Raw genomic sequence first — 57399 nt, 5'->3', positions numbered from 1 at the left:
CTCATCCGCCGCAGCCGGATCACCCCGGTGGTGGTCTGCTCGCACCCGCCCAACACCCCGTCGAGGAGCTCGGGACGCGTGTGCGCGGTGTTCACCAGGTCGCAGCCGTCGTCCAGCAGCAGGTGCGGCCGGGACTCCAGGACGGTGACCAGGTTGCGGTCGTAGGCGGCGGTGTCCATGCCCGCCCAGGCGTGCACGGCCACCCCGTACTCGGCCACCAGGGCGGCGGCGGTGTCGTCCTGCGTGGAGAGCGGGTTGGAGGCGGCCAGCCACACCTGGGCCCCGCCCGCGCGCAGCACGCGGAGCAGGTTGGCGGTCTCGGCGGTCACGTGCAGGCACGCGGCCACCCGCAGGCCGTCGAGGGGCCGCTCCTCGGCGAACCGGGCGCGGACGCTGCGCAGGACCGGCATGGAGCGTTCGGCCCACGCCACACGGCGGACCCCGGCCTTCGCGAGGCCGAGGTCCGCCACCTCGTGTGAGGGAGGAGTCATCTGGGAGGGGACTCGTCCTAGTAGCGGTAGTGGTCGGGCTTGAACGGCCCGGCCACGTCCACGCCGATGTAGGCGGCCTGCTCCTTGGTGAGCTCGGTCAGCTTGACGCCGAGCGCGTCCAGGTGCAGACGGGCGACCTTCTCGTCGAGGATCTTCGGCAGCGTGTACACGTCGGTCGGGTACTCGTCGGGCTTGGTGAAGAGCTCGATCTGGGCGATGACCTGGTTGGTGAAGCTGTTGGACATCACGAAGCTGGGGTGGCCGGTGGCGTTGCCCAGGTTCAGCAGACGGCCCTCGGAGAGCACCAGGACGGACTTGCCGTTCTCCTGGGTCCACTCGTGGACCTGCGGCTTGATCTCCTTCTTGGTGATCCCGGGGACCTTCGCCAGCCCGGCCATGTCGATCTCGTTGTCGAAGTGGCCGACGTTGCCGACGATCGCCTGGTGCTTCATGCGCAGGATCTGGTCGGCCATGATCACGTTGAAGTTGCCGGTGGTGGTGACGAAGATGTCACCGACCTCCAGCACGTCCTCCAGCGTGGTGACCTGGAACCCGTCCATGGCGGCCTGGAGGGCGTTGATGGGGTCGATCTCGGTGACGATCACGCGGGCGCCCTGGCCGCGCAGCGCCTCGGCCGAACCCTTGCCGACGTCGCCGTATCCGCAGACCACGGCGACCTTGCCGCCGATGAGGACGTCGGTGGCGCGCATGATGCCGTCCGGCAGCGAGTGGCGGATGCCGTACTTGTTGTCGAACTTGCTCTTGGTGACGGAGTCGTTGACGTTGATCGCGGGGAACGACAGGCTGCCGTCACGCTGCATCTCGTAGAGGCGGAGCACACCGGTGGTGGTCTCCTCGGTGACGCCCTTGATGCCCTGGGCGATGGTGGTCCACTTGGCGGAGTCCTTCTTGAGGCTCTCCTGGAGGAGGGTGAGGACGACCTCGAACTCCTCGCTGTCGGCGGTGGAGGGGTCCGGGACGGCACCGGCCTTCTCGAACTCGGCGCCCTTGTGGACGAGCATGGTGGCGTCGCCGCCGTCGTCGAGGATCATGTTGGGGCCCTCGCCGGGCCAGGTGAGGGCCTGCTCGGTGCACCACCAGTACTCCTCCAGGGTCTCGCCCTTCCAGGCGAAGACCGGGACACCCTGGGGGTCCTCGACGGTGCCGTTCGGACCGACCACCACGGCGGCCGCGGCGTGGTCCTGGGTGGAGAAGATGTTGCAGGAGACCCAGCGGACCTCGGCGCCCAGGGCGACGAGCGTCTCGATGAGGACGGCGGTCTGCACGGTCATGTGCAGCGAGCCCATGATGCGGGCACCCGCGAGGGGCTTGCTGTCACCGAACTCGGCGCGGGTGGCCATGAGGCCGGGCATCTCGTGCTCGGCGAGACGGATCTCGTCGCGGCCGAACTCGGCCAGGGAGAGATCGGCGACCTTGAAGTCGAAAGCCATGCGTTCCTCACTCGTCAAGTCATGGTTGCCACCCGATTCTAGGCCCGCGTCCACCGTCCGCACACAAAGCTCACACAGAAGTGTCAGATTCGCTCGATGCGGCGGCGATGGTGGGTTACAGTCACGTGCATGGCCGCCCTCGACGACGACCCCACCGCGCCCGGACCTCCCCGTTCGCCGGTCCCCATCTCGGCGGCCGCCGAGCGGGTCGGCAGCACGGCCCGCATGCTGCGCTACCGCGAGGGCCTCGGGCTGCTTCCCCGTACCCAGGAACAGCCCACGGGTCGCGGCCACCGGCACCGCCGGTTCACCGAGGAGGACCTGCGCACGATCGCGGGCGGGCTGGAGCTGGAGCGCGAGTTCGACATCCCGCCCGCCGCACTGGCCTTCGCCCTGCGGGTCCTGGCCGAGCCCGAGGTCCTCGCACGGGTGCGCGCGCACGGCGAACGCCTGGGCAGGCTGGCGGCCGCCCCCACCCGCGCCCTGGACTTCGAGAAGGAGAAGGCCATGCGCCTCCTGCTCGCCCGCCGTCCGACCGGCGCCGGCGGCCCGGTCGGCACGGACACGGGGACGCGCGGCGCACACTCCGGTTGACACAGGGTCACGGCCGCCTCCGGTCACCGGCACCTTCCCTTCGGCATGTTTTGGCAAAGAGTCCACGGGCTACGGATGAGACCGTGGACAGCCAACGAGGTGACGCGCCCTGGGACTCCCTCCCCGAGCACGTGCGCCAGGAACTCAGGGACGTCGACCTCCTCCGGGAGGTCTGGGCCAAGCGGCGCCAGGACCGCACGCGCGAGCGGCACCGGGCGGCGCGGCGGGAGCTGACGCGCGACCGCGTCCGGGAGTGGGGCGGCGGGGCCGACCTCACCGAGCTGCTGCTGAACGGGGACTCGGTCTCCGGTGAGCCGCTGACCGGACCGCACGTCGCGGCGCTCGCCGGGCGGGTCGCCGAACTCCCAGCCCTGAGCGGGGGTCCGAAGGACCCGTGGACGGCCTCCGGGCCCCTGCGGGCCGTGCTGTCCACCGAGCACACGGTCCGGCTGGCCGAGGCGGCCGCGGCGCCCGCCCACCCGGTGGTGCGGGCCGCCCACGCCTACGCCGAGTGCGTGCGCGTGGCCGCCGAGGTCTCCGGCGGGGAGCCGCTCCGAGGCGGGGCCGACTGGGTGCTGCCGTGGGTGCTCGCCTCCCGCGTCCTCCAGCGGGCCGACCTGCCCCCGTTGCTCCTGGACCCGTCGTCACCGCCGCCGGCCCCGGGGGACAAACGCGTTCCCGACGGAGGGCTGGCCCCGGTCGTCTCGCACCTGGCGGGCCTGGTCACCAGCGCCCTGCGTGACGAACTCGCCTGGCACACCGGTTCCGGGGCTCCCGCCGACGGCCCCGTCCCCCCGCTGAACGCCGTGACGCGGCGTCGCGTCCTCGACCACGTCCGCTCCCGGCGCGGCTCGGTCGCGCTCCTCCTGGGCGCCCTGGACCCCGCCGCGACCGCCACGGTGACCTCGGGGGACGGTGACCGGGTGGAGGGCCCGACGCACTGGTGGAGCTGTCTGGAACTGGCCGCGGACGGGGCGGCGCTGGCCCTGTACGTGGTGGTGCGGGACGTGGGCAGCCCGCCCTCGGGCGTGCTGGCGGTGACCGCGAACGCCCGCCTGACCACCTCGGAGGGGGTGCGTCAGGTGTGGGAGATCAACCGAGGCGACAGCGTCACCGTGCTACCCACCGACTGCGTGGACGACCGCTGGCCGCAGGTACGGGACCTCGTCGACGAGGCGGTGTCGCGCTCCGTGGACACGCTCACCCGTGTGTGAGGGGAGGGAGTACCGGGCGGAGCAAGGTGGGCGGGGCCGGGAGCGGTTCATTTCTGTAGGCCCAGGAGCACCAGGATCAGCAGCAGGATGATGATGGTGACCAGTACCGCCGGGATCACCCAGCCCTGCTGGAGGAGGGAGTCGGGCTGGCTCGGCTGCCGCTGCGGCGCGTAGGTCTGGTTCGGGTTGACCGCCCCGGTCATCATGGGGTTGGCGTTCTGGTGCGCCGCGTGCTGCTGGTGGTGCGGAGCGGGCATGCCCGGGCGGGGGTTCGACAGTCCCGGGTGCGCGCCGAAACCGCCGTGCCGTGGGTCGGAGCTCATCGGGTGGCCCATCTGCCCGAGGCGGGGGTTGGAGGTCCCCGGGTGTGCGCCGAAGGAGCCCGGGTTGGACACGCCCGGCGGGTAGCCCATGCCCGGCTGTCCGCCGGTGTGCGGGTACTGCGGGTGCACGGGCGGCAGTTGGTTGCCGTTGAGGAGACCGGTCTGGGCCACCCGCTCGCCCTGCTTGAGCGCGTCCTCGGCGCCGCTGGCGGGGGCCGGGCCGTCGTGGCCGAGCAGCCGCATGAGCAGTGTCTGCGCGTTCGGTCGGCGGTGGGGGTCCTTGTCCAGGCACGACTCCACGATCGGCCGCAGCGCCTCGTCCACGCCGTCCAGGTCCGGCGGGGCGCTCACCACGCGGTGCACCACCGCGGGGACGGTGTCCGAGCCGAACGGGGCGCGCCCGGTCGAGGCGAACGCGATCACGCAGCCCCAGGCGAAGATGTCGCACTTGTCGGTGATGCCGCGGCCCTCGATCTGCTCCGGCGCCATGTAGGAGGGCGTGCCGACGATCGAGTTGGTCATGGTGGCGGTGCCGTCGTCGACCCGGGCGATCCCGAAGTCGATCACGCGCGGGCCGTCCGGCCCCAGCAGCACGTTGCCGGGCTTGAAGTCGCGGTGGACGATCCCCGCCTTGTGGATGGCCACCAGTGCGGTGGCGGTCGAGACCGCCAGGCGCTGGAGCGCGGCGCCACGGACCGTCTTGTCCCTGGTCACCGTCTCCTGGAGGTCCTTGCCCGGGACGAACTCGCTGACCACGTACGGAGGGTCGTCGTCGAGCTGGGCGTCGATGATCGCCGCCGTGCAGAAGGACGCGACCCGCTGGGCGGCCCGGACCTCCTTCTCGAACCGCTTGCGCAGGTCGGCGTCGGCGGACCACTGGTCGTTGAGGACCTTGACCGCGTACTGGTCGCCGTCGGCGTCCTCGGCGAGGTAGACGATCCCCTGCCCGCCCTTGCCGAGCCGTCCGGTCACGCTGTAGTCGCCGAACGCGGAGGGGTCGCTCGGCAGTAGCGATTCGGGACCGGGCATCGATGTCCTCCTGGGAGGTGGCTGGAGCGGGGGCGCACTTCAGAGTACGGGTACGGGGCGCCGGGTGGGGCCGCGCTCAGGCGCGTCCCTCACAGGTGTCCCTGACCCGTCGTACCGGATATGACTACCGGAACGCCCGGTTCGTTCCGTCCCCGCTCCACCTTTTCCGCCCGCTCAGGAGAGGGTGCGCGCCTCGTCGACCAGCAGGACCGGGATGCCGTCCCGGATGGGGTAGGCCAGACCGCTTTCGTCGCAGACCAGCTCGTCGGTCTCCGGGTCGTGGCGCAGCGGCGCCTGGCTCTGCGGGCAGGCCAGGATCTCCAGCAGCCAGCCGTCGATCTTCGTGCTCATGGTTCTCGTTCCTCGTGTGATGGCCGTGTGGGGTGCGGACCCTGGTCAGCCGCGGACGAGGTGCAGGACCTCGTCGCGCAGGCGCGCCACGGCGGTGTCGTCCGGGGCCTCGACGTTGAGCCGCAGCAGCGGCTCGGTGTTGGAGGCGCGCAGGTTGAACCACGCCCCGTCCGGCAGGGTGACGCTGAGGCCGTCGAGCTCGTCGACGGTCACCCCGTCCCTGTCCCCGAAGGCCGCGCGCACCGCGGCCATACGGCCCGCGGCGTCGGCGACCTCGGAGTTGACCTCTCCGGAGGCCGCGTACCGGGAGTACTCCTCCGTGATCCGCGAGAGCGGGCGTTGGTCCGCTCCCAGGACACGGAGGACGTGCATGGCCGCGAGCATACCCGTGTCGGCCTTCCAGAAGTCCCGGAAGTAGTAGTGGGCGGAGTGCTCGCCGCCGAAGACCGCTCCGGTCTCGGCCATGGTCGCCTTGATGAAGGAGTGGCCGACGCGGGTGCGGACGGGCTTGCCTCCGCGTTCGGTGACGATCTCGGGCACCGCCGCCGAAGTGATGAGGTTGTGGATGATGGTGCCACCGGGCTCGCGCTTGAGCTCCTCGGAGGCGACCAGCGCGGTGACGGCGGACGGCGGGACGGGTTCGCCGCGTTCGTCGACCACGAAACAGCGGTCGGCGTCGCCGTCGAAGGCCAGGCCGAGGTCGGCACCGGTCTCCCGGACCTTCGCCTGGAGGTCGACGAGGTTGTCGGGGTCCAGGGGGTTGGCCGGGTGGTTGGGGAAGGTGCCGTCCAGTTCGAAGTACAGGGGGACGACGTCCAGGGGCAGCCCCTGTTCGAGGACGGCGGGGACGGTGAGGCCGCCCATGCCGTTGCCCGCGTCCACCACGACCCTGAGCGGGCGCGACCCGGAGAGGTCGACGAGCTGGCGGAGGTAGTCGGCGTAGCCGGGGAGCAGGTCGCGCTCGGTCACGGTGCCCGCGGGTCCCTGGTGGGAGCCGGGGTCCTCGGAGCCGGACAGGAACGCCTCGGCGAGCGCGCGGACGTCGTCCAGGCCGCTCTCGGCGCTGATCGGCGCGGCCCCGGCGCGGCACATCTTGATGCCGTTGTACTCGGCCGGGTTGTGGCTGGCGGTGAACATGGCGCCGGGCAGGTCGAGGGAGCCGGACCCGTAGTACAGGAGGTCGGTGGAGCCGAGTCCGGCGAAGACCACGTCCACCCCCTGGGAGGTGACGCCGTCAGCGAAGGCCCGGGCCAGCTCGGGGGAGGAGGGCCGCATGTCGTGCGCGACCACGACGGCGGGTCCGCCGACGACGCGGGCGAACGAGGCGCCGACCGCGCGGGCGATGTCGGCGTTGAAGGTGTCCGGGATCACACCGCGTACGTCGTATGCCTTGAAGATGCTTCCGAGGTCAGCCACGTCTGCTCCGGCCAGGTCGATCCTGCGACGAATTCGGTCCAGCGCCCCGTTGGTCGAGCGCCGTACAAAACTAGCAAGAGCGGCCCGGGTCAGCCGTTCGGGTGGTGCGGCGGGCGTTGCTCGCCCCGATCGGACTTGACGACGCGCAGGTGGCCGCGGCGCAGCGTCTCGTGACCCTCCCCCACGGGTTCGCCGGGGGACGGCTCCGGGCGCGCGGGCGGCCGCGCCGCCTCACGTACGGCGTCGGCGAGGGCCTCCAGGTCGTCGCTGCCGGGACCTCCTCCCGACGTCTCGACCGGAAGCCGTACGACCTCCCACCCGCGCGGCGCGGTCAACCGTTCGGCGTGGATCGCGCACAGGTCGTAGCAGTGCGGTTCCACGTAGGCGGCGAGCGGGCCGAGGACGGCGGTGGAGTCGGCGTAGACGTACGTGAGCGTGAAGACGGCTGGCTGCCGGCACGCGGTGCGGGAACAGCGTCGAACATGGCTCACAGCGTTCGACTGTATGCCTTTACCGAGGGACACGCCAGCATCGTCCCATGACCCGCACAGTTTTCGGGCTTCCGTTCTTGACCCGGGAGGGTCGCGAAGGCCCCGGACGCCGTTCTTCCGGGCGTCCGGGACTACGCGCGGGGCGCGTCATGGCTTAGTCTCGAAGTGTGCGACGCGTGCGCCTTTCCAGTGGCCAACCAGACAGAGTGCGGCGCCGGGACCGCCGGGGCCGCGGTATCCGTGGTCCTCTCGTCCCCTCCGACCTGCCCGTCTCCCGCAGCCGGGCGCAGGCCTTCGACGACCTCGTCCTGGACGCGGTCGAGCGCCTGGAGCGCCTGTGGGCGCGTGAGCTGGCCAACGTCGACTTCCTCGTGGAGGACGTTCCCCCGGTGCCGCCCCACGGCGACCTCACCGAGGCGATCCCCTTCTCCCGTCTGGAGAGCGACCCGGCCGGCCGAGCCCGGATCATCGTCTACCGCCGCCCCGTGGAGATCCGGACCAAGGACCCCGAGGAGATGGCGCTCCTCGTCCACGAGACCGTCGTGGAGGAAGTGGCCAACCTCCTCGGGGTCGAACCCGAGTCCGTCGACCCGGAGAACTGACCGCCGGGCGCTCACTCCTCGCCGAGGGAGCGTTCCAGCGCGTCGAGGCAGCTCCGCCAGCCGGTCGCGGTACGCTCCGCCCACTCCCGCCCCGTGAAGGTGTGGGCCAGGGTCAGTCGTGCGCCGTCGACGGTGAGGCGCATCCCGTGTTCACCGGTCTGCTCGTCGAACTCCCTGAAGGCGAAGACGCGACGGGGCTCCACCTCGGTGACCTCGGCGGTCGTCTCCGTGCCCTCCTCGTCCCGCAGGAGGATGGCTCCCCCGGGCCACAGGTCCAGGCGCTCCACTGTCAGGGGATACCAGCGGTTGAGCCCCTCGGGTTCGGTGACCGCCCGCCACACCCGCTCCTGCGGCTGGCCCAGTTCGCGTTCGAGTGTCAGCGTCCAGCGGTCTCCGCCCAGCGCGCGCAGTTCGGTCTCACCCATGTCTCCCCCGTCCGACGGCTCACTGGCCCCGTACCCGCCCCCGTCCCGGTTCAGTACGGCCGCGGCCGCCGGAAGACACCGGAGCCCGCCGGGGACCGCTCGCGTGCGGTCCCCGGCGGGCTCCTCGGCTGTGCGCCCGGGGGGCGCTACCAACCGCTCCAGGGCCAGCGGACCAGACCGCCCACGCTTCTCTGGAGGGCGAGCAGGCCGTCGAAGAAGGTGGTCAGGAGCTCCACGAGGTTGCCCTCCCGCCACCACCAGACCAGCGCCGCCCCCGCCGCGACCACGAGCAGGACGTGCAGGACGGTCCACGAGTTGCGGAACGTCCGGTAGACCAGCGGGACACCGTCTCTCATCCCCTTCACGCTCACTCCCCCTCTCCCGCCGACACGGACTCCCGTGTGGGCAGCACGGCCAGCTTCGGATCGGTGGCGCGCAGCGCCCAGTCGAAGACCCGGACCGGATGGGACGGGTCGAGTCCGTCCGCCGCGCCCAGCGAGTTCACCGCGAAGTAGTGCGCGGTCCGGAAGTCCTGGTCGATGCGCCGCACGAATCCGCGCGCACCGTTCTCCTTCAGCCAGGCCCGGACGGAGGCCCCGTCCTCCGGGTCGATCGCACCGGCGTCGGGAACCCGCCGCAGCACGTCCAGCTTGGTGAGGACGACCGCCAGACGCTTGGCCTCCAGCCCGATCCCCGAGGCCCGGAGCCGGTCGACCACGCTCGCGTAGGCGTCCTCCTGGTCTCCCTGGGCCAGCGGGACCGCGTCCCCCTCGTCGGCGCGCCGGAGGCGCTCGTTCACCTCCGGGAGCGCCAGGGGGTCCAGGACGAACAGCAGGGTGTCGGCGGTGTCGATGTAGCCCAGCGACTGCGACCGGTCCCAGCTGACGAAGTTCTCCCCCGCGGCGTCCATGACGTGGACCTCGACCTCGCGCCCCCGCAGGGACAGGACGAGCGGAACCCCTTCGGGCCGGTCCTCCCAGGCGGTCTTGGCCACCCTCCGGCCGTGGGAGACCGCGGTGGTGGCGGTCCGCACGAACCCCTCGGCCTCAGGGGAGATCGGTGTGAGCGAGCCGGACAGCGCCTCGGCCCGCTCACCGAGTTCGACCACCCCGGTGGCCAGGAACTGGGTCTTGCCCGCGCTCACGGCACCGATGACCGGCAGCGGAAGGACCCGCCGGGTTCCGCTTCCGTCCGGGGCGTCTCCCAGGCAGAAGGGGCACAGGGCGGTGAGCTGGCGGGCCGCCTTGCTGACCGTGACCGGCATCCGGGTCCCGCACCCGCACCGGCGGTGGGTGACGCCGAGGGGGCCGGGGCGGACGTCGTGGTGGACCGTCCCGCAGTCGGGGTCGGCGCACCGGTAGCTCGGCATCGGTGTGGCCCGGTAGCACTTGACGCAGTGCAGCTCGGCCTTCCGGCGCCGCTGGGCCAGTCGGCCGGACCAGCGGTACAGGAGGATGCCGAACCACTGCACGAGGTGCACGGCGCCGCCGAGGACCCGCATGATGAGGTACCAGCTCAGGACCGAGAGCCACACGCCGAGGGCGTAGCCGATGACGCCGGGCAGGAGGAGGAGCCCGATGATCCACCCGTCGAAGAGGAAGCGGACGGCGTCGCCGCCGATCCGCCTCGACGCCGCCAGCACCGCGTTGGCGTCCCGCTTGGACTGGTACGGGATGTAGACGGGCCAGGCGTGGTCCCAGCCGGAGTGCTTGGCCTGACCGCGCGGCGCCTTGCCCAGCACCTGCCCCGCCACGACGGCGTCGGGTGAGGCGATCCTGGGTTCCTCCTCCTCGCGACCCGCGAGCACGAACGGGGGCAGGACGACACCCCTGAGGATGCCCAGCACCAGCCCCAGCAGGGACGAGCCCAGCCAGATGACCAGAATCCACGCGAAGATCCGCACGAGGAGGGCGACGATCGTCCACACCACGAACACGACCAGGAAGATGACGGCCACGATGGCGAGGAAGCCCAGGCCGAGCATCGCCAGGATGAAGATGAGCTGAGGCATCTACCGTCCCCTCCCCCAACCGAAGGGGTTGCCCGGTCTGCGACGGTCACCCGACCGGTCCGACCGCCCCTTGAGGTACTTGTCCAGTTCGCTGCGGAACCGGAATCGGCCCCTGACCTCGCGGATCAGCTCCGGCTGTGTCTCGGCGATCCGGGCCAGGGCCGCGTCCGCCGCCTCCGCCACCGACGCGTCGGAGTCGGAGAGCAGTCGCAGGGCGCGGTCGACCACGCTCGGGGACCGGCGCTGGTCCGCCTGGCGCACGAGGTGGACCTGGATGGCCGCCGGACCCCAGGGAGTGACCGCGCGCACCATTCTGGTCCGTCTGCCGCGGTCGGCCCTCTCCCGCTCGGACCGTTCGCGGTCGGCCCCCTCACTCTCGTCGCCGCCCCGGCCGGTCCTGGGGGAGTCGTCGGTGCGCAGGATCTGGGCGCCGATGTCGGCCAGCAGGAACGGCACCACCGGCCGCATCTGGAGCAGGTCCGTCTCCAGGGTCTGGTCGGCCTCGTCACGGTTCTTGGACCGTGCGGCCTCCAGGACCCCCCGGGCCCGGAGGTACTCCGCCGCAGCCTCGGCGAGCGCGCGGTCCGGGGCGTCCCCCAGGACCTCCAGGAGCGGACTCCAGTCCGTCGCCTCCGCCCGGGCTCCCCGGAAGGGCGAGCGGGCCCGCTCCAGAGCCGTCCGCACCCGGACCTGGAGGGAGTTGGTGTATCCGTGGCGGGAGACCCAGGCCGCCCACAGGGCGGGGTCGTCCCGTACCTCGGTGCCGGTCAGGGCCAGTTGCCACGCCTCGGCGGGCATGGTGAGGGAGCGGACGATCCGCTCGCGGCGTTCGGCCACGGGCAGACGGCTGATCCGGCCCGCCTCGACCCAGCCACGGAGCTCCGGGCTACCGGCCTCCGCCACGAGGAAGTCCCAGTCCCCCCGCAGCAGCGACTCCACGGCCCGCTCGTCGTTGGCGTGGAAGGCGTCGCCGAGGCGCCGCGCGGTGGCCGCCGCCACCTCCTTCCCTCCGAGCCACGACCGCCACCGGTCCCGGCCCAGGTCCGGGTCGGTGAGCCACAACGCGGAGAGGTTATCGGCCGCCTCCGCCCGCGCCTCCTCGGTGACCGGGGCTCCGACGGCCCCGGCCGCGCCGAAGAGGTCGGCCAGGCAGTCGGTGGGGGCCGAGGCCAGCACGGTGCCCAGGAACCCCCCGGCCGCCGCGCGCTCCTCCTCCGACTCCCACTCGAGCGGGGTCGCGGCCCCGGACAGCTCCCGGGCGAAGGCCCCGGCGTGCCCGGGGGCGGCGGCGAGCGCCTCCAGCGCGGGCAGGAGCACGCCGCGGGCCACGTCGTCGGCTCCGATGCCGTGCGCGTGGCGTACGGCCCCTCCCGCCAGGGTGAACTCCTCCGCCGTGGTCGGGCCGTAGGTGACGGAGGCCTCGCTGAGTTCCTCGCCGTACAGGGCCAGGTCGTCCTCCATCCCGGCCCGGGCGAGCCGGTCGATCGCCGAGACCGCGGTGCGCCACGCCCCGGCACCGTCGGTGTCGGGGTCCGGTACCGCGACCAGCCGGGCGGCGTCGTTGGCCAGCTCGGCGCCGAGGGTGGTCTCCCAGCGCCGTGCGACCTCCACCGCGGTGAGGGCGTCGGCCGCGTCGTGGTCGCGGAACAGGGCGGCGCGCGCCCGTGCGACCTCGCTGGGTTCGAGGTCCGGGACCGTGCGGTCGCGCAGGTCGAGGACGTTCGCGGAGCCGAGGTCGACGGCGCCGAACCCGGGGCTCACCCCCACCAGGACCGCGTCGGTCCGCCAGGGGTCGTCCACCAGGGCCCTGAACCCGAGGGTCCGGGCCCGCTCGGACTCCACGAAGAGCGTTCCCAGCGCGATCCACCGCATGACCTCGTCGAGGTCGTCGTGCAGCAGCACCGTCTTGGTCGGGGCGGGTCCGAGGGCCGCGTCGATCATCGTCAGGTAGTGCGGGAGGACGCGTGCCGCCCACTCGTCACCGGTGACCATTTCCTGGAGGGCGTCCACCTCGAACTCCGGTCGGACCTCCAGCGGGGTCACCCACGGTTCGGGGGCGGGTCCGGCGGCCTTCTCCAGATTCCACTGGAGGGCGCCGTAGAGCTGGGCCGGCCGGTAGGGGACGAAGTCGCCCGGGTCGGAGGTGGCGATGACCTGGGTGACCTGGTTGCCGGGACGGCCGCTGTTGGTGATACCGGTGGACCGGCCCCGGGAGAGGTAGCTGCGCCCGTCACGAACCTCGAAGGCGCACGTGGGCGGGTGGTCGAGCGGATCGTGCCCCAGGTCCCAGGAGGGAACCACCCGGTGGAGCAGCCCCTCCCGGATGCGCTGGCGGTCCACCCCGGTCAGCCCCGGGGAGACCGCCTGGAAGTTGAAGCCGTCGACGCCGTCGATCGCCTCGCCCGCCGTGACGTCGGTGTAGGTCGCTGTCTCGAAACCCATCTCACGCTCCCGTCGACGGAATGAAGCCGCGCGTGGCCATGAGCCACAGCAGTGGTTCGGCGATGCGGTGGGGCAGGAGGCCGCGCTGGTTCACGCGCTGGGAGGCGTAGTCCGGTTCCGCCCCCAGGGCCGAGGCTCCGAAGAGCCGGAAGGAGCTGTAGTTGTGCTCCAGCTTCCGAAGGAGGCCCGCGCCTCCCCACTGTTGGATGAGCAGCCCGACGTGGTCGTGCACGGTCTGCCCTTCGGACTCGTCGAACACCGGCCGCTTCGACGAGGGGCTGCGCAGCGGGTGGTCCTCGTCGATCTGGTCGAAGAAGGCGTCGATCTTGGACACCACCACCGCGATGGGCTGCCGGATCTTCTTCGTGCGCTTGACGCCTCCGGTCGAACGCAGGACGGAGGTGATGGCGTCGACCACCTCCTCGGGCCCGGTCTCCACGAACCCGGCTCCCCTGGCCTCCGCACGCGTGCGGTTCTCCGGGAAGCCGAACGGGTCCAACAGCAGGATGACGCCCGAGGTGGCGCCCAAGTAACGCTGGGTCAGGGCCGCGTCGGTGGTCGCGAAGTCCTCACCCGCGTTGTCGTAGAAGGAGAAGACCGTGGAGGCGGTCCGCGAGGTCCCCAGCGGGCCCTTCTTCGTGTACCGCCACGAGTAGACCGCGGGCTCCTTGCGTCCGCTGCGGTTCTCCTGGGTCTGTCCGGGGACGGTCCCACCGCCCCCGCTCATGAGCTGGTGGTAGACCCGCAGGTCCCGGGTGAGCCCGGACTTGCCGCCCGGGGCGTCGATGGCCGCGTCGAAGCGGTCGGCGACGGAGGTCTGGAGCTCGGCGTCCAGGACCGAGAGCATGACGGTCTTGCCGGACCCGCGCACGCCGACCATGCCGAAGAGGGCCGAGTCGGCGCCGTACTCGGAGGGCAGCAGTGAGTGGCACTCGGGGCACACCGGCGGGCCGGGTTCGGACCCGCAGTTCTCGCAGTTGCCGGAGAGGGAGGGCCTGGGCACCCCGGGCAGGAGGTTGCCCTTCTCCTCCCCGATGACGGGCCAGTACCCGTTGGTGTCGTTGAAGTGCCTGCTGCGGGCGGGGTCGACCCGCTTCTCGCAGGGTGTCCGGCCGGCGGAGTGCCGTCCGGAGCACCGGTAGGCGAGCTTTCGGGGGTTGATCTCGGTGTAGCAGTACGGGCACGGGGCCGTCGTTGTGAAGAGCACTGCGCCTCAGCCTCGCATCTGGCTTGTCGGGGGATCTTGCAACCGGGCGCCGCTTCCCGGCTCGACGAAGACCCGCACCCAGAACGGTGACGCGACCCTGCCGAGCCGGAGTTCGTAGGAGAGCGAGTCGCGGTCGGTGAAGTCCAGCTCCCGGCGGTCGACCACGGTTCCGTCGGAGGCGTCGCCCGGCATGAACTTCGCCTCCTTGAGGACCGTGACGGCCGGGACCCTTCCTCGGAAGTCGGGGGACTCGGCGGTCACCCTCACCGAGCCCTTTCCGCCCATCCAGGAGCGCTTGACCTCCAGTGAGTAGCGGACCTTGGGGGCGGGACCGCTCAGCGGGACGGGGACGGCCGCGGACGACCACTCCCGGTCCCCGGCACGCACCACGGTGGACAGGGTGATGTCGCTGATCGAGTCGGCGTCCGGGACGCGCACCCCGCCGCCGTCGTTGTAGGCGGTCCGCGAGACACGGCGGGTGACCGGTCGGCCGCCCGCCCGCCAGGCGACCTCGATCTGGTGGTCGCCCTCGGGCCACTCCCAGGAGAGCCTGAGCTCGCCGCCCAGTCTCTCGGCGGTCGGTGTGCGCACCTGCGGCGCGGAGCCGGTGATCCGCGCGGTACCCACCAGGCCGCCGTCACCGTCCACGGTCACGGGAACCAGCAGGCTGACCTCGGGCAGGAGGTCGAACGAGCACACGGTGCGCCCGTCGGCCCCGCCGTCCTGGCGCAGTGTGAGCCTTCGGCCGCCCATGCCGGTCAGCCGGGCCCGGGGCAGCCGGGTCCCGCGTTCGATCCGTGCGGTGGGCGGTAGGGCCCACACCTCGACCGGGTAACCGGTGACCGTTCCCCAACTGGCCTGGTGACCGTCAGGAGAGGAGTCGATCCGCAGGTCGTCCACCGCCCGGATGGCGCCCCGGGGGGTGGCGTCCGCGGTGACGGCGGCCGACTCGCGCTGTCGGCCGTCGTCGGACAGGTAGACGGCCGCGACGGAGAACCGGTACCTGGTTCCCAGGGTGAGACCGGTGACGGTCGTCTGCCCGGGCGCCGTGGGGCGGTGCGTCGTGCGCGTGCCGTCGGGCGCCGTCTGGGTGACGACGACGCCCAGGGCCTCCGACGGCACCCCCCACGAGAGCGACACCTGTGAGGAACCGGCGGAGGCGTCCAGGTCGAAGGGCGGGGGCAGGACCTCACAGGTGTCCGTCGCCGGAGCCGAGTGGAGGACTCCGTCCCGGGTGGCGAACACCGAGTAGCGCACCCGGGTGCCGACCGGCACCCGCTCGTCCCTGAAGACGGTGCCGGTGTGGCCGTCGGCGAGGAGTTCGCCGTCCCGGGGGTTGGCCGGGACCCCGCCGGTGGTCCGGACCACGGCGTAGCGCGCCGTGCCCTCCCCGTCCGCGCTCCACGACGCGACGAGCGCGCGCCCGTCCGCCCTCAGCGACAGGTTCGCCGGGGGAAGCGGGGGCAACCGTTGGAGCCGGTTGCGCAGCTCCTCGTCGCGGGTGTCGACGGACAGGGCCTCGCGCAGGGCGGCCGCGGCGGCCGCGTAGTCGCCCTGCTTGACGGCGGCGTCGTAGCGGACGACGCTGCGCCCCTTCTTGCGCTCGGCCTCCTCGACCCGCCGGGCGAGGCGTTCCCGCTCGGCGCGTTCGTCCTCCTCCGGTTCGGGGAGGCTGTCGAGCAGTCGGCGCGCCTCGCCGAGGGCACCGTCGGCCAGCCGTTCGGCGACGTCGTTCGCGCTGAGGACCTTCGTGGAGGCGGACAGCTTGGTGACCAACCGGGCGGCGTCGGTCTGGTCCAACCCCCGCCGGCACAGTTCCTCGTGGACGGTGACGCGTGGCTGACCGCGCCGCAGCAGGCCCTCCACGGTCTCCGCCAGGGAGGACAGGACCAGGGCGTGCAGGTCGGCGGGGGACGCGCACTCGGCCAAAGCCGCCAGGCCGTTCTGGGCCGCCTGGCGGGCCCCCTCCTCGACCCGGGCCTCCTGCTGCTGGAGCAGTTCCCGGGCCCGGGCGACGTCCTTCGGGCCCAGCACGCGTGCGGGTTCACCGAAGGCGAGCTCGTCGACGACCCTGATCCCCTCGGGCCGCTCGGGGCGGGTCACCACGTCCACCAGGGTCCGGAACTCCGGGTAGTCGGTCACCACGCGCACGGCGGCGGGCACCCGGACCCTGGGCACCTCGAAGTCGGCCGCGACCCGCACACCGTGGGCCGAGAGCGCGTCGGCGAGGTCGTCCTCGGACACCCCGCCCAGGCCGGTACCGGCCGCGAACTCTCTCACCTGCTCGGGCAGAACCACCCGGAGCGGGTGCTCCTGGGCCACCGCCCGGGCGAAGCCGTCCAGCTGCGCGCGCACGGCCTCGGTCCTGGCCCGGGACATCCCGGACCAGAACGCGGGATCGGCGACGGCCGCACCGGACGTGCGCAGCAGTTCCAGCAGCTTCTTCAGCAGCTGCGCCGACCGCCTGTTCTTGATCGAGGGACTGTTGAAGGCCGCCTCGACGCTACCGAGGTGCCGCTCCAGTTCGGCCCCGGTCATCGAGGGTTCCACGGCGAACATCCCGGCCACGTCCAACCGGGCCAGGGCGGTCGCCCCGTCCTCTCCCTGGACGTCCCGGATGGCCTGTTGGAGCACCGCCATCCGGTCCTTGTCCTTCTCCAGCGGGATCAGGACCGTCTTCCTGTACTGCTTGGCGTCGAACGCCACCCCTGCCTCCCCGTCCCTCCGGTAACCGCTCTCCGGCCGCGTCAGGAACGCAGCGCGAGACCGGAGACCTGCTTGGCCGCCTGCTCGACCTCGGCCTCGGAGAGCACCGACACCTGGGCCTCGACGTCGATGGTCCGGTTGCCGGTGGGCTCGAAGGCCGTGACCCGGGCCAGGCCCTCGGCGGTCACCGTGAGGGTGATCTCGACCGGGGACTCCTTGGGCATCGGTGGGATCTCCAGTGACTTCTCCTGGAGGAGCTGGTTGTCCTCCGGCGAGGGGGACTCCAGTTCGCCGCCCTGCTCGAAGAGCGCGATGGAGACCTCCTTCTGCCGGTCCTGGAGCGTCAGGGCGGTGATGGGGTCGAGCCGTACGGGGATGGAGTCGTTGGCGTGCACGAGGAAGCTGATGTACTCCTCGTCCTTGTCCGGGTCCAGGAAGCGCACACCGAGGCCGCGCGAGAGCACGTTCGTGACGCTCAGGGCCTTGGCCCCGCCGAGGAAGTACTTCTGCTCCGCGTTCGGGGCGACCTCCACCTCCGAGCCGTCGGTGGACAGGACCTCGTCCACGGCGGCCTGCCCGTAGATGGCGGCGCCCTTGGCCACGGCCAGGTCGAAGTCGCTGCGGGCCGGGTCCCAGCCGAGCTGCTCGCGCAGAGCGGTCTCGATCATGGGCATCTTGGCCGAGCCGCCGACCAGCAGCACGCGGTCGATGGTCAGGCCCGGCGTCTTGCCCTGGGCGGTGGCCACGGTGCGCTGGGCGATCTCCAGGGTCTGCCCGACGAGGTGGCGCGTGACGGAGTCGAACTCGTCCCGCGTGACCTCGACCTTCTCGTCCTTGTCCTGGTAACGGCAGCGGACCGTCGCCTTCTCCCGCTTGGTAAGGGACCTCTTGGTCTCCTCGACCTGGCCGAGGAGTTCGGCCTCGAACTCCTCCTCCAGCATGGGGTCCTCCTCGCCCAGGCCGGCCGCCTGGACGAACTTCTCCACGATCAGCTGGGAGAGGGCGGTGTCCCAGTCCGCGCCGCCCAGGGACTTGTTGCCGTCGACGGCGACGACCTCGACCCGGCCCGCCTCCGCCCGCATGACCGTGGTGTCGAAGGTCCCGCCGCCGAGGTCGTAGACCAGGACGGTCTCGGCGCTCTCCCCGCGGATGCCCAGCGACAGAGCGGCGGCCACCGGCTCGGTCACGATGCCGACCACCTCCAGGCCCGCGATCTGCCCGGCCTGCCTGGTGGCCTCCTTCTCCTTGACCCCGAAGTAGGCGGGGACCGTGATGACGACCTTGGTGACGTCCTGGCCGCTCTCGCTGTTGGCCGTGGCGACCAGTTCCTTGAGGATCAGCGCGGAGACGCTCTCCGGCGTGTACCGCTCGCCGTGGAAGTCCAGCGGGTAGGGGGTACCCATGTGGCGTTTGATCAGGGAGCAGGCGTGGTCGGGCGCCGAACGCTGTACACGCTTGGCCTCCTCGCCGACGACGATGTTGTTGCCGTCCTCGAAGTAGACCACCGAGGGGGTCGTCGGGTTGCTGTCGACGTTGGGGACGACTTCGGCCTGCCCGAGATCATTGATCCGGGCAATGGCGGAGTACGTCGTACCCAGGTCGATTCCGTACACGCTGTCACTCAACGTGAGACTCCTTCTTCGGAATTGGTCGTATGACACCCGTCACGCCCGGTCCGCGGCCGGTGACCGGTCCGAACAATGACGGAAGCACCCTACTGGGGCGGCTGGTAACGGTAGACGCTCACCTGCGCGGGAAGGAACACCCGGTCCGCGTCGACATAGGAGAATCCCTGCCGCAGAACACGCTGGACGCGCTTGTCCAATTCGACGTCCTCCGTGGGGACGACGCGGGCCGCGTGGTGTTTCTTGGGATCGAACTCGACGAGGGGCGCGGCCTCCACGGATTCGACGTCGATGAGACCGAGCGACTCCTCGATCGCGTCCATGAAGAAGTCGAAGTCCTTTTCGGATTTCTCTCCGCGCTCACGCGCCCGTTCCGCGGCCTCGGCCGCCTGGGCGTGCAGGCCCGCGAACCTGCGCAGCACGGGCTTGAGCAGGGCCTGGACCTGGTCGCCCTGGAGCTGTTCGATCCGGCTCTGCATCTGCCGGATGATCTGTTCCTGGTTCTCGCTGCGCGCGTGGAATTTGCGCACCTGTTCTTCCAGGCCGCCGACGGCCGCCACCACTCCCCCGGCCCCGGACGCGGCCTCGGGGGATTCGGTGGGCGGCCCGTCGAGTTCGGGGGCCGGGGGAACGTCGGGCCGTTCCCAGGGCGCGGGCGACGGCCGCTCCGGAACCCGGGTTTTCGGCCCCCGTTCCTCCGGGTGCGGGGAATCGGGTGCCGCGACGAAATCGTCGCCGTCGGAATCCGCCTTCGGAACCCCGAAATCCCCGGTCAACGATTCGTCCACGTCTACCTCCCGAAGTGCCCCGTCCAGATCCGCGCCAAGTATGGCAGACCTGGATTGGCCGTTTCGGACCATTCCTTGGCACTTCGGCGCCACCCGTCCCGGACCTGGGACGATCCGGCGGGTACGTGGGAGAAGGGCTCCCGAGCCGGGTCAGGGGACGATGCCGGTCATGCTGTCGCGGACCTCGGGCAGGAGCACCCTGACGGGCGCCGGTGTCACGGGCAGGACGCTCACGGCGTCGCCCGAGCGCAGCACGCGGGCGGCGTAGACCGGACCGGAGTCCTCCAACAGCTCCAGGCGGACCGCGTACCCGTCCCGGGGGTCGGCCCCGGAGGGAGCCCCCCACCCCTCGGTGTCGGTACCGAAGACGTGGGTGGTCCCTGCGGCGACCTCGGCTCGGACGGCGTCGCCCATACTCCCGTCGGCCGCGATCGGGGTGGCCACCACCTGGGCGTCCTCCTCCAGGGCGCCCAGGACCAGTTCCACGTCGACGCCCTCGGGCATGTCCGGGATGACGGCGGTGGTGTCCAGCGGCCCGGAGAGCGGGTCGACCGCGGCGGTGTAGGCGGTCTCGACGACCTTCCCGTCGTCGACGGTCTCGACCGACACCCCGGCGACGACGGGGGCGTCGGCCTCGACGACGACCGTTCCGGGGGCCTCCGCGAGCGCCCCTTCGAGGGAGAGCCAGGCCGAGGCGGCGGGCGGCACGTTGAGGGCCAGGGGCTCGGCTTCGGTGGCGTCGTCGGCGTCGGCCCTCTCGGTCACCACGCGCACCAGGGCCCGTACCGGCTCGTCACCGGGGGCCGCCACGAACAGTCGGCGCGTGCCCTCTCCCCCGGGCACTCCCGGGACGACCTGGACGTCGTTCGGCGCGCGGGTGGGCGGCACCCAGTCGCTGTGACCCGAGGAGTGCTCGGCGAGCAGGGAGGCGGCCACCCGGCCGGTGCTGGTGCGCACGTGCACGCCCAGGGCCCCGGTGTTCTGGATGAGCTCGGTGACGTCCAGCTCGGTCGACTCCCCGGGGCCGAGGTGGATTCCCCTGCTGTCCGGCGAGTAGGAGGGCCCCTCCATCGTGTAGATGTCGACGCTCACGGTGGCCCGGAAGTCCTCCGGGTTGGCGAGGTGCGCGGTGAGGGCCTCCAGCTCGACGTCGTCCGGGTCCTCGGCCCCGGGCAGCGCGAACCAGGTGCCGATGGACGGCGCCGCGCAGCGCACCTCGGTGATGCCGTCGTCGGAGACGGTGGTCTGCGCGGCGTCGAGCCCGGAGGCCAGGGACCCCTCGGCGCGCAGTGAGGTGGGCCGGGTCGCGTCGGAGACGTCGGTGCGCCAGACCCGCCCGGGTTCGGTCAGCTCCTCGCCCAGGGACTGGGCCCCGGGGTCGCCGTCGACCTCGGCCAGGGGGACGGCCCTCAGCTCGCCCTCGTCGTCACGGCTGACCCGGGGAGCGAAGGCGGCGACGGCGCTCTCGGCGTCGTCGGAGGTCTCGTGCGGAGCGGGACACACGCGAGCGGCCAGGTCCGGGCGGAGGGTGTCGGGTGCGGACGCGCCGATCCGGGCGTTGATCGGCTGGATCGCGAACGCCACTCCGAAGAGGGCGAGCAGCGCCAGCGCGACCAACCCGAACAGGGCGAACCGGTTCTCCACGATCAGTCGCATGTCCTACCCCTCCTCCTCGGTGCCCGCCCGGCGTCTGCCGGCGGCCCTGCGGGTCCCGGCCCGGCGGGTGCCACGCGTCCCCCGGCGCCGTCCGCGGACGGCGGGGAGCGAACCGGTGGTGGCGGGCCCGGTGTCGGGTCCGGTGTCCGGTCGTTCCTCCGGCTCGGAGGGGGACTCGACCCCGGCCTCCTCTGTTGTCGGGGACTCGGATCTCGTGACCCCGGGCCCAGCCGCCGCCCGGCGCGACCTCGCGCGCGACGCCCGGCGGGGGCGCCGGGGCCGTGGCATCGGGGTGGCCGCGATGAGCCTGCGCTCCTCCTCGGTGCGCACGCCCGGGGCGGCCAGCACCGCGACGATCAGCAGGAGCGCCCCCTGGGTGACCCGCCACGCGGTGTGCACCAGGTCGGAGTGCCACACGCGCAGCTCACCGCCGTGTACGGGCAGTTCCCAGGCCTGGGTACCGTTCTCGGTGTCCACGGGGGCGAGCGCGTCGCCGTCGAGCGTGGCCCGCCAACCGCCGTCGGCGGGTTCGGCGAGGGCGAGACGGCGGCCGGGGTGGCCCTCGTCGACCTCGGCGGTGAGGTCGTCGGCGGCGCCGCGCACGCGCAGCGCCTCGGCGTCGAGCCCGTCCTCGGAGACGGCGCGCAGAACGCCGGTGGGTTCGACGATCCGCCAGAGCCCGTAGTGGTCGGACAACGACTGCCGCCCCAGGCCGGGGGTTCCGTCGAGGGTGTCGACCATGGTGGCGTCGGCGGGACCGCCGAGTTCGGGCCGGGGGTAGAGGACGAACTGGACGCCGTGGTCGAGCAGGGTGACCAGCTGGTCGCCGCCCTGTCCCGCGGCGAGTTCGGCGACGGCACGGTCCATGGCCGCGCGGGTGGCCGTCTCGGGCACGATCCGCTCCTCCCCCAACCGGGGTTCTCGGCCCCGGGCCACCACGTAGTCGACGCTGCCGTCGTCGGCGGGGGTGACGACGACCGTGCGGGGCTCGGTGCCGTCCGAACTCACGCTCTCCAGTGCGCCGGGCACGGACCGGGGGGCGTCGGCGGTGACCGGCCCGTCCACGCCCTCCCACATCCACAGGGCCGCCGCCGAGACCGGGGTGGCCAGCGCCAGCAGGGCCACGGCCAGCGCGAAGTACCGGCGCAGGCCGCCCAGGCGGATCATGTCCCCGAAGGCGCGGGCGGCGGTGGCGGCGGTGAGGAGCACGGCGGTGGCGGCGAAGGCCAGCGCGACGCCCGGCCAGACCAGGGCGGCCGGGCCGCCGAAGTAGGGCTCGATGACGATCCTGCTGGTCAGCACGGCCACGAGCATGCCGAACAGGGCCAGGCTCCAGCCCGCGGCGACCAGCATCCGGTTGCGGAGCAGCAGCAGGGAGCACAGGGCGGCGGCGATGAATCCCGCGGTCACCCAGTACGGGGGCGTTCCGGGGCCGCCCGGGGAGAGCATGAGCAACTCGGCGGGGGTCGCGCCGGGGTTGGACAGCTCCGGCCGGTGCAGCCCCGCCTCCAGCAGCCACAGGCTCGGATGCGCCAGGAGTTCGAGGGTCCAGGGCATGAGGAGCACGGCGGGGGTGCCCAGGCTGATCGCCACGCTGACGAAGAGACGACGGCCCAGGTGGCCGAAGGCGACCGCCACCAGCACCCCGGTGACCAGGCACAGGAGCCAGACGAGGGGGACGAGGGCGGTGGCCACCGTGAGGGCGAGTCCCAGGCCCCACGCGGCCCGGCGGGACGGCTTGGGCGGCAGGGAGACGAGCCGGACCAGCAGCAGCCCGAGGACCGGCAGCAGGGCGTGGACCAGGGCGGTGCCCAACCTTCCCTGGGCGACGGCCCCGGTGGCCATGGGGAGCAGGGCGTAGGCACCGGCCATCCACAGGCGGGCGGGGCGGAAGCGCAGCACCTCACGGGCGAGCAGGTAGGCGGTGAGCCCGGCCAGGGGTACGCAGCCCAGCAGGATCACCATGACCGCGATCCACGGCTGTCCGAGGGTGACGGTGGACAACAGGGCCAGCAGCCCGACGTAGGGCGGCGCCGCCACCGCCGAGCCCGCACCGCTGTCGGGGTGCCCGGCCAGGTAGAGGTTCCACAGGTCGAGGGCGTTGCCCGTGACCGGCGGCAGGGCCCCGCCCGCGATCATGCCCCCGCCCAGGAGGAGGGAGCGCTCGGCGACCAGGGTCACCACGGTGAGACCGATGACCAGCAGCACTCCCGGTTGGAGGACCACGCGGCGGAAGAAGGAGGTGGAGTCGTCGGCGACGCCGTCGTCCTCCTCTCCCGGAGGCGCGGTGACCGCCTGGTGGCGGCCCGCGGTGTCGGCCATCCGCTCGCCGGTGAGCAGCGCGGTGACCGCGTCGGCGAACTGCCGCATCGCCACCCCCCGGGCCAGGAACGGCCGGATGGCGCTGTAGGTGCGGCGGCGGTCGCGGCGGCGCCGGAACCGGGCCCGGGCCAGTCGGAGGGGCCGCCCGTAGACGAGGGTGATCGCGGCCGCCTCGTCCAGGGCGTTCGCGGGCTGCTTGATGAGCAGGTACATGAGTACGCGCAGTACGGAGCCCACGGAGTTGCGCAGCAGAGCGAACAGCATCCCGCCGAAGGGCAGGTTGGCCAACAGCACGAACACGGCGTGCCTGCGGTCGACCCGGCGGGGGTGGTTGCGGGTGGCGGTGATGCGCCTCCGGCGGCGGGCCGAGGCCTCCGCGTGGTAGGCGACGGCGTCGGTGACCAGGCGCACCCGCAGCCCGGCGCCGCCGACCCGCCAGCAGAAGTCGATGTCGTCGCGGAACAGCGGCAGTGCGGGGTCGAACCCGCCGAGGCGCTCCCACACGTCGCGGCGGACCAGCATGCCGGCGCTGGAGACGGCCAGGACCTGCCGGGTGCCGTCGTGCTGGCCGTGGTCGAACTCGCGCTGTTCGAGACCGGTCTCGCGGCGGCCCGCGCCGTCGATGGTGACCCCCGCCTCCACGAGCAGTCGGCGGTCGAACCAGTCGCGGAGCTTGGGGCCGAGGACGGCGCTGCGGGGGTCCTGGTCGGCTGCCGCTAGCAGGTGTTCGAGGGCGTCCCGCTCCGGGGTGAGGTCGTCGTGGACGAGCCAGATCCACTCGGTGGCGTCGTCCTCGAACCCGTGCACGTCGGTGCTGGACCTGGGCAGGTCCAGGGCGGCCCTGACCGCGTCGCCGTATCCGGTGCGGGCGGGGAGGTCGATGACGGCGTCGGCGGGCAGGTGGTCGGCGAGGAGGTCGGGACTGGCGTCGGTACTGCCGGTGTCGGCGGCCACGACCCGCTGGACGGCGCGGGTCTGGCCGCGGAGCGCGGACAGGGTTTCCGGCAGCCATCGTGCGCCGTCGTGGGACACGATGACCGCGGTGACGACGTGGCGGGCGGAATCCAGGTCAGGCACGGCTGTGGTCGGGTCTCTCCGGGAGAAGGGGCGGGCCCGTGCGCGGGTCCGGTGTGTGCCGGCCTGGACGGTCGGCGGGCGCCTGGGTGCGCCGGGGCGGCTCGCGGACGCGAACGCGGGACATCACGATACGCCACCCCGCACCAATACGGACCATTTTGGCCCGGGAGACGAGGGGGCCCATAGTGGCGCATTCAACTCTCAGCGGACCTCTCGAACCAATCCTGTCCAAGGGCCCGAACGGCTCGTAACATGAAAAAGGCGCACCCGGGCTCGTGGCCCGGGCGCGCCCGACGCGTACCCCTACAGCATGTCCGCCAGGAAATCGAAATCTCCCCCGGCGGCCTTCTTCAGCCTGCGGCGCTCGCGCTCGGAGAGTCCCCCCCAGATGCCGAAGCGTTCGTCATGCTCCAGCGCGTATTCCAGGCACTCCGCACGTACCTCGCACGACTGGCAGACCTTCTTCGCCTCCCGTGTCGAGCCGCCCTTCTCGGGGAAGAACGCCTCCGGGTCGGTCTGCGCGCACAGGGCACGTTCCTGCCAGCCCAGATCTTCGTCCGAGCCGTGCGCCAGCGGGATGACCTCGCTCATGCGCACCTCCTGTTGCCCCCCAATAGATGTCCCCGACCCTTTTCGTCCCCCAGGTCGGGTGGAAATCCCACAAGGGAATTACACGTGTGCGCGTCACTGTGAGTCAAGCGCACTGCGTGGTAATCCACTGAATATCATGTCACGAGCCTCCAACGGCAGGCCCGCGATGTCCGTTCTGTGGATTACCACGCAATTCACGTACCTTCCCCAGGCGCGGAGAGCGTGGCGGCCCGGGCCGGTTCAGCGCTGGCCGTCGTTGCCGTACCAGTTCTGCTGACCGTCGGCACCGCCCTGTCCTTGCTGGTCAGAGCCGTATCCGGTGCCGGAGCCGTACTGGCTGCCGTAGGTGCCACCGCTCTGGTCGGTCGCCTCGGCCCCATTGTTCTCACCGGAGTTAAAGAATGGTTCAACTCCGGGCTCGGACGGGGTGTCCTGGGCCTGCTGGCCCTGGTCCTGGTACCAACCGTTGGCGATGGCGTCCTGGGCCTGCTGGTCGGCGGCGGGCTGCGGAGCGTACTGCGACGGGTCGTAGGCCTGGCCGTAGGCGGCCTGCTGGGCGGCGGCGTCCTGACCGTAGGCCGCCTGCTGACCCGAGGCGTCGTAGTTGTACGCCTGCTGCTGGCCCGACGCGTCGTAGCCGTAGGCCTGCTGCTGGCCCGAGGCGTCCTGGCCGTAGGCGGCCTGCTGGGCGGCGGCGTCCTGACCGTAGGCCGCCTGCTGACCCGAGGCGTCGTAGTTGTACGCCTGCTGGGCGCCGGTCCCGTACGCCTGCTGCGCGGCGGGGTCCTGACCGTACGCGGCCTGCTGCTGCGCGGCGGGGTCGTAGCCGTACGCCTGCTGCTGCGCGGCCGCGTCCTGGCCGTAGGCCTGCTGGGCGCCGGTCCCGTACGCCTGCTGCTGGGCGGCGGCGTCCTGACCGTACGCGGCCTGCTGCGCGGCGGGGTCGTAGCCGTACGCCTGCTGCTGCGCGGCGGGGTCGGCGGCCGGGTAGGCGGCCTGGGCGAAGGACTGCTGCGCACCGGTGGCCGGCGGGAACTGCTGCTGGTTGTACACCTGCTGCTGCGGCTGCGCGCGCGGAACCACGGTCGGGTCGTTGAAGATCTTGATCAGGTAGAACCCGAAGAAACCGAGCACCGCGCCCTGCGCCAGACGGCCCAGGAACCCGGCGAAGGCGAGACCCCCCTGACCCGGACGGATGTCGAGGAAGCCGCTGATCAGCGCGATGAGGCAGAACAGCAGGCCGACGCCGACCAGGATCATCGCGGTGAGGATCACCGGGAACGAGTTGGGGCGGGTGCGCTGGCTGGTCAGCACCAGGGCGATCGCGGCCACGAGCAGGAAGGAGACGGAGAACCCGTAGAAGGACCCACCGCTCTCCACCATGGCCTCGGCAAAACTGGAGTCCCGGAGGCCGGAGCCGATGATCACCGAGATGAGACCGGCGAGCATGTGGACGCCCACGGCCCCCAGCAGGACCCAGGCCCCGGGAAGGCGCAGGCGGTCGAGTGTTTCGTTGTTCAAGAGAGGTTCCCCTCTTCTGCTTCGCCGTCGCGTCGGAGGAAGCTTGGCATATCGTCGGGCTGTCGGGTGAATCGGCCAGAGCGCGCTCGAACGAACGTCGGGGACACCGAACGCGGGGCCGATGAAGTGGGATGGCGACCGCCGCCCGATGGTTCACACACCGTCGGTACCGGAACGGTCACGCCGGATCGTACCCACGGAGGGGCAGACGACCCATACTCGCCCCCAGCCTGCCAGACTTGGGCGCATGCGGATAGTCGTACCGGCTGGCGGTATCGGCGGCGCGCGTTTCCTCCGCGGTCTCAAGGCCGCCCTGGGAATCGACGCCGCGGCCGAATCGGACCAGGCCACAGACCACCAGATCACCGTCATCGGCAACACCGGTGACGACATCACCCTCTTCGGCCTCCGGATCTGCCCCGATCTGGACACCGTCATGTACACCCTCGGCGGCGGGATCAACGAGGAACAGGGCTGGGGGCGCACCGACGAGACCTTCACGGTCAAGGAGGAACTCGCCGCCTACGGGATGAAGCCCACCTGGTTCGGGTTGGGCGACCGGGACACCGCCACCCACGTCGTGCGGTCGCAGATGATCGCCGCCGGGTACCCGCTCTCCTCCGTCACCACGGCGCTGTGCGACCGCTGGAAGCCCGGCGTGCGGCTCGTGCCCATGACCGACGACCAGGTCGAGACGCACGTGATCGTCGAGGACGCGGACGGCCGCCGGGCCATCCACTTCCAGGAGTGGTGGATCAGACACCGGGCCGCACTGCCCGCCCAGCAGATCATCAGCATGGGCGCGGAGAAGGCCGCGCCCGCTCCCGGCGTCATCCGTGCCATCCGCAACGCCGACGCGGTGATCATCCCGCCGTCCAACCCCGTGGTGAGCGTGGGCTCCATCCTCAACATCGGGGGTATCCGCGAGGCCATGGCGGAGAAGACCGTGGTCGGGGTCTCACCGATCATCGGCGGCGCCCCGGTGCGCGGGATGGCCGACGCGTGCCTGACCGCCGTCGGCGTGGAGACCGGGGCCGGGGCCGTGGCCGAGTACCTGGGCTCCGACCTGCTGGACGGCTGGTTGGTGGACGAGGCCGACGCCGACACCGCCGTGGAGGGCGTGGAGGTGCGCTCGCGCCCGCTGTACATGAGCGATCCGGAGTCCACGGAGGCGATCGCCCGGGCCGCCGTCGACCTCGCCCTGGAGCTGTCCGAGCGCGGGGCGGGGGCACGGTGAGCGTCCAGACGCGGACCGAGCCGGCTCCGGAGTGGTCGCGCGCGCACACGCTGACGGTGCGCGGGCTGCCCGGCATCCCCGAGGTGCGCGCGGGTGACGACCTCGCGGTGCTGGTCGCCGAGGCCGTGGCCGCTTCCGGCCAGCCCCTCACCGACGGCGACGTGCTGGTCGTCACCTCCAAGATCGTGAGCAAGGCCGAGGGGCGCTCCCAGCCCGGAGACGACCGTGAGGCGGCGATCGACGCCGAGACCGACCGGGTGGTGGCGCGCATGGGCCACATCCGGATCTCACAGCACCGGTCGGGCCTGGTCATGGCCGCGGCCGGGGTCGACGCCTCGAACGTCGAACCGGGGACGGTGCTCCTGCTCCCCGAGGACCCCGACGCCTCCGCGCGCGCCCTGAGGGCTCGTCTGGCGGAGTTGTCGGGCGTGCGCGTGGGCGTGGTGGTCTCGGACACCTTCGGCCGCCCCTGGCGGCTGGGCCAGACCGACGTGGCGATCGGTGCCGCGGGCATCGTCCCCGCGCAGGACCTGCGCGGCACCGCCGACAGCCACGGCACGGTCATGGAGGCCACCATCAACGCGGTCGCCGACGAGGTCGCGGCCGCCGGCGAACTGGTCAAGGGCAAGACCTCCGGGGTGCCGGTGGCCGTGGTCTCGGGCCTGGGCCCCCTGGTCACCGAGGAGGACGGCCCCGGGGCGGCGGCGCTCGTGCGCCCGGCCGACGAGGACCTGTTCCGGTACGGCTCCCGGGACGTGGTGGCGGCCCGGCGGACCGTGCGCTCCTTCACCGACCGCGCGGTCGACCCGGCGCTGGTGCGGCGGGCGGTGGCCACCGCGGTGACCGCCCCGGCCCCGCACCACACGACGCCCTGGCGGTTCGTGTCGGTGGAGTCCGGGGACACGCGTCGTCGGCTGCTGGACGCGATGCTCGCCGCCTGGGTCGAGGACCTGCGCGGCGACGGGTTCACCGAGGAGCAGATCGCCCGGCGGACCCGGCGCGGCGACGTGCTGCGCGGCGCCCCCTCCCTGGTGGTGCCGTTCCTGGTCGCGGACGGCGCGCACCCCTACCCGGACGAGCGCCGGGCCGACGCCGAACGGTCGATGTTCCTCGTGGCCATGGGAGCCGGTGTGCAGAGCCTGCTGGTGGGCCTGGCCATGGAGGGCCTGGGTTCGGCGTGGATCTCCTCGACGATGTTCTGCGCCGACGTGGTGCGCGAGGTCCTGGACGTGCCCGAGGACTGGCTGCCGATGGGAGCCGTGGCCGTGGGGTACGCGGCCGAGGCGCCCAGGGAGAGGCCTCCCCGGGACCCGGACGCCTTCCTCGTGGTGCGCTGACCCGGGTCCGTGGCGGCGCGTCCTGCGGCGCGGCCCGGCCCCGCCCCGGCATGCTGGGGCGGGGTCCGGGGCGTCGGAGGGGGCAGGGGTGTCCGTCGAGCATTACGTGGTCGCCACGCTGGTCGTGGTGGTGGCGGTCATCACGGGGCAGCTGATCGCCGGACGCGTGCGCCTGCCGGGCGCGGTGGTGCTGGTGGTGTTGGGCATGCTCCTCGGGGTGGTGCCGTGGATGCACTCGATGTCGATCACCCCCGAGATCATCCTCCTGGTGTTCCTCCCGCCGCTGATCTACAACGCGGCGTTCTTCTCCTCCCCCCGCGACATGCGCGAACTGGCGCGGCCCATCATCGTGATGTCGGTGGGGGTGACCCTGGCGACGGCGTTCGGCCTGGCCGCCGTCATCCACCTGCTGATCCCCGACGCGGGCTGGCCCGCCGCGATCGCGTTGGGAGCGGCCATCGCCCCCACCGACGCGGTGGCGGCGTCCGCGATCCTCAAGCGGGCGGGCACGCCGCGCCGGGTGCTGACGATCCTGGAGGGCGAGTCCCTGATCAACGACGGGGTCGCGCTGACCCTGTTCAGCCTGGCGGTGACCGCCATGCTGCGACCGCTCACCCCGGGAGACGCCCTCCTGGAGCTGGGCAAGGTGGTGGTGGGCGGCCTGCTCTACGGCGCCGTGGTGGCGGTGGTGATCGCCTGGGGGCGGAGCCGGGTCCAGGACCCGTCGCTCCAGCTGATGACGGTGCTGGTGACCCCGTTCGTGGCCTACGTCCCGTCCGAGATGGCGGGGTTCTCCGGTGTGCTCTCGGCGGTGGTGGCCGGGTTCTACCTGGGCACGCACGGCGAGGGCCTGCTGCCGCCCCGGGTCAGGGTGAGCGGCCAGACGATCTGGGGAACCCTGGTGAGCCTGTTGGAGGCGATGCTGTTCGTGCTGCTCGGGTTGCAGCTGGACGCGGTGCTGCGGGCGGTGCGGGCGCACTACTCGATCGTGGACCTGGTGGTGGCGGCGCTTCTGGTGACCGTCGCGGCGATCGTGCTGCGCATGGTGCTGATGTTGTTCCTGACCTCGCTACAGCGCTTCCTCTCGCGGTCACGCATGTCGGTGTCGAACTTCCGGGAACGGGTGGCGATCAGCTGGAGCGGGATGCGCGGGGCGGTCTCGCTCGCCATCGCGTTGTCCCTGCCCGCGACGCTGGGTGGACAGGAGTTCACGGACCGGGGCGCGCTGATCTTCATCGCGGGTGTGGTCGTGATGGGCACGCTGGTGGGGCAGGGCAGCTCTCTGCCGTGGCTGCTGCGCAAGCTGGGGCTGACCGACGAACGCACCCGTCACCGGGAGTTCCTGAGGGCCGAGTACGAGATGGACTGCGCCGCCGTGCGCAGGGTGGACGAGATGCTCACCGACGGCGACATCGACGACCGTACGGCGGACGTCGTCCGCGGGGGGTTCAGCAAGCGGATCGGCCACGTGAAGGGGCTGCTGGACGGGGACGGCGACGACCTCGACCGGGTGAAGGAGTTCGCCCGGGACCGCAGGACCACGCTCACCCAGATCAACCAGGCCCGCCGCGACGCGCTCATCTCCCTGTACCGCTCGGGGGAGATCGACCACGACGTGTTCACGAAGCTGGCACGGGACATGGACATCCGGGACAGCGGGAGCGGCCACTACGGGGTGTGAGTGGTACCGGGTCCCCAAGAAAACCGCAAACTTTCCTAACCATTTCCGTTGACTGCCGCCGAACACAACTTTAAGGTTTCTTAACAATTACCGGCTCACAGAGCACGCCTTCGTCACCCCGCTCGACGAAAGGAGCACTCCCCATGCTCAGCACCCGGAAGACCAGGCTCGCGATCCTCAGCGGCCTCGCCGCGATCGCCACCGCGTTCGTCACCACCGGTGGCGCCCTGGCCCCCGAACCCGCCCAGGCCTCGACCACCCCCGAGACCGTCGAGGCGCAACAGAACGGCCAGTGGCTCACCGGCTACTGGCACAACTTCGACAACGGCTCCACCGTGATGCCGCTCTCCGCGATCCCCAGCGAGTACAACCTCGTCGCGATCGCCTTCGCGGACAACCACCCCCAGCTCGACGGCGGCATCACCTTCAACCTGGCCAGCGACGAGCTCGACGGTTACACCGACGCCCAGTTCCGCGAGGACGTCGCCGCCATCCAGGCCGAGGGCCGCAAGGTGATCATCTCCGTGGGCGGCGAGCTCGGCCACGTGAACGTCACCAACCCCACCCAGGCGAAGAACTTCGCCGACACCACCCACGAACTCATGACGGACTACGGGTTCGACGGCGTGGACATCGACCTGGAGCACGGCATCAACGCCGAGCACATGACCAACGCCCTGCGCGACCTCAGCGACAGGACGGGTCCCGAACTCATCATCACGATGGCGCCGCAGACCATCGACTTCCAGAGCCCCAGCGCCGCCTACTACCAGCTGGCCGACAACATCTCCGACATCCTCACCATCGTGAACATGCAGTACTACAACTCGGGCTCCATGCTCGGCTGTGACGGCAGCGTGTACACGCAGGGCTCCAGCGACTTCGTCGCCGCGCAGGCCTGTATCCAGCTGGAGATGGGCCTGAGCCCCGACCAGGTCGGCCTCGGCCTGCCCGCCGTCCCCTCCGCGGCCGGAGGCGGCTACCTCGCCCCCAGCGGCATCATCTCCGCCCTGGACTGCCTGGAGACCGGCACCAACTGCGGCTCCTACTCCCCCGACACCCCCTACGGGCCGATCGGCGGCGTGATGACCTGGTCCATCAACTGGGACGCCACGAACGACTACGCCTTCGCCAACGCCATCTCGGCCCGACTCCAGTAACCCCCCGAACCCGCGGGACCACTCCCACCCGCGGTCAGCGCCCCGTCGCCTCACTCCCATCCCCGACGGGCCGCCCCCAAGGGGCGGGACGCCACCCCCCGGCGCCCCGCCCCTTTCCCGTGCGCGGCCCTCGAGATCAGAGCCAGAAATGTGACGCGCGACACACCATCAGAGCGTCCCCTTTCGGCCCCCGATCCGCCACTCATTCATGGCGGAGGGATCGGTCTCCGACACGACCACCAAGAGGAGTGTTCCCATGCTGCGGTTCTAGGGGTTCGCACTCGCGTTCGGCACTGATTCATCGGGGGAGCCCTGTCCTGAAACGGACGGGTGCCCCGATCGGTCAGGCCCAAGCCGAATGCCGAAGGGTCACGGGGAGAATCCCCGTACCCGGGAACAGAGGAGAGCGACCCCCATGCAGCACGTCACCACACAGCGGGACCTCCCGGACACCCGCCCGGAACACACCCTCGACACGATGATTCGGACCGCCTCGCAGCTGGCCGTCGAGTTCACCGGACGCCCCGGCATGTCCCACGCCGACATCGACGACGCCACCGCGCACGCCGTCAAGGAGGCCCACAGGGCGACGGTCAACGGCACGGAGATCCGGTCGCTTCGCGCCTGGATGAGGACCGTCGCCGAACGCTTCCACGCCAGGCAGGTCGGCGACCGGGAACACGAGTCCCTGGTGGAGGAGGTCGACCGGGCGTCGATTCTCGCCCATGACCCACGGCAGCTACCCGAGGAGCAGCTCGACCTCGCGGAGGGCACCAGGCTCGTCCTCGAACTCCTGGCCGCGCTCCCCCCGCTCCAGCGGCAGGCGATGACCCTCCACGCCCTGGGCGGGCTGCGGGTCGTGGACGTGGCCCAGGAGCTGGGAATCCCCGCCAGCACCGCGCGCAAACGCATCGTCCGGGCCCGTGAGGCCCTGCTCGCCATGGGACACGAACGCCTGAGCGAGGCTCTGGGACTGACCGAGGTGACCTCGAACCCCGGCGCCCGTCAGGGGAACTCTCTGAAAGAAGGGGAAGCGTGAACGACGAAACGCCCTCGGAGCTGGAATCCGCACTCGACCGCCTGCTGGCCGAGGCCGCGGACGACCTCCAGCAGGCCTGGAGGCGCCGCCTGACCCGCCGTCTGCTCGTCGACGGGGAAACGGAGCACGCGGAGCCGGACACCGAAGCGGACCGCGAGAACGCCCCGTAGTACCGGAGCGTCCGGAGCGCGGGCCGGCCCCGAGCGTGACCGGCCCCTCCACCCTGCCCCCTGACCGGAGACACCGGAGGTACACGACCTTGGCCGGGAGCCAGAAGTCCCCGTCACCCCCGTCCGACCACCAGCCCGCCCGCGTCAGTACGCGCGTCGCCCTCCTGGCGTTGATCGCGCTGATCTGCGGAGCCGCCACCGTCCTGCTCAGCCTGCACTCCGGGGTTCCCACCGGGCTCGCCCTGATCGCGGGCGCGGGAGCGGCGGCCGGAGCGTGGAAGTTCGGCGACGGCGTCATCCGCTGAACCACAGCGGGCGGGACGCCACCCCGGCGCCCCGCCCCCTTCTCGTCCGCGCCGGTCAGGCCAGGGGGAGCTGGCGACGCAGGATGCTGGGAGCCACCCCGTCGCTGGCCTCGGCCACGCGGCGGCGCTCCTGCGACACCGCCCCGTAGGTGGTGGTGCGCTGGCGGACCGGGCGGCCGGTGGGCTCCACGAGCGCCCTGATGTCGCTGATGGTCTTGTACGAGCCCTGGCCCGAACCGGCCATCCGGCTGATGGTCTCCTCCATGAGGGTGCCGCCGACGTCGTTGACGCCGCCCCGCAGCAGCTGGCGGAAGGTGTCCTCCGCGAGCTTCACCCACGACCCCTGGATGTTGTCGATGCTCCCGTGCAGGAGCAGGCGGGCCAGGGCGTGCACCGCGCGGTTCTCCCGCACGGTGGGGCCCGTGCGGGCAAGCCCGGCGAGGTAGATCGGGGCGTTCGTGTGCACGAACGGCAGCGGCACGAACTCCGTGAAGCCGGGCCTGCCGTTGCGCTCCATGGAGCGCTCCTGGAGCGAGCGCAGCAGCTTGATGTGCGCCACCCAGTGGTGCGGCGAGTCCACGTGCCCGTACATCATCGTGGACGTGGTGGGGATGCCCAGGTCATGGGCGGTCGTGATGACCTCGATCCACTCGCTGGCGGGCAGCTTGCCCTTGGTGAGCACCCACCGGACCTCGTCGTCGAGGATCTCCGCGGCCGTCCCCGGGATCGACCCGAGACCGGCCTCGCGGGCGCGGGACAGCCACTCGCGCACCGACAGGTTGGTGCGCGCCGCTCCGTTGACCACCTCCATCGGGCTGAAGGCGTGGACGTGCAGGTCCGGGACGCGCTCACGGACGGCGGCCGCGATGTCGAAGTAGGCGGTCCCGGGCAGGTCCGGGTGGATGCCGCCCTGCATGCACACCTCGGTGGCCCCGGCCTTCCAGGCCTCCTCGGCGCGGTCGGCGACCTGGTCGAGGGACAGCGTGTAGGCGTCGGCGTCGGTGCGCCGCTGGGCGAACGCGCAGAACCGGCAGCCGGTGTAGCAGACGTTGGTGAAGTTGATGTTCCTGGTCACGACGTAGGTGACGTCGTCGCCGACGGTGTCGCGGCGGACCCGGTCGGCCAGGTCGGTGAGCGCCTCCAGGGCGTCGCCGTCCGCGTGCAGCAGGGCGAGCGCCTCGGCGTCGTCGAGCCCGGCCGGGTCGTTCTCGGCGCTGCGCAGGGCGGCGGCGATCTCGGGGTCCAGGCGTCGGGGCACCGCGCCCCGGCGGTCCACACCCGGGGCGAGTTCGTCCCAGTCGCCGTAGACCGCGTCGAAGTCGCCGCGCCGGTCGTCGGTGCGGCCCTCGGTGTCGATCCCCGTGTGCAGGTCGGTGCGGCCCGAGGAGACCAGGACCGCCTCGGGCTCCTGCCAGGGGCGGCCCACCAGAGGCGCGTCCTCACGGGCCAGGCCGGTCCGCGGGTCCACCAGGGCGTCGACGTGCTCGCGCAGGCGCGGGTCCACCCACGGTTCCCCCGCCCGGATGTACTCGGGGTACACCGTGAGGCGCTCACGCAGGGTGAAGCCGCTTGCGGCGGTGCGGGCGGCCAGGTCGTCGATCTGCGGCCAGGGGCGCTCGGGGTTGACGTGGTCCGCGGTGAGCGGAGAGACCCCGCCCCAGTCGTCGATGCCCGCGCGGATCATCAGCGCGTACTCGTCCACACCGCCCTGGTCGGCGCCGATGAGGTTGGGTGGGGCCTGCACGTGCGCCCGGGGACCCATGACGAGGCGCGTGACGGCGATGGTGGCGGCCATCATGTCGCGTTCGGCGTCGGGGCGGTGCATCATCGCGGTGTCCGGTTTGGCACGGAAGTTCTGCACGATGACCTCCTGGACGCCGCCGTAGCGGCGGGAGACCCCGCGCATCGCGAAGATCGACTCGGCTCGGTCCGCGACCGTCTCGCCGATCCCCAGCAGGATGCCGGTGGTGAAGGGAACGCTGGAACGCCCGGCGTCCTCCAGGGCGCGCAGCCGCACCGCGGGGTCCTTGTCGGGGCTGCCGTAGTGGGGTTGGCCCTTCTCGGTGAACAGCCGCCGCGAGGTGGTCTCCAGCATCATCCCCATGGAGGGGGCGACCGGCTTGAGCCGTTGGAGGTCCGACCAGGTCAGGACGCCGGGGTTGAGGTGCGGGAGCAGGCCGGTCTCCTCCAGGACCATGATCGCCATGGCCCGCACATAGGAGAGGGTGTCGTCGTATCCGCGCGAGTCGAGCCACTCCGCGGCCTGTTTCCACCGGTCCTCGGGCCGGTCCCCCAGGGTGATGAGGACCTCCTTGCAGCCCGTCTCCGCGCCCCGGCGGGCGATCTCCAGGACCTCGTCGGGCGACATGTAGGGCGCCTCGACCCGGCCGGGGACCGTGGCGAAGGTGCAGTAGTGGCAGCGGTCGCGGCACAGGCGGGTCAGAGGGACGAACACCTTGCGGCTGTAGGTGATGACGGCAGGGCGGCCCGCCGCCTCCAGACCCGCGTCACGGACCCGCCCCGCGTACTCCAGGAGCCGTTCGAGGTCCTCGTCCCGGGCGTGCAGCAGCACCTCCGCCTCGGTGACGTCGAGGGTCTTGCCGTCTCGGGCGCGGGCCAGGGCCCTGCGCATCGCGGATGTCGTCGGTGTGGGCATGGGGGCAGGGTCGTTCACACCACTCATAAGGGCCCAGCCTACGCTCCCGGTCCCCCGTGCCGACGGCCGCCACCCGACGGCCGTCCCCGGTTTCGCCCCTGTGGACCACCGGGGCGGGCGGGGGCCCGCGACATAGGCTGGGACGGTGCTGACTCGGCTTCGAAGGAACCCCTGGGCGCGCCTGGCCCTGCTCGCGCTGGTGGGCGCGTGCGCGGGCGCGGCCCTGTACACCCACTGGACCCAGGCGCGGACCGCCGTGGCCGAGCTTCCCCTGTGGGTGCTGCCCGCCGCCGTCCTCGCCGGGATGCTGGGGCTGGCCGCGCAGATGATGGCCTGGCGCTCGCTGTTGGCCGGACTGGGGTCACCGCTGCCCCGAGGCGCCGCCGCCCGCGTGATGTTCGTGGGACAGCTGGGCAAGTACCTGCCGGGCTCGGTGTGGGCGTTCGTCGCCCAGGTGGAGCTGGCACGCGACTGGAAGGTGCCCAGATCACGGGGTGCGGCGGCCACCCTGCTGGCCGTGGCCGTGACGGTGGCGGTGAGTCTGGCGGTGGCCGCGGTGGCCCTGCCGCTGTCCTCCGCCGAGGCGGCCCGGCGCTGGTGGTGGGCGCTGGCGGCCGCGCCGGTGCTGCTGGCCTGCCTGCACCCGGGGGTGCTCGGGTGGGGGGTGCGGCTGGCGGCCCGCCCGTTCGCCCGGTTCCGTGAGGTGACCGAGGCCGGGCCGCTGGCGGTCGGTGGGCGCGCGGTCACGGCGTCGGTGCTCTGGACCCTGGTGGCGTGGGTACCCCTGGGCGCACACGTGTGGTTGCTGACCTGGGCCGTGGGCGGCGAGGCGCTGAGGTCGGTGGGCCCGGCGGTGGGAGCCTACGCCCTGGCCTGGGTGCTGGGGCTGCTGGTGGTGTTCGCCCCCGCCGGTCTGGGAGTGCGCGAGGTGGTGCTGGTGGTGGCGCTCGCCCCGGTCGTGGACGCGGGCGCCGCCCTGGTGGTGGCGGTGCTGTCGCGCCTGGTGATGACGGCGGCGGACCTGGGGTGGGCGGGGTTGTCGCTCCTGCTGTCCGGTCCGCCCAGAGCCGACGTCGCGGACGCGGACGTGCCCGACGCGCGGCCGGGTGCGGGTGCGGCTGTCGAGGGGGGACACGGCACCGGCACGGCGACCTGAGGGGTACGGGGGCGCGGGATCGCAGGAGCGGGGGGGAACGGGGCCCGCCCCGGGCCCGCCGTCGGCGCGGTCGTGGAGGACCGGGCCGGAACCCGCGCAACAAAACAGGAAAGAAACCTTCTATTTTGAGGGGGTGCGGCCTATGCTCATGCCGTATGAACTGGGCCCCCCGCTTCCCACGTGTCCTGTCCGCACTCGCCGCGACCCTCGTCCTGGTGCCGGTCGTGCTCGGAGCCGCCGCCCCCGCGGACGAACCCACGGACGAACCCACCCCCGACGGCCCCTCCCACGCCTACGTCAAACCCGCCGACGTGGCGTGTGACCAGGGCACCGGCACGCTCACCGTGATCGGACAGCTCTTCCCGGTCCTCAGCGACTCCCCCGACGGCCAGCCCGAACTCACACTCTCCCTGGCCGCGGAACTCGCCGCTGAGGAGAACGAGGAGGGCGGGGACGGCGAGGAGAGCCAGGAGGGGCCCGGGGCGACGGCCGAGGAGGGGTCCACGGACCTCGAACTCGTGGTCGTGCCGCATCCCGAACCCCTGCCCGGGATCACCGCCGAGGAGATGGGCGCCGCGGCGGACCGCGCCGGAACCCTCACCGCCACCCTCTCCGGCCCCGACGGCAGGCTGCTCACCGGCGACGCCCCGCCCACCCTCGCGTGGGAGGACTGGGAGCCGCCGCTGGGCTTCTACGAGGTGCGGGTGGCCACCGAGTCGTTCTCCCTGCCCGGGTTCGGTGACTGCGCGGTGACCGCCTCGACCCCGGTGAGCAGTGTCCAGGTGGGCACCGAGGAGGAGCTGGAGGGCCAGCGCGCCTCCGGTGCCGAGCAGGGTGCCTCCGGTCCGCGCGCCTACCTGCCCTGGATCGTCCTGGGGGCCGGTGTGCTCGGCGCGGTCTTCCTGCTGGTGCCCGCCGTGCTCCACCTGCGTCGGCGTTCCGCCGGGGCTCAGACGGACAGCAGCCGGTCGGTGTAGGCCGACCAGTAGGGTCCGGCGTCCACCGGACGGACGCCCCCGCGCAGCCGCGCGGGCACGCCCGGCTCGTAGAAGGCGGACAGTGCCCGCGCGAGGTCGGTGGGGTCGCCGGGGGCGCAGAGCAGGCCGTCGACCCCGTCCCGCACGTGGTCGGCCAGGGTGCCCGCCCGGGTGGCGATCACCGGAACCCCGTGCTCGTGCGCCAGCCACACGTTCTGGGTGGCGGTCGCGGTGCGGTACGGCAGCACCAGGGCGTCCGCTCCCGCGAGTAGCCCGGGCAGCGCCTCGGCGGGCACGTACCCCTCGTGGAACCGGACCCGGTCGGCCACTCCCAGCTCCTTCGCCAGGGCCGTGAGGTCGCCGGAACCGCCCCAGAACTCACCCGCCACGGTCAGGGTGACGTCCTCGGGCGCCCCCTCGGCCAGGGCGCGCAGCAGGACGTCCACGCCCTTGTAGGGGCGCACGATCCCGAAGAACAGCAGGTGGCGGCGTTCCCCGTTCGCTACGGGCTCCTCCCCCGCCCCCACCGGTGCGCCGGTCTCGGGCAGGTGCGGCGGCATCCGCGCGACCACGGGGCGCGGACGGTCGGGGCCGAGGAGCCCCTCGGCGAGGCGGCCCTGCTCGGCCGAGTGGGTGAGCACCCCGTCCACCCGCCGCAGCAGCGCCCGGACCAGGGACACGTCGACCGCTCGGCGTTCGTGCGGCAGGACGTTGTGGCACAGCGCCACCACCCGGGTCCCTCCCCCTCGCCGCGAACGGATACCGGCGAGCACGCCGAGGTAGGCGGGGACCTGCACCGGCGAGAACAGGGTGAGCACCACCAGGTCGCTGGTCGCGGCGAGCCGCCGCCCGGTGCGCCACCAGCCGTCCGGCCGGTACCAGGCCAGTTCGCGGCGGGTGTCGGGGAACGGCTCGCCCTCGGGATCGGCGATGGTCTGCTGTCCGGGGTAGAGCGCCGCCGGGTACTGTGCCCGCCACGACTCGATCCCGGTCTCACGCCCCGAGGCGCTCAGCCGGTGCGCGAGTTCGGTCGTGTGCCGGGCCCCGCCGCCCTTGTAGGGGTGCGCAGGGCCCACGAGGGTGATCCGTCCGGTCACGGGTGCTCCCTGGATCGCACGATGAGGTCGGCCAGGAGCGCGATGGCCGCGATGATCAGCCCGGTCATGAGGATCATGACGGTGTTGTTGGGCATGTAGAGCGGGTTGCGCGCCTGGTCGTACACGAACTTGGCGGCGCCGATGCCCAGCAGCCACAGGGCGGGCGGCATGAGCACCTTGAGGGGGTTGAAGTACATGACCATGCGCAGCACCTGGAGGATGTACCGGTAGGCGTCGCGGACGAAGTGGAACTTGGACGTGCCCGCGCGCTTGGCGTACTCGATGGGCACGTACCTCACGGGGTGCTGGTTCGACAGGAACGCCAGCGTGATCGTGGTGACGCAGGAGAATCCGGGCGGCAGCAGCCGCAGGTAGGGGCGGGCCACGTCCCTACGGAACACCCGGAGCCCGGAGTTGAGGTCGGGGATGCGGGTGTTGGTGAGGCGCTCGGCGATCTTGCGGATCATCCACTTGGCGGGAACCCGCAGCGCCTTGTGCGATCCCATCTCCTGGGTGCGCGCGCCCACGACCTGGTCGATCTCGGGGTCCTGGTCGAGCATCGCGACGAGCTCGGGGATGCGCTCGTTCGGGTAGCTCATGTCGGCGTCGGTCCACACCACGTACTCGCCTCGGGCCCGCTGGCTGCCGATCCTGCGCACGGTTCCGGAGCCGCCGTTGTGCCCGAAGGCCACCACCCTCATCTGGGGGAAGAGGTCCTCCACCTCGCGCAGCCGGGCCAGTGTCCCGTCGGTGGAGGCGTCGTCGACGGCGAGCAGCTCGTACCCGTACCCGGAGGCGTCCATCGCCGAGCAGATCCGTTTGATCTCGTCGACGACGTGCTCCTCCTCGTTGTAGCAGGGGAGGACGATCGTGACCCGCACGGGCGGGTCGTCGCGCTCCGGGGCGCGGTCCTGGGCGTCTGGGTGACTCATGGTCCTTCTCAGCGGGATGGTCGGGGAGGCGTGGGACTCACGCCGGGTCGTCGGCTGCGGGCAGGACCGCGGTCCACACGCTGCCGTTGAAGGTCCAGTGTCCGGTCGGGGGCTCCATGAGGGTACTGGGGTCCATCTGGGCGACGACGTGGAAGTGCCGCTCCGGTTCCACCTCGGAGTCGGTGGCCGCGTCGATCAGTTGCCAGTCCGAGGCCGCGAGGACGGCGTCGCGCCCCCTCTGGTGGATCGCGGTGACGACCCTGTCGACGGCTTCGGGCGAGGCGTCGTCGAGGGCGGCGGTGGGCACCCCGCAGACGTTACGCAGGAGCGGCATGTAGTTGCCCGCCATCCCCGAGTCGACCACGACGACGGAGGAGTCGGGTGGCAGCGACCCGCAGAGGCGTTCCGTCTCCGCGACGGTGCCCACGTCCTGCCGGTACCCCATGATTCCCCAGGCCGACGTGACGGCACCGGGTCCGAGCAGGGCCACGGCCGCCCCGGCCGCGACCACCACGGGGAGGTTCCGCACCAGAGACGCGGTGCGGGCACCGCGGACGGACCTCTCGCAGTAGCGGGTCAGCCAGGCCAGGAACCAGACCGCGAACAGCACGAACGCGGGGATCACCAGCACGATCAGGCGTCGGCTGGCCCACGGGTGGTCGGGGGTGATGGCGGGGCGCAGGAGCGTGGTGGCGACCGTCCACACGAGCAGCATGGCGGGCAGCAGCCACTGGAGGTCGCGGCGCTGGGTGAGGCGCCTCAGCACCAGCGCCACGCCGAGCGAGGCGAACAGGACGGTGCCCAGGCCCACGTACCAGCCCACCCAGTACAGGCTCATGTCGTAGTAGGTGCGGCTGCCCTCGATCGGCAGGCCCTCGATGTCCTGGACGGAGGCCACCCACTGGTCGGTGAAGTCGCTGCCGTGGCCGTAGTCCGGCCAGAGCAGCGGACGGACCGCGAAACCGACCATGACCAGCAGTGCGACCGCCGCCATCGCGTTGGGGAGCCAGCGGACGCGTTCGGTGTGCGGGAGGCCGAAGCGCCACAGCGCGGCGGTGAGCGCCACAGTGGCGCCGATGACGGCGGCGCTGATGAGCAGGAGCGGGTTGAGGGAGTCGGACAGGTACTCCAGGTACGGCTGGGAGTAGCCGTACCCCGCGACCAGCCCGTAGCCCACACCCACGCCCAGCCCCGCGAGCAGGGGCAGCGCCTGCCCCCGCCGGGCGACCAACAGGAGGCCGACGAACCCCACGACCGGCAGGAGGTCGCGGATGGCGTCGATGCGTACCAGGACGCCCAGCCCGAACACCACTCCCGCCGCCAGCGCGAGGATCTGGGGGCCGCCCCAGCGGTCCCTGAGGGCGCTTCGGCTCGCGAGGGCGTCGTAGGCGATGACCATCCCGCCCAGGAGCAGGATCTGTGCGAGGGGTTCGCTGTAGGTGAAGCGGCTCACCCACTGCTGCGGCAGGCACACGGCCAGGATGAGGGCGGCCAGGGGGGCCCAGCGCGCACCGACCAGTCGGGCGGTGAGGCCGGCGAAGGTGAGGACGCCCAGCGCGCCCAGCACCGGGGTGGTCACCAGCATGCCGTCGAGCCCGCCGAGCCAGTGCCCGACGGCCAGGACCAGGGGCGCCCCGGCCATGAACTGCGGCCAGATGACCTCGTCGCGCTGGTAGTAGGCCAGGCTCTGGTAGCTCAGTGCCGGGTCGTCGCCCGCGATGAGCTCGCGCTGTTGCGGGATGGGCAGGAACCCGTTGTCGGCGATCCACGCGGTGTACATGGCGTAGGAGGCGGGGTCGCGCCGGATCACCAGGGCCTCGGCGTGGTAGGCGATCTGGACGGCGGCGAAGGCCACGGTCACCAGAAGCACGGCGACCACCGGCCACCAGGGCGTGTCCTCCCCCTCCGGCGGGTCCGGGACCAGGCGCGGCAGCAGGGCGCACGCGGCGAGCACGGCGGGGAGTCCGAGGACGAGCCCGGTCAGCGGGGTGAACTGGCCGAGGACCAGCAGGGGGAAGGCGACGAGGAGCCAGGCCGAGAGGGCGATCGCGGGGAGCGCGGTCACACGGGCGAGGAGCCGTCCGGGAAGCAGGCGCATGAGGCAACTCTGGCACTTCGCCCCCCGCTACGCACACTCCGTCCGCATTCACGGCGCGACCGTGACAAAGGGGTGGTCGGCCCGCCTCGTGGGGGTGCGGGTGCGCCTAGCATGGGCGCCATGTCCGACTCTCCCGCGCGGCTCTGGCGCGCCCTCGTCTCCGCCGATCCCTCACGCCCGTTCGTGACCGCCTACGACGACCTCGGCGACCGGATCGAACTGTCCCGGGCCACCCTCGACAACTGGGTGTCCAAGACCTCGAACATGCTCGTGGACGGCTTCGGCACGCAGCCCGGCGACCGGATCGCGCTCTCCCTGCCTCCGCACTGGCAGTCGTTGGCGTGGGCGCTGTCGTGCTGGTCGGTGGGGGCCCGCGCCGTACTCACCGGGGGCGGGGACGCCCCCGAGGTCGCGGTGGCGGGCCCAGACCAGTTGGCGGCCGCTCTGGACGGGGGCGCGGAGGAGGTCGTGGGGACGTCCCTGGACCCGCTGGGCCTGCCGTTGCGCGAGGTCCCGCCGATGGTCATCGACTACACCGTGGAGGTCCGCGGGCACGGGGACCACTTCCCCGCCTACCCGGTCGACGCCGCCGAGCCCGCGCTCGAGTCCGCCGACCGCGTCCTCAGCGGAGCCGAGGTGGTGGCGGCCGGGCGGGATCTGGCCAAGGCGTGGGACCTGGGCGAACGCGACCGGCTCGCGGTGGTCGTCGCCCCCGGGGCCCCGCTGGCGGCCCTCGGCTCCGACCTGGCGGTGCTCACCGCCGCGATCGCCTCGGGTACGCCCCTGGTGCTGACCCCGCCGCCCAGGGAGGGCGGCCTCCAGGCCTTCCTCGACCGGATGGGCTCCGAGGGCGTGACGGTCCTGTTCGGCGACGAACCCGAGGGCGGGCTGCCCTTCCGCCGGGTGTCCCTCTAGGCGCGGGGTCCTAGGCACCGCGGGCGGTCTCCTGGGAGGCGCGCTCTCGGCGCGCCTCGCGTTCCCTGTCGGCCGCGCGCGCCGCCCTCTTGGCCTGGCGCGCGGCGCGCTCCTCTCGGGCGGTCCGCTCGGCCTCGGCTCGGTAGAGGTCGGCCGCCTGTGCGGCGAGGTCCGGGTGCATCGTGTTCCCCCTGGCTGGTGTCCGTTCCGCCGGGCGCTGCCCCGGCTGATTCCAGACTCCGGCTAAGGTCCCCCGCCGCACATCGGGAGAGTTCACGAAACGACGGCGCCGTGCCCCTCCTCAGGTGACGGGGGGCACGGCGTCGGGGCGTCTGAGGTACCTCAGAGCGACGAGGGGCCGGACTCACCGGCCGGGGATCAGGACTCCCGGTAGTAGGGGTCCGCGACGACCCCGGAACGCGTGGTCTCGTCGTAGGTGTACACCTCTCGGCCGTCGACGAACACGCGCACGGCGCGGCTCATGATGTCGAGCGGGTCGCCGGACCACACCACGACGTCGGCGTCCAGGCCGGGTCGCAGCGAGCCGACGCGGTCGTCGAGACCCATGATCTCCGCGGGGTTCACGGTGAGGGCGCGGAGCGCGGAGTCGCGGTCCATGCCCTCCTTGACGCACAGGATGGCCTGGTAGACGAGGAACTCGATCGGGATGACCGGGGCGTCCGTCGTGAGCGCGACCTTCACGCCCGCACGGTCCAGGATGCCCGGGTTGGCCAGGGTCCGGTTGCCGACCTCCACCTTGGAGCGGCTGGTCATGAGCGGCCCGGTGATGACGGGGATACCGCGCTCGGCGATCTCGTCGGCCAGCAGGTGGCCCTCGGTGCAGTGGTTGATGATGAGCCGGTAGCCGAACTCGTCGGCCAGCCGCATGGCGGTGTGCATGTCGTCGGCGCGGTGCACGTGCTGGCACCACGGCACGTCGCCGTCGAGCACCTGGACGAGGGTCTCCAGGGTGTTGTCGCGGTCGAAGGGCATCTCCTCCCGCGCCGCGTGGTCGCGCTTGGCCCGGTAGTCCTCGGCCTTGGTGAACGCGTCGCGGATGACCGCGGCGACGCCCTGGCGCGTGGAGGGGAGGGTGTCCTTCTTGCCGTAGACCCGCTTGGGGTTCTCGCCGAGCGCGCTCTTGACGCTGGCGGGCTCCTTGAGCAGGCGGTCCTCGACGCTGCGCCCCCACATCTTGAGGGCGACGGTGCGACCGCCGATGGGGTTGCCCGAGCCGGGCTTGATCACCGAGCTGGTGACGCCGCCGGACAACGCGTCGGCGAAGCCCTGGTCGGCGGGGTTGATGGCGTCGATCGCGCGCATACGGGCCGCGTTGGGGTCGGTCATCTCGTTGGTGTCGTCACCGGCCCAGCCGATGGTCTCCTCGTGGATGCCGACGTGGCCGTGGGCCTCGACGAATCCGGGGAGGACCCACTGTCCCGAGGCGTCCACGATCTGGGCACCCTCGGGGACGGTGACCTCGGCCGCCGGTCCCACGGCCGTGATCTTTCCGTCGGAGATGAGGACCGTGCCGCCGTCGATGGGGTCGCCGTCGACGGGCACCACGTGTCCGGAAGTGATTGCGATATCCATGGCGGGCAACCTAGCCGATGGACGGTCACGTTCCCAAGAGTGTTCGGTGACCGATCCGCCAACGACCGCTCAGCGGTCCGGCCAGCGCGCGGTGAGCAGTTCCGACTCGGGGCTGAGGTCCACGCTGGCCTCCTCGATGGAGTCGCGCACCATCCGGCAGTGGCCGACGTCCTCACTGTCGCCGGTGAGTTCGCCGCCCTGGGCCGCGAAGGCGTAGACCATGCTGGGCCGGTCGTCGAACTCCATGATGCGGAACGCGCCGCCCAGGCCCGGGTGGTGCGGAGTCTCCTCGGGGATCACCGCGAGGCTGACGATGCCCGCCTTGACGAGGTCGGCGAGGAAGTCCCGCTGCCCGTTGAGGACGTCGGCGCCGCCCTGGGGGCGCTGGAGCACCGACTCGTTGAGGACCACGCGCAGCGCGGGGCCCCCGGGGCCCGTGGTCGCGGCGCGTTCGGCCATCTCGTCCTCCACCATCGCCTCGATCTCGTCGCGGTCGAGGTGGGGGTGGCGCGGTTCGAGGATGGCCCGCGAGTACTCCTGGGTGCGCAGGAAGACGGGGACCGCCATCGGCTGGTGCTCCCAGAGCCGGGCGGCGTGGGTGCCGAGCTCGCTCATGTCGCCGAACTCACTCGGGAACGCCTCGGCCTGGAGGGTGATGGCCCAGGCGTCGACGAGCTGGTGTTCGGTTCCCAGCGCGGTGTCGACCCGTTCGACCAGGGAGCGGGCCGGGCGGCAGTGCGCGTCCTCCACCTCGCGGAGTTTGTCGTCGGTGACCCCGACGTTCCTGGCGAGTTCCGCCCGCGACAGGCCCCGGTCGGAGCGGGCACGCAGCACCCGCGCACCGAAGGGGAGCCACATCGCCGACGGCAACACGGCGTTCACGCCCATAACCTCTCCCGTCCTCGGCCGGTCAGCACACACCTGTGGGGGGCGTACGGTGACGTACCCTCGGTGCGGCGCCCCAGCCCCCGTGGTTCGACCTTCTCCCGGGTCGGGGCGGCTGGTCAAGCGACCGGGCGGGTGCGGCCATCCGTGATAAGTCAGTACAAAGTCGATGATGTCGCACCAGCGCTGCCGAGTGTTTCCCCCGATTGGAAGGTCCGTTGGTCTACTTCGCCCTCTTCCTCGCCCTCTTGTCACTCGTTTTCTGGGTGTACGTGCTCTTCGACGTGATCGGCGCCGACACCGCGAGGGTGCGGCTGCTCCCCAAACCGGTGTGGGCCCTGATCGTCCTGTTCCTGCCCAAGGTGGGCGCGGCCCTGTGGTTCCTGCTGGGCCGTCCGCCCCGGGACCCGGCGCTCGCCCGGACCGAGGCCGGACCGGTCTCGCCGTTTCCCGAGTACGAGCACCCCGGACGCGCCCGCGCCGTCTCCCCGGAGGAGGACGAGGCGTTCCTGCGGCGCTGCCGTGAACGCGCCGAGGAACAGCGCCGTCGCGCACGTGAGATCCAGGAGCGGGAGTCCCGGGAGCGGAACGAGCGCGAGCACGGCGACCGCGGCGCTCCGGAGCGGGAGGAGCCGAGGGGGGAGGCCGGTGACCCGCGCCGCGACCGCGACGGCGACGGCGACCCGATCGGCCCCTCCTCCTGACGCCCGCCCCGACGTGCGCGGGCCGACGTGCGCGGGCCGACGTGCGCGGGCCGCCCGCGACGGCGGTTCGGCCAGCCCACGGGCCGGGCGCCGATCCGCCCGCAGTACTCTGTGTGCCGCCCCGCCGCGAACCTGACCCCGGAAGTGAACCGATGAACCGCTTGACCCTGCCGGTGGCGATCCTCGCCTCCACCGCCCTGCTGGCCACCGCCGCGTGCCAGAACGAGCCGGAGTCCACGGAGGCGCCGGAGTCCCCCGCGAACACGGAGTCCACGGAACCCACCGAGCCGACCGCCACGGACGTGGCGGTCCCCGACGTCGACGGTGCCACGCTGCACACCAGCGAGGGCGACGTCGAGGTGGAGCTGTTCGCCTCGGAGGCACCGCTGACCGTGACCAACTTCGTGGAACTCGCCGAGGGCGACGGCCCGGAGAACCCGCGCACGGGCGACGCCGAGTTCTACGACGGGACGGTGTTCCACCGCGTCATCGACGGTTTCATGATCCAGGGCGGCGACCCGGAGGGGACCGGGCGCGGCGGCCCCGGCTACAAGTTCGAGGACGAGTTCTCGTCCGGGCGGGGCTTCGACGAGCCGGGGCTGCTGGCCATGGCGAACTCGGGGCCGAACACGAACGGTTCGCAGTTCTTCATCACGGTGGCGCCCACCCCGCACCTGAACGGCCTGCACACCATCTTCGGCAAGGTCGCCGACGAGGAGTCGATGGCGGTCGTGGAGGCGATCTCGGTGGTCCCCACGGACGGCGGAGACCGCCCCAACAGCGACGTCGTCCTGGAGTCGGTCACCATCAAGCACGCGGGAGAGTGATCCCGCTCCCCGGCAGCGGGGACGCGGACGGCGGTGGTGCCCCGGGGCGCCGCCGCCGTCGTCGTTCGCGCCCCGCCCGGCCTCCGAACGCGCGGGCCCCGTGCGTCACGGCCGCCCTCGTGGGACGAACGCGCGAGGCCGGTGCGGGGTCAGCGCCGCCGCTTGGCCATGGCGGCCCGGGCCCGTTCGACCGCCGGGCCGATCGCCTCGACCAGCCGGTCGACGTCCTCCGCCGTGGACGTACGCCCCAGGGACAGCCGCAGACTGCTCAGCGCCACGTCCGGGTCGGCCCCGGTGGCCAACAGCACGTGGCTGGGCTGGGCCACCCCCGCCGAGCAGGCCGAACCGGTGGAACAGGAGATACCCCGGGCGTCGAGCAGCATCAGCAGGGCATCGCCCTCGCAGCCCGGGAACGACAGGTGCGCGATCCCCGGAAGCCGGAGTTCGGGGTCGCCGTTGACGACCACGTCGGGCACGACCCCGCGCACCCGTGACTCCAGTTCGTCGCGGAGCGCCGTCAGGTGCTTGGCGTGCTCCTCACGTCCCAGGACGGCGGCGTGCACGGCGGTCGCCAACCCGCGTGCGAGCGGCGCCGACAGGGTTCCGGAGCGGATGTCGCGCTCCTGCCCCCCTCCGTGCAGGACGGGGGTCGGGGCGAGTCCGCGGGCGACCACCAGGGCCGCGCTGCCGACCGGCCCCCCCAGCTTGTGGCCGCTGAGGGTGAGGGCGCTCACGCCGCTGGACGCGAAGTCGACCTCCAGCGCGCCCACCGCCTGGACCGCGTCCGTGTGGAAGGGGACGCCGTACTCGGCAGCGACGGCGGCCAGCTCGCGCACCGGTTGGACGGTGCCGATCTCGTTGTTGGCCCACATCACGGAGACCACGGCCACCGAGGCGGGGTCGCGTTCGATGGCCGCGCGCAGCACCTCGGGGCGCACCCGCCCCAAGGCGTCCACGGGCAGTTCCTCGTAGACGGCGCCCTGGTGGTCGGCGGTCCACCGGGCGGGGTCGAGCGCGGCGTGGTGCTCGACCGCGCTGACCAGCACGCGCGTGCGGGCGGGGTCGGCGGCCCTGCGCGACCAGTACAGGCCCTTGATCGCGATGTTGTTCGACTCGGTCCCCCCGGCGGTGAAGACCACTTCGTGCGGTGTGGCTCCCACCGCCTCGGCGACGCGTTCGCGCGACTCCTCGACGGTACGGCGGGCGGCCCGCCCGTGTCCGTGCAGGGACGAGGGGTTTCCGAGGGCGCCGAGCTCGGCCGCCACGTCGGCGATCACCTCGGGGCGGACATCGGTCGTGGCTGCGTGATCGAGATACACCATGGCGCATTCCAGGATACGTCGGGCAACGTCCGCCCCCAGCCTCCGTCCCTCTCCCCCTTCGTCCACGGACGGAGCACGCGCCCGGCCACCCGTCCCCGCGCCCCGTGCGTCCCGTGTCCGTCCACAGGCTGACGGCGTCCTCCTCCGCCGCCGACCCCGGACCGATAACCTTGGACCATGCCTGACTCCGTGCCCACGCCGTCCGCCTCGCCCGCTGCCCCCGCCGGGGAGCACTGGCCCGCGCCCGTCGCGCGGCAGCCGGTGCGCGCCCGCGTCTGCCTGCCCGGTTCCAAGTCCGTCACCAACCGGGCGCTGATCCTGGCCGCGCTCTCCGAGACCCCGTGCGTGGTGCGCCGCCCGCTGGTGAGCCGGGACAGTGAACTCATGGTGGGCGCCCTGCGCGCCCTGGGCACCCAGGTGACCGAGGTCGACTCCGGCGACCCCGACGTCCCGGACCTGGCCGTCACGCCGGTCGCGCCGCGCGGCCCGGCCGCCGTGGACGTCGGCAACGCGGGCACCGTCATGCGGTTCGTCCCGCCGCTGGCGGCCCTGGCCTCCGGGGACGTGAGCTTCGACGGCGACCCGCGCGCCCGCGAGCGGCCGGTGGACGAGCTCCTCGGCGCCCTGCGCGCGCTGGGCGCCGACATCGACGACGGGGGGCGCGGCGCCCTGCCGATGACCATCCACGGGGTCGGCTCCGTGCGCGGCGGCGAGGTCACCCTGGACGCCTCGGGCTCCTCCCAGTTCGTCTCCGCGCTGCTGCTCAGCGGTGCCCGTTTCACCGAGGGCGTGCACGTGCGGCACGAGGGCCCGCCGGTCCCCTCCCAGCCGCACCTGGACATGACCGTGGAGATGCTGCGCGCCGCCGGGGTGCGCGTCACCACCGGCGAGAACTCCTGGCGGGTGGAGCCGGGTCCGGTCCGGGCATCGGAGATCACCGTCGAGCCCGACCTGTCCAACGCGGCGCCGTTCCTGGCGGCGGCCCTGGTCAGCAAGGGCGAGGTGACCGTCCAGGGATGGCCCGAGCACACGACCCAGCCCGGCGACGCGCTGCGCGATCTCTTCACCCGCATGGGCGGCGAGGTCTCCCGCTCCGGTGAGGACCTCACCCTGCGCGGTACCGGCGAGATCCACGGGATCACCGCCGACCTGCGCGACGTGGGCGAACTCACCCCCACCATCGCCGCCGTGGCGGCCCTGGCCGACTCCCCCTCCCGCCTCACCGGGATCGCCCACCTGCGTCGGCACGAGACCGACCGCATCGCGGCGCTGGCCGCCGAGATCAACCGCCTGGGCGGGGACGTGGAGGAGCTGCCCGACGGGCTGCTCATCCGGCCCCGGGCCCTGCACGGCGGGGTCTTCCACTCCTACGACGACCACCGGATGGCCACGTCCGGCGCGGTGATCGGGCTCGCGGTGCCCGGGGTGGAGGTGGAGAACATCGCCACCACGCGCAAGACGCTGCCCGACTTCCCGGGTCTGTGGTCGGAGGTCCTGGCATGAGCCGCACGCGGGGCGGGGGCCGCCATCTGGACGAGGACGACATCCGTGTGCGCGCCCGAGGCGGCTCCAAGCCCCGCACCCGGAACCGGCCCAAGCACGAGAACGCCGTGGAGGGCCTGGTCACCGCCGTAGACCGGGGCCGGTACCGCTGCCTGGTGAGCGGTGTCCCCGTGGTGGCGATGAAGGCCCGTGAACTCGGCCGAGGATCGATCGTGGTCGGCGACAGGGTGGACGTGGTCGGCGACCTGTCCGGCCGACCCGACACCCTGGCCCGCGTGGTGCGGGTGCGCGAGCGGGCTTCCGTGCTCAGACGCACCGCCGACGACACCGACCCGGTCGAACGCGTGATCGTGGCCAACGCCGACCAGCTCGCCATTGTCTGCGCCCTCGCCGACCCGGCGCCGCAGCCGCGGTTCGTGGACCGGTGCCTGGTGGCCGCCTACGACGCCGGGCTCGAACCGCTGCTCTGCCTCACCAAGGCCGACCTCGCCGCGCCGGACGAGATGCTGAACACCTACGAGCCCCTCGGGCTGCCCTACGAGGTGCTCGGCCCGGAGGGTGACCTGGACGAGCTGCGAGGCCGTCTCGCGGATCGCACCACGGTGTTCGTGGGTTCCTCGGGTGTGGGCAAGTCCACCCTGGTGAACAGACTGGTGCCGGGCACGGACCGGGCGGTGGGCCACGTGAACGCCGTCACCGGCCGTGGCCGCCACACCTCCACCTCTGCGCTCGCGCTGCGGTTCGACGGCGGGTGGCTGATCGACACCCCGGGGGTGCGCAGCTTCGGACTCGCGCACGTCTCCCCGGAGGAGATCGTGTCCGGCTTCCAGGACCTCGCCGAGCTCGCCGCCGACTGCCCGCCCGGCTGCACGCACCAGCCCGACGCCCCGGAGTGCGCCATCGGCGCGGCCCTGGCGCGCGGCGAGGTGGACGCCGAGCGGGTGGCCTCGCTCCGCAGGCTCCTCAGCAGCCGCGAGGGCGACGACGACACCGAGAACGCCCCGCCGCCCGGCCCGCACTCCTGACCCGGCACGGGCAGGTTGGGGCCCGGGAGGAACGGTGCGGAAGAACCCCCCGCACCACCCGGTGGCCCGCCGATGGCGGGCCCCCGGGCCGGGACGCCCCTCAGGCGCTACGGGCCCCGGGGTAGTCCGCGGGTAGGCGGTGCTCGCGGCCCCACGCGCCCAGGGGCTCCAGCGCGCGGTTCAGACCGCGCCCGAGCTCGGTCAGCGAGTACTCCACCCGTGGCGGCACCTCGGCGAAGTCCTCACGCCGCACGATCCCGTCGTCCTCCAGCTCTCGCAGCTGCGCGGCGAGGACCTTCTCGGTGACCCCCGGCAGGGCCCGGCGCAGCTCTCCGAACCGGTACGGCCGCTGGTCGAGCGCCCACAGCACGAGCACCTTCCACTTGCCGCTCACCACGTCCATCGCGGCGTCGATCCCGCAGTGGTACCCCAGCTCCCCGCGTCTGACGACCATGTCCCCCACCCACCTGCTCGCTTACCCCGTGGTGCGCGCCCACTTCCAAGTGCGTACTTGTCGCTCGGCGGGCACCGTCCCAGCCTAGACACATGACCAACGACACCAAGCCCCGCATCGTCCTGCTCGGACTCGGCGCCATGGGCACCGCCCTCGCCCGGGCCTGGCTCGCCGCCGGACACCCGCTGACCGTCTGGAACCGTACTCCGGCCCGCACCGAACCGCTACGCGCCCTCGGCGCCGACGTCGCCGCGACCGCCGCCGAGGCCGTCGCGTCGGGAACCCTCGTCGTCACCTGCCTGATGGACGACGCATCGGTCGGTACCGCGCTGGAGGAATCCGACCTCGTCGGCACGGACCTCGTGGACCTCACCACCGGCACGCCGAAGGAGGCCGACGCCCGCGCCGAGTGGGCGCACGCCAGGGGCGCGCGCTTTCTCAGCGGCGGCATCATGGCCAGCCCCTCGATGGTGGGGGTCCCCGAGGGCGGCGGCTACGTCTTCTACAGCGGTTCCCGCGAGGTCCTGGACGAGCACGAATCCGCTCTGGCGGCCGTCCTGGGCGTCCGCTACACGGGGACTCGCCCCGGTGCGGCCGCCCTGTACGACATCGCCCTGCTCAGCGCCATGTACGGCATGTTCGCGGGCGTCACCCACGCGTTCGCGCTGGTGCGGGAGGAGGAGATGCCGCTGAAGGAGTTCTCGGGGCTGCTCACCGCCTGGCTCACGGCGATGCTCCCCTCCAATGGCGCCATCGCCGACCAGCTCGACAGCGGTGACTACACGAAGGACGTGCAGGCCAACCTGGGCATGCTGGTCTCGGGCTTTCGCACCTTCGAGGTGGCCGCCCGGGAGCAGGGGGTGGACTTCCGCCTGCTCGCCCCCTACCTCGAGCTGCTGGAGGAGCGCCTGGGCCAGGGGTACGCCGACGAGGGCACGGCGGGCGCGATCGGCCTGCTCTCGAAGAAGGCCCGGCCCGCCGCCTCGTAGTCGGCTCCCCTGCCCTGAGCCGGGGCGGCGTCGGGGAGGGTGAAGGTCCCTCCCCGGCGCGCTCGGCCCGCCCCGGCTCGACCCCTGGCACCAGCCTCACCGGTGCTCGGGCAGCATGCCGTGCACGACCCGTTCCACCCTGCGGGCCGCCAGGTCCGGTTCTTCGGGCTGGAGCGCGTACGACACGGTCAACCGCACGGTGACGTCCGACACGGCCTCGGCCGTGTCGGGGTCGGTCTGCGGGCAGCGCTCCCGGAGGGTCCCCGCGATGCGGTCCCGCAGCGCGTCCAAGAGCGGCGCCGACCGGGTGGTGAGCACCGGCAGGAGCCGGTCGTCCCCGGTGACCACGGCTCGCAGCAGGGGACGCTCCCGCACCGCGAGCAGGACCATCCGGGTCGCGCGGCCCACCGCGTGCGCGGGAGGGTGGCCGTCGGCCTCCAGCGTCTCCTCGACGGTGTCCAGGAGCGCACCGACCTCCCTCACCACGACGGCCTGGAGCAACCCCTCCTTGCTGCCGAACACGTTGTAGAGGGTCTGCCGGGAGACACCCGCGGTGGCGGCGACGTCGACCATCCGCCGTTCGCCCCAGCGCCCCGCCAGGACCTCGGCGCGGGCGGCGTCCATCAACCGTTCGCGAACCCCGCCGCCCTCGGGGGGCCTCTTCTGTGCGCTCACGCCCTGCATCCTCGCATCCGTGTCCCGACGCCCCGCCCCTCACGCTCCGGTCACGCCCGGGGAGCCGCTTTGGGCATGTCCCCGCCCGGGAGGGTAGCGTTGTCGGCCATGGTGTCCTATGACGATGATCTGCGGCTGGCCCACGTGCTCGCCGACGCTGCCGACGACATCGCGCTGAAGCGGTTCCGCGCGCTCGACCTGGTGGTCGACACCAAACCGGACCTGACGCCGGTGACCGAGGCCGACCGCATGGTCGAGGAGACGCTGCGCGGTGTGCTCTCCCGCGCGCGTCCGCGCGACGCGGTGGTCGGCGAGGAGTACGGGCGTACCGGCAACAGCAACCGGGTGTGGGTGATCGACCCCATCGACGGCACCAAGAACTACGTGCGCGGCGTTCCCGTGTGGGCCACGCTCATCGCACTGTTGGAGGGCGACCGCCCCGTGGTGGGCGTGGTGTCGGCCCCCGCCCTGCACCGACGCTGGTGGGCCTCGAAGGGCAGCGGCGCCTGGTCGGGGCGTAGCCTGTCCAAGGCCTCCCGCTGCCAGGTCTCCAAGGTTCAGGACCTCAAGGACGCCTCCCTCAGCTTCTCGTCGTTGACCGGCTGGGAGGAGCGGGGGCACCTGGAGTCGTTCCTGGGGCTGACCCGGTCGGTGTGGCGCACGCGCGCCTACGGCGACTTCTGGTCTCACGTGATGGTCGCCGAGGGCACCGTGGACATCGCGGCCGAGCCGGAGCTCTCCCTGTGGGACGCGGCCCCGTTGCCGATCATCATGGAGGAGGCCGGGGGCCGCGCCACCAACCTGCGCGGTGACGGCTTCGAGGACGGCGGGCCCCTGGTGTGCACCAACGGCGCCGTCCACGACCAGGTGCTCACGTGGCTCAACGGCGGGCCCACACCGCTGCGGCGTCCGGAATAGCCACCAGAGGACAACAAAGAGCACCCACGCGACTACTTTCAGTAGTAGCGTGCGCTGTGTGCTGACCACGACCACCCACCGACGGCGCGCGGTCGCGCTGTGCGGGGCGGCCCTCCTCCTGGCCACGGGGTGTGCCCAGGGCCACGGCCACACCCCGACGCAGCTCACCGAGATGATCGCCGACACCGTACGCGACCCCGCCCTGTCCGGCCCCGTCGGGCTGGGCGTGCCCGACACCCTGTTCGATCCCTCCCTCTACGCGTGCTCCCCCGCCGTGGACCCGGCCCACCCGGGCGGATGGCGCAGCGACGCACCGCGCAGGCCCGTGGAGGAAGGCGATCCGGTCGGGCTCGGGCTGTCCGACTCCGAGGGCGCCCACTCGGGGTCGGTCGCGGCCACCGTGACCGACCCGGAGGGGGAGGCTACCTCCGCCGAGGCCGAACTCTCCGGGGACGCCTGGGCGCGCCTGGACTACCCCGGTGACTTCGACGGCGCGGACGGGCCCGCCGTCGGCGTGTACACGGTGCTGTGGTCCGACTCCGGGACCGGAGCGCCCATCACCTGCGACGGCTTCACGGTCGAGTCGACGGATTAGGCCGCACCCCGAGTCGTGACCCCGTGTGTCCGGGAACGGTCGAGAGAATATTCTTCTCCCGCATGAACCAAAACCCTCCGTGATGGCGATGGGCCTGTTGACACCCCGCCCAACGCGGGGACGCCCGGCGCCGCCCGACGCCGCGCCGGGACCTACACACACGGGAAGGGGCTCCATGCTGCGTTCCCTCCAAGCCGGGATCGTGCTGGCCTTCGCCGGTTCCCGGGCCAACGTGGCCCGGACCATCCTGTCCTGCGCGGGCATCGTCGTCGGAGTCGGCGCCCTGATCATGGTGGTCACCGCGGGCGAACTCGGCCAGCGCTACGCCACCGCCTTCAGCGAGGCCAACGCCGGCCGCGCGGCGACCATGGACGTCACCGTCTTCGACGCCGTCTCCGACCTCGACGCGTTCGAGGAGGACCTGGGGCGGGCCGGGGCCCTGGAGGTCTCGGTCCACCAGCGCACCGACAACGCGCCGCCCCTGCGCCAGGGCGACCAGGTGTTCCGGGACATCGACCTGGTCGGCGTGGACGTCGCCCTCGGTGACATCCGCCGCATCAACCTGGTCCGGGGCCGCTGGTTCACCGAGGCCGACCTGGACTCGCGCGCTCCGGTCCTGGTGGTCAACGAGGCCCTCGCCAACGAGCTGGGCGACTTCTCCGACGTCCAGATCGGGTCGGACCAGTGGACGGACGTGCGGGTCGTCGGCGTCACCCAGAGCTCGGTGTACGAGCGCGGTTGGTACAGCGCCTACCTGCTGAACGCCCCCGTCTCGGGACCGATGCTCTTCGGCCCCGACTGGGACCCGGCCGACCGGACCGCCGCACAGGTCAGCTACGTCGCACGGATCGACCCCGGTGACTCGGCCGCGGCCGAGGAGGACTTCGGCGAGGAGTTCACCGATCGCCTCGCCTCCGCGAGCTGGCGCTGGGGCATCGAGAGCCGCGACAGCATCATGGCCTACCGCTCCGACAACTCGGAGATGACCGACGAGCTCATCGGCTACCTCTCCATGGGCCTGCTCGGCATCGCGGTGGTCACCCTCACCACGGGCCTGCTCGGCGTCCTCAACGTCGGTCTGGTCACCGTCCGGGAGCGGCGCCGGGAACTGGCGACCTACCGGGCGCTCGGAGCGAGCCGGTTCACACTGTTCGTCGCCGTCGTGATGGAGGCGGTGGTGGTCTCGATCGTCGCCGGTCTCATCGCCCTCGCCCTGTCCTGGCTGCTGGTCGCCGTGGCCGCGGCCGTCATCGGCAACCTCATGTGGCTGCCGCCCGACATCAGCATGACCGTTCCGCCCTCCGCCGCCCTGGTCGGACTGGGCAGCGCTGCTTTCGTCGGGCTGTTGGCCGGGATCATCCCCGCGATCCGGGCGCTGCGCGCGTCCGTCGTCGCCGGGCTGCGGGAATAGGAGACACAAGTGAAGAAGTGGATCATCATCGGAGCGGCCGTCACCCTGGTGCTCGGTCTGGTCGGTTCCGGTTACTTCCTGCTGAACAGCTTCGGCTCCGGCGGTGAGGACGAGTTCTTCGGAGAGTCCGCCCTGGACGTCGGCGGCGCGCCCGTCGAGGTCGAACTGGGCACGGTCACCTCCGTGCTCGTACTCGACGCGACCGTGCGCGCCGAGCCCGGCAAGGCGCTCAAGGCTCCCAAGGGCGGCACCGTCACCCACCTGTGGGTGAACAACGGCGACTCGGTGGAGAACGGCGCACCGGTCATCAACGTGAAGGTGCCCGCCGAGACGGCCGCCGGCACGGAGGAGGACGGCGAGGGGGCCGCTCCCGCGTTCAGCGAGGTCTCCCTGTACGCGCCCGCCGGCGGCACGCTCAAGGGCATGGGAGACGTACAGGTCGGCGACGTCCTGGAGCCCGGTGCCACCGTGGCGACCGTCGCCCCGGACCAGTTCCGCGCGGTGGCCACGGTTCCCGCCAACGACCTGTACCGGCTGTACGAGGACCCCGAGGACATCATGCTCCAGATCGACAAGGGGCCGCCCGCCGCGGAGTGCTCGTTCATCTCCCTGGGCGCGGGCGACGGCGGACCGCCGATCGCCGAGAGCCCGGAGGACGAGTTCTCGGACGGCTCCGAGGAGGGCGGAGGCGGTGGCGGAGCCGAGCTCTCCTGCCGTGTCCCCTCCTCCCTCCAGGTGTTCGACGGTGTCCAGGGCAAACTCTCGGTGAGCACCGGTGAGGCCGAGGACGTCGTGGTCATTCCGGTGACGGCCGTGCGCGGCACCTCCGAGGAGGGCGAGGTGTTGGTGGTGGCCGAGGACGGTTCCGAGGAGCCCCGCTCCGTCACCCTCGGCCTGTCCGACGGCCAGTTGGTGGAGGTCACCGAGGGCCTTGAGGTGGGCGACTCCATTCTGGACCCGGTGCCGCTGGACCCCCGCTTCGACGTTCCCGGCGCCGGGGACGAGGAGGAGTTCGACGACGAGTTCTACGGGATGGGGGGCTAGATGACCGCCGACGCTCCGTACCCCTCGGTGACGGCCCCGCGCCGCCCCGGTGCCCCGCTGCTCCGGGTCCGCGACCTGACCCGGCACTTCATGGTGTCGGGGTCCCGCATCGACGTGCTGCACGACTGCGCCTTCGACGTCGCCCGGGGCGAGGTCGTGGCCATCGTGGGTCAGTCCGGTTCGGGCAAGTCCACCCTGTTGAACGTGCTGGGTCTGCTCGACCGGCCGAGTTCGGGCTCGTACGTGTTCGACGGGGTGGAGACCACGCCCCTGCGCGAGGGGCGCAGGTCGCGGCTGCGCGGGTCCGGGATCGGTTTCGTGTTCCAGCAGTTCCACCTGTTGGAGCGGCGCACGGCCCTGG

Annotated in this window: 51 protein-coding genes (2 of these 51 cut by a window edge); 23 read left to right on the top strand and 28 right to left on the bottom strand. The window is 72.3% G+C overall.

The genetic code is table 11. The features are described 5' to 3' along the window. Together ahcY (ACFYL4_RS04045) and ahcY (ACFYL4_RS04040) are read right to left on the bottom strand one after the other, a co-directional pair. On the bottom strand, window positions 1–491 hold the beginning of the coding sequence (ahcY, locus tag ACFYL4_RS04045; RefSeq protein ID WP_357768729.1) for an adenosylhomocysteinase. Its footprint begins 769 nt before the window's first position; 491 of the gene's 1260 nt are visible here — the first part of the coding sequence; its start codon is at window positions 489–491; the stop codon falls past the left edge of the window. Window positions 492–508: 17 nt separating this feature from the next. Then, window positions 509–1942, bottom strand: a complete 1434-nt coding sequence (gene ahcY, locus ACFYL4_RS04040; RefSeq protein ID WP_357768727.1) for an adenosylhomocysteinase — start codon at window positions 1940–1942, stop codon at window positions 509–511. A 129-nt stretch (window positions 1943–2071) separates the two neighbouring features. On the opposite strand from ahcY (ACFYL4_RS04040), the gene ACFYL4_RS04035 reads away from it, so the two are divergent. Both ACFYL4_RS04035 and ACFYL4_RS04030 read left to right on the top strand, forming a co-directional pair. Continuing rightward, complete coding sequence (locus tag ACFYL4_RS04035) at window positions 2072–2536, top strand: MerR family transcriptional regulator (protein WP_357768725.1); 465 nt, start codon at window positions 2072–2074, stop codon at window positions 2534–2536. Between the two features lie 83 nt (window positions 2537–2619). Next, window positions 2620–3750: a hypothetical protein gene (locus ACFYL4_RS04030; RefSeq protein ID WP_357768723.1), complete on the top strand. Its 1131-nt coding sequence runs from the start codon at window positions 2620–2622 to the stop codon at window positions 3748–3750. Window positions 3751–3797: 47 nt separating this feature from the next. Here ACFYL4_RS04030 and ACFYL4_RS04025 read toward each other — a convergent pair whose 3' ends face one another. The 4 genes from ACFYL4_RS04025 to ACFYL4_RS04010 form a co-directional block, all read right to left on the bottom strand. Continuing rightward, window positions 3798–5102: a protein kinase gene (locus tag ACFYL4_RS04025; RefSeq protein WP_387516251.1), complete on the bottom strand. Its 1305-nt coding sequence runs from the start codon at window positions 5100–5102 to the stop codon at window positions 3798–3800. A 174-nt stretch (window positions 5103–5276) separates the two neighbouring features. Further along, the gene (locus ACFYL4_RS04020; RefSeq protein WP_357768719.1) at window positions 5277–5453 is read right to left on the bottom strand and encodes a Trm112 family protein; all 177 of its coding nucleotides are present in this window, start codon (window positions 5451–5453) and stop codon (window positions 5277–5279) included. Between the two features lie 45 nt (window positions 5454–5498). Then, window positions 5499–6869, bottom strand: a complete 1371-nt coding sequence (locus ACFYL4_RS04015) for a phosphomannomutase/phosphoglucomutase (protein WP_357768717.1) — start codon at window positions 6867–6869, stop codon at window positions 5499–5501. A gap of 89 nt (window positions 6870–6958) precedes the next feature. Then, window positions 6959–7360, bottom strand: a complete 402-nt coding sequence (locus ACFYL4_RS04010) for a DUF3499 domain-containing protein (protein WP_357768715.1) — start codon at window positions 7358–7360, stop codon at window positions 6959–6961. Window positions 7361–7566: 206 nt separating this feature from the next. Between ACFYL4_RS04010 and ACFYL4_RS04005 the strand changes: the two genes are divergently transcribed. Further along, complete coding sequence (locus tag ACFYL4_RS04005) at window positions 7567–7962, top strand: metallopeptidase family protein (protein ID WP_357768713.1); 396 nt, start codon at window positions 7567–7569, stop codon at window positions 7960–7962. Between the two features lie 11 nt (window positions 7963–7973). On the opposite strand, the gene ACFYL4_RS04000 is transcribed toward ACFYL4_RS04005, so the two are convergent. From ACFYL4_RS04000 to ACFYL4_RS03945, 12 genes are all read right to left on the bottom strand, one after another. Next, window positions 7974–8387 (bottom strand): SRPBCC domain-containing protein, encoded by a 414-nt coding sequence (locus ACFYL4_RS04000; RefSeq protein ID WP_387516248.1) that lies wholly within the window; start codon window positions 8385–8387, stop codon window positions 7974–7976. A gap of 146 nt (window positions 8388–8533) precedes the next feature. After that, the gene (locus ACFYL4_RS03995; protein ID WP_357757886.1) at window positions 8534–8743 is read right to left on the bottom strand and encodes a hypothetical protein; all 210 of its coding nucleotides are present in this window, start codon (window positions 8741–8743) and stop codon (window positions 8534–8536) included. Between the two features lie 11 nt (window positions 8744–8754). Then, window positions 8755–10398, bottom strand: a complete 1644-nt coding sequence (locus tag ACFYL4_RS03990) for a hypothetical protein (protein ID WP_357757433.1) — start codon at window positions 10396–10398, stop codon at window positions 8755–8757. Then, window positions 10399–12840 carry a hypothetical protein gene (locus ACFYL4_RS03985; protein ID WP_387516245.1) on the bottom strand — a complete coding sequence of 814 codons (2442 nt, stop codon included), beginning with the start codon at window positions 12838–12840 and terminating at the stop codon, window positions 10399–10401. A 1-nt stretch (window position 12841) separates the two neighbouring features. Then, entirely contained in the window at window positions 12842–14047 is a 1206-nt protein-coding gene (locus tag ACFYL4_RS03980) for a hypothetical protein (RefSeq protein ID WP_387516243.1), read from the bottom strand. 6 nt (window positions 14048–14053) lie between these two features. Next, entirely contained in the window at window positions 14054–16753 is a 2700-nt protein-coding gene (locus ACFYL4_RS03975) for a fibronectin type III domain-containing protein (protein ID WP_387516241.1), read from the bottom strand. A gap of 41 nt (window positions 16754–16794) precedes the next feature. Continuing rightward, window positions 16795–18378 carry an Hsp70 family protein gene (locus ACFYL4_RS03970; RefSeq protein ID WP_357757444.1) on the bottom strand — a complete coding sequence of 528 codons (1584 nt, stop codon included), beginning with the start codon at window positions 18376–18378 and terminating at the stop codon, window positions 16795–16797. A gap of 89 nt (window positions 18379–18467) precedes the next feature. Then, entirely contained in the window at window positions 18468–19166 is a 699-nt protein-coding gene (grpE, locus tag ACFYL4_RS03965) for a nucleotide exchange factor GrpE (protein WP_387516239.1), read from the bottom strand. A 150-nt stretch (window positions 19167–19316) separates the two neighbouring features. Then, window positions 19317–20822 carry a DUF5719 family protein gene (locus tag ACFYL4_RS03960; protein ID WP_387516237.1) on the bottom strand — a complete coding sequence of 502 codons (1506 nt, stop codon included), beginning with the start codon at window positions 20820–20822 and terminating at the stop codon, window positions 19317–19319. 3 nt (window positions 20823–20825) lie between these two features. After that, a complete protein-coding gene (locus tag ACFYL4_RS03955) occupies window positions 20826–24221 on the bottom strand; it encodes a glycosyltransferase family 2 protein (protein ID WP_357757452.1) in 3396 nt (1131 codons plus the stop codon). Window positions 24222–24524: 303 nt separating this feature from the next. Then, window positions 24525–24812 (bottom strand): WhiB family transcriptional regulator, encoded by a 288-nt coding sequence (locus ACFYL4_RS03950; RefSeq protein WP_014908913.1) that lies wholly within the window; start codon window positions 24810–24812, stop codon window positions 24525–24527. Window positions 24813–25052: 240 nt separating this feature from the next. Next, window positions 25053–26333: a hypothetical protein gene (locus tag ACFYL4_RS03945; RefSeq protein WP_357757455.1), complete on the bottom strand. Its 1281-nt coding sequence runs from the start codon at window positions 26331–26333 to the stop codon at window positions 25053–25055. A gap of 247 nt (window positions 26334–26580) precedes the next feature. On the opposite strand from ACFYL4_RS03945, the gene cofD reads away from it, so the two are divergent. From cofD to ACFYL4_RS03910, 7 genes are all read left to right on the top strand, one after another. Next, window positions 26581–27570, top strand: a complete 990-nt coding sequence (cofD, locus tag ACFYL4_RS03940) for a 2-phospho-L-lactate transferase (protein WP_357757457.1) — start codon at window positions 26581–26583, stop codon at window positions 27568–27570. Beyond that, window positions 27567–28907, top strand: a complete 1341-nt coding sequence (locus ACFYL4_RS03935) for a coenzyme F420-0:L-glutamate ligase (protein WP_357757460.1) — start codon at window positions 27567–27569, stop codon at window positions 28905–28907. The genes cofD and ACFYL4_RS03935 overlap by 4 nt, the downstream gene beginning before the upstream one ends. An 88-nt stretch (window positions 28908–28995) precedes the next feature. After that, window positions 28996–30588 (top strand): Na+/H+ antiporter, encoded by a 1593-nt coding sequence (locus tag ACFYL4_RS03930; RefSeq protein WP_387516235.1) that lies wholly within the window; start codon window positions 28996–28998, stop codon window positions 30586–30588. Window positions 30589–30731: 143 nt separating this feature from the next. Beyond that, the gene (locus tag ACFYL4_RS03925) at window positions 30732–31748 is read left to right on the top strand and encodes a chitinase (protein ID WP_357757467.1); all 1017 of its coding nucleotides are present in this window, start codon (window positions 30732–30734) and stop codon (window positions 31746–31748) included. 415 nt (window positions 31749–32163) lie between these two features. After that, the gene (locus ACFYL4_RS03920) at window positions 32164–32787 is read left to right on the top strand and encodes a sigma-70 family RNA polymerase sigma factor (protein ID WP_387516233.1); all 624 of its coding nucleotides are present in this window, start codon (window positions 32164–32166) and stop codon (window positions 32785–32787) included. Further along, entirely contained in the window at window positions 32784–32957 is a 174-nt protein-coding gene (locus tag ACFYL4_RS03915) for a hypothetical protein (protein ID WP_357757473.1), read from the top strand. Before ACFYL4_RS03920 ends, ACFYL4_RS03915 begins: the two co-directional genes overlap by 4 nt. A gap of 89 nt (window positions 32958–33046) precedes the next feature. Beyond that, a complete protein-coding gene (locus ACFYL4_RS03910) occupies window positions 33047–33262 on the top strand; it encodes a hypothetical protein (protein ID WP_357757476.1) in 216 nt (71 codons plus the stop codon). 55 nt (window positions 33263–33317) lie between these two features. Here the strand turns inward: ACFYL4_RS03910 and ACFYL4_RS03905 are convergent, their stop codons facing one another. Then, complete coding sequence (locus ACFYL4_RS03905) at window positions 33318–35945, bottom strand: bifunctional FO biosynthesis protein CofGH (RefSeq protein ID WP_387516231.1); 2628 nt, start codon at window positions 35943–35945, stop codon at window positions 33318–33320. 118 nt (window positions 35946–36063) lie between these two features. Here ACFYL4_RS03905 and ACFYL4_RS03900 point away from each other — a divergent pair, with 118 nt between their 5' ends. Both ACFYL4_RS03900 and ACFYL4_RS03895 read left to right on the top strand, forming a co-directional pair. Continuing rightward, the gene (locus tag ACFYL4_RS03900; RefSeq protein WP_387516229.1) at window positions 36064–37074 is read left to right on the top strand and encodes a lysylphosphatidylglycerol synthase domain-containing protein; all 1011 of its coding nucleotides are present in this window, start codon (window positions 36064–36066) and stop codon (window positions 37072–37074) included. Between the two features lie 155 nt (window positions 37075–37229). After that, window positions 37230–38051: a hypothetical protein gene (locus ACFYL4_RS03895; protein WP_387516227.1), complete on the top strand. Its 822-nt coding sequence runs from the start codon at window positions 37230–37232 to the stop codon at window positions 38049–38051. On the opposite strand, the gene ACFYL4_RS03890 is transcribed toward ACFYL4_RS03895, so the two are convergent. The 3 genes from ACFYL4_RS03890 to ACFYL4_RS03880 are packed head-to-tail and all read right to left on the bottom strand — an operon-like array spanning window position 38024 to window position 42178. Then, window positions 38024–39148 (bottom strand): glycosyltransferase family 4 protein, encoded by a 1125-nt coding sequence (locus ACFYL4_RS03890; protein ID WP_387516224.1) that lies wholly within the window; start codon window positions 39146–39148, stop codon window positions 38024–38026. The genes ACFYL4_RS03895 and ACFYL4_RS03890 overlap by 28 nt on opposite strands. Further along, a complete protein-coding gene (locus ACFYL4_RS03885; protein WP_387516222.1) occupies window positions 39145–40080 on the bottom strand; it encodes a glycosyltransferase family 2 protein in 936 nt (311 codons plus the stop codon). The genes ACFYL4_RS03890 and ACFYL4_RS03885 overlap by 4 nt, the downstream gene beginning before the upstream one ends. 37 nt (window positions 40081–40117) lie before the next feature. After that, the gene (locus tag ACFYL4_RS03880; RefSeq protein ID WP_357757492.1) at window positions 40118–42178 is read right to left on the bottom strand and encodes a hypothetical protein; all 2061 of its coding nucleotides are present in this window, start codon (window positions 42176–42178) and stop codon (window positions 40118–40120) included. A 111-nt stretch (window positions 42179–42289) separates the two neighbouring features. Between ACFYL4_RS03880 and ACFYL4_RS03875 the strand changes: the two genes are divergently transcribed. After that, window positions 42290–43093 (top strand): TIGR03089 family protein, encoded by an 804-nt coding sequence (locus ACFYL4_RS03875; protein ID WP_387516220.1) that lies wholly within the window; start codon window positions 42290–42292, stop codon window positions 43091–43093. 10 nt (window positions 43094–43103) lie between these two features. Here ACFYL4_RS03875 and ACFYL4_RS03870 read toward each other — a convergent pair whose 3' ends face one another. The 3 genes from ACFYL4_RS03870 to ACFYL4_RS03860 all read right to left on the bottom strand — a co-directional run bounded on the left by ACFYL4_RS03870 (window position 43104) and on the right by ACFYL4_RS03860 (window position 45574). Then, window positions 43104–43274, bottom strand: a complete 171-nt coding sequence (locus ACFYL4_RS03870) for a hypothetical protein (RefSeq protein WP_387516218.1) — start codon at window positions 43272–43274, stop codon at window positions 43104–43106. Window positions 43275–43471: 197 nt separating this feature from the next. Then, the gene (locus ACFYL4_RS03865; protein WP_387516216.1) at window positions 43472–44686 is read right to left on the bottom strand and encodes an amidohydrolase; all 1215 of its coding nucleotides are present in this window, start codon (window positions 44684–44686) and stop codon (window positions 43472–43474) included. A gap of 69 nt (window positions 44687–44755) precedes the next feature. Further along, window positions 44756–45574: a helix-turn-helix transcriptional regulator gene (locus ACFYL4_RS03860; RefSeq protein WP_357757504.1), complete on the bottom strand. Its 819-nt coding sequence runs from the start codon at window positions 45572–45574 to the stop codon at window positions 44756–44758. A gap of 215 nt (window positions 45575–45789) precedes the next feature. Here ACFYL4_RS03860 and ACFYL4_RS03855 point away from each other — a divergent pair, with 215 nt between their 5' ends. Together ACFYL4_RS03855 and ACFYL4_RS03850 are read left to right on the top strand one after the other, a co-directional pair. Then, window positions 45790–46275: a PLD nuclease N-terminal domain-containing protein gene (locus ACFYL4_RS03855; RefSeq protein WP_387516214.1), complete on the top strand. Its 486-nt coding sequence runs from the start codon at window positions 45790–45792 to the stop codon at window positions 46273–46275. A gap of 152 nt (window positions 46276–46427) precedes the next feature. Further along, complete coding sequence (locus tag ACFYL4_RS03850; protein WP_387516212.1) at window positions 46428–47102, top strand: peptidylprolyl isomerase; 675 nt, start codon at window positions 46428–46430, stop codon at window positions 47100–47102. A 149-nt stretch (window positions 47103–47251) separates the two neighbouring features. Here the strand turns inward: ACFYL4_RS03850 and ACFYL4_RS03845 are convergent, their stop codons facing one another. Continuing rightward, window positions 47252–48424, bottom strand: a complete 1173-nt coding sequence (locus tag ACFYL4_RS03845; RefSeq protein ID WP_387516210.1) for a cysteine desulfurase family protein — start codon at window positions 48422–48424, stop codon at window positions 47252–47254. A gap of 177 nt (window positions 48425–48601) precedes the next feature. On the opposite strand from ACFYL4_RS03845, the gene aroA reads away from it, so the two are divergent. Then, window positions 48602–49927 carry a 3-phosphoshikimate 1-carboxyvinyltransferase gene (aroA, locus tag ACFYL4_RS03840; protein ID WP_387516208.1) on the top strand — a complete coding sequence of 442 codons (1326 nt, stop codon included), beginning with the start codon at window positions 48602–48604 and terminating at the stop codon, window positions 49925–49927. Then, a complete protein-coding gene (gene rsgA / locus ACFYL4_RS03835; RefSeq protein ID WP_387516206.1) occupies window positions 49924–50952 on the top strand; it encodes a ribosome small subunit-dependent GTPase A in 1029 nt (342 codons plus the stop codon). Before aroA ends, rsgA begins: the two co-directional genes overlap by 4 nt. A gap of 100 nt (window positions 50953–51052) precedes the next feature. Here the strand turns inward: rsgA and ACFYL4_RS03830 are convergent, their stop codons facing one another. Further along, complete coding sequence (locus ACFYL4_RS03830) at window positions 51053–51406, bottom strand: winged helix-turn-helix transcriptional regulator (protein ID WP_387516204.1); 354 nt, start codon at window positions 51404–51406, stop codon at window positions 51053–51055. A 92-nt stretch (window positions 51407–51498) separates the two neighbouring features. Here ACFYL4_RS03830 and ACFYL4_RS03825 point away from each other — a divergent pair, with 92 nt between their 5' ends. After that, window positions 51499–52395, top strand: coding sequence for an NAD(P)-dependent oxidoreductase (locus ACFYL4_RS03825; protein ID WP_387516202.1), 897 nt, complete (start codon window positions 51499–51501; stop codon window positions 52393–52395). A gap of 96 nt (window positions 52396–52491) precedes the next feature. On the opposite strand, the gene ACFYL4_RS03820 is transcribed toward ACFYL4_RS03825, so the two are convergent. Next, window positions 52492–53079, bottom strand: a complete 588-nt coding sequence (locus ACFYL4_RS03820; protein WP_357757526.1) for a TetR family transcriptional regulator — start codon at window positions 53077–53079, stop codon at window positions 52492–52494. A gap of 99 nt (window positions 53080–53178) precedes the next feature. On the opposite strand from ACFYL4_RS03820, the gene hisN reads away from it, so the two are divergent. From hisN to ACFYL4_RS03795, 5 genes are all read left to right on the top strand, one after another. Beyond that, window positions 53179–53988 (top strand): histidinol-phosphatase, encoded by an 810-nt coding sequence (hisN, locus tag ACFYL4_RS03815; protein WP_387516200.1) that lies wholly within the window; start codon window positions 53179–53181, stop codon window positions 53986–53988. A gap of 58 nt (window positions 53989–54046) precedes the next feature. Then, the gene (locus ACFYL4_RS03810) at window positions 54047–54583 is read left to right on the top strand and encodes a hypothetical protein (protein ID WP_357757532.1); all 537 of its coding nucleotides are present in this window, start codon (window positions 54047–54049) and stop codon (window positions 54581–54583) included. Between the two features lie 175 nt (window positions 54584–54758). Beyond that, the gene (locus ACFYL4_RS03805) at window positions 54759–55994 is read left to right on the top strand and encodes an ABC transporter permease (RefSeq protein ID WP_387516198.1); all 1236 of its coding nucleotides are present in this window, start codon (window positions 54759–54761) and stop codon (window positions 55992–55994) included. A gap of 9 nt (window positions 55995–56003) precedes the next feature. Beyond that, entirely contained in the window at window positions 56004–57038 is a 1035-nt protein-coding gene (locus ACFYL4_RS03800) for an efflux RND transporter periplasmic adaptor subunit (RefSeq protein ID WP_357757538.1), read from the top strand. Next, a protein-coding gene (locus ACFYL4_RS03795; RefSeq protein ID WP_357757541.1) for an ABC transporter ATP-binding protein crosses the window boundary here: on the top strand, window positions 57039–57399 show its 5' portion. It continues 359 nt past the right edge of the window; 361 of the gene's 720 nt are visible here — the first part of the coding sequence; it begins with the start codon at window positions 57039–57041; its stop codon lies beyond the right edge, outside the window.

Source organism: Nocardiopsis sp. NPDC006938 (genome assembly GCF_042869555.1).
In the GTDB taxonomy this organism is placed as follows: domain Bacteria; phylum Actinomycetota; class Actinomycetes; order Streptosporangiales; family Streptosporangiaceae; genus Nocardiopsis.
This window is presented reverse-complemented; position numbering and strand designations above follow the sequence as displayed.

Bases quoted from the DNA above. Each gene is read 5' to 3' on its own strand.
- ACFYL4_RS03845 (WP_387516210.1), bottom strand. From the start codon at position 48,424: ATGGTGTATCTCGATCACGCAGCCACGACCGATGTCCGCCCCGAGGTG.
- ACFYL4_RS03820 (WP_357757526.1), bottom strand. From the start codon at position 53,079: ATGCAGGGCGTGAGCGCACAGAAGAGGCCCCCCGAGGGCGGCGGGGTT.
- ACFYL4_RS04020 (WP_357768719.1), bottom strand. From the start codon at position 5,453: ATGAGCACGAAGATCGACGGCTGGCTGCTGGAGATCCTGGCCTGCCCG.
- ACFYL4_RS04025 (WP_387516251.1), bottom strand. From the start codon at position 5,102: ATGCCCGGTCCCGAATCGCTACTGCCGAGCGACCCCTCCGCGTTCGGC.
- ahcY (WP_357768727.1), bottom strand. From the start codon at position 1,942: ATGGCTTTCGACTTCAAGGTCGCCGATCTCTCCCTGGCCGAGTTCGGC.
- cofD (WP_357757457.1), top strand. From the start codon at position 26,581: ATGCGGATAGTCGTACCGGCTGGCGGTATCGGCGGCGCGCGTTTCCTC.
- ACFYL4_RS03885 (WP_387516222.1), bottom strand. From the start codon at position 40,080: ATGAGTCACCCAGACGCCCAGGACCGCGCCCCGGAGCGCGACGACCCG.
- ACFYL4_RS03880 (WP_357757492.1), bottom strand. From the start codon at position 42,178: ATGCGCCTGCTTCCCGGACGGCTCCTCGCCCGTGTGACCGCGCTCCCC.
- ACFYL4_RS03985 (WP_387516245.1), bottom strand. From the start codon at position 12,840: ATGGGTTTCGAGACAGCGACCTACACCGACGTCACGGCGGGCGAGGCG.
- ACFYL4_RS04035 (WP_357768725.1), top strand. From the start codon at position 2,072: ATGGCCGCCCTCGACGACGACCCCACCGCGCCCGGACCTCCCCGTTCG.
- ACFYL4_RS04000 (WP_387516248.1), bottom strand. From the start codon at position 8,387: ATGGGTGAGACCGAACTGCGCGCGCTGGGCGGAGACCGCTGGACGCTG.
- ACFYL4_RS03825 (WP_387516202.1), top strand. From the start codon at position 51,499: ATGACCAACGACACCAAGCCCCGCATCGTCCTGCTCGGACTCGGCGCC.
- ACFYL4_RS03860 (WP_357757504.1), bottom strand. From the start codon at position 45,574: ATGGGCGTGAACGCCGTGTTGCCGTCGGCGATGTGGCTCCCCTTCGGT.
- ACFYL4_RS03895 (WP_387516227.1), top strand. From the start codon at position 37,230: ATGAACTGGGCCCCCCGCTTCCCACGTGTCCTGTCCGCACTCGCCGCG.
- ACFYL4_RS03920 (WP_387516233.1), top strand. From the start codon at position 32,164: ATGCAGCACGTCACCACACAGCGGGACCTCCCGGACACCCGCCCGGAA.
- hisN (WP_387516200.1), top strand. From the start codon at position 53,179: ATGGTGTCCTATGACGATGATCTGCGGCTGGCCCACGTGCTCGCCGAC.
- ACFYL4_RS03805 (WP_387516198.1), top strand. From the start codon at position 54,759: ATGCTGCGTTCCCTCCAAGCCGGGATCGTGCTGGCCTTCGCCGGTTCC.
- ACFYL4_RS03995 (WP_357757886.1), bottom strand. From the start codon at position 8,743: ATGAGAGACGGTGTCCCGCTGGTCTACCGGACGTTCCGCAACTCGTGG.
- ACFYL4_RS03950 (WP_014908913.1), bottom strand. From the start codon at position 24,812: ATGAGCGAGGTCATCCCGCTGGCGCACGGCTCGGACGAAGATCTGGGC.
- ACFYL4_RS03865 (WP_387516216.1), bottom strand. From the start codon at position 44,686: ATGGATATCGCAATCACTTCCGGACACGTGGTGCCCGTCGACGGCGAC.
- ACFYL4_RS03870 (WP_387516218.1), bottom strand. From the start codon at position 43,274: ATGCACCCGGACCTCGCCGCACAGGCGGCCGACCTCTACCGAGCCGAG.
- ACFYL4_RS03875 (WP_387516220.1), top strand. From the start codon at position 42,290: ATGGGCGCCATGTCCGACTCTCCCGCGCGGCTCTGGCGCGCCCTCGTC.
- rsgA (WP_387516206.1), top strand. From the start codon at position 49,924: ATGAGCCGCACGCGGGGCGGGGGCCGCCATCTGGACGAGGACGACATC.
- aroA (WP_387516208.1), top strand. From the start codon at position 48,602: ATGCCTGACTCCGTGCCCACGCCGTCCGCCTCGCCCGCTGCCCCCGCC.
- ACFYL4_RS03925 (WP_357757467.1), top strand. From the start codon at position 30,732: ATGCTCAGCACCCGGAAGACCAGGCTCGCGATCCTCAGCGGCCTCGCC.
- ACFYL4_RS03990 (WP_357757433.1), bottom strand. From the start codon at position 10,398: ATGCCTCAGCTCATCTTCATCCTGGCGATGCTCGGCCTGGGCTTCCTC.
- ACFYL4_RS03850 (WP_387516212.1), top strand. From the start codon at position 46,428: ATGAACCGCTTGACCCTGCCGGTGGCGATCCTCGCCTCCACCGCCCTG.
- ACFYL4_RS03960 (WP_387516237.1), bottom strand. From the start codon at position 20,822: ATGCGACTGATCGTGGAGAACCGGTTCGCCCTGTTCGGGTTGGTCGCG.
- ACFYL4_RS03830 (WP_387516204.1), bottom strand. From the start codon at position 51,406: ATGGTCGTCAGACGCGGGGAGCTGGGGTACCACTGCGGGATCGACGCC.
- ACFYL4_RS03905 (WP_387516231.1), bottom strand. From the start codon at position 35,945: ATGAGTGGTGTGAACGACCCTGCCCCCATGCCCACACCGACGACATCC.